The sequence below is a fragment of the Burkholderia sp. Bp9015 genome (genome assembly GCF_003853505.1).
Classification (GTDB): domain Bacteria; phylum Pseudomonadota; class Gammaproteobacteria; order Burkholderiales; family Burkholderiaceae; genus Burkholderia.
Genome location: NZ_QTPZ01000001.1, coordinates 171,007 through 228,157 on the forward strand (window position 1 = coordinate 171,007; position 57,151 = coordinate 228,157).

The 57,151-nt window shown below is 67.3% G+C and carries 51 protein-coding genes (2 of these 51 running past the window's edge); 26 read left to right on the top strand and 25 right to left on the bottom strand.

Annotated features, from left to right (window positions below):
- The 3 genes in view from DIE12_RS00730 to DIE12_RS00740 are tightly spaced (at most 16 nt apart) and all read right to left on the bottom strand, a layout consistent with a single transcriptional unit that may run on beyond the window.
- Window positions 1-820 carry the 5' portion of a bifunctional 3-(3-hydroxy-phenyl)propionate/3-hydroxycinnamic acid hydroxylase gene (locus DIE12_RS00730; protein ID WP_124519451.1) on the bottom strand. 947 nt of this gene lie to the left of the window's left edge, so only the first 820 of its 1,767 coding nucleotides appear in the window; it begins with the start codon at window positions 818-820; its stop codon lies off the left edge, out of view.
- Window positions 817-1,827 carry a VOC family protein gene (locus tag DIE12_RS00735; RefSeq protein WP_124519452.1) on the bottom strand — a complete coding sequence of 337 codons (1,011 nt, stop codon included), beginning with the start codon at window positions 1,825-1,827 and terminating at the stop codon, window positions 817-819. The genes DIE12_RS00730 and DIE12_RS00735 overlap by 4 nt, the downstream gene beginning before the upstream one ends.
- 16 nt (window positions 1,828-1,843) lie before the next feature.
- A complete protein-coding gene (locus DIE12_RS00740) occupies window positions 1,844-2,734 on the bottom strand; it encodes an alpha/beta fold hydrolase (RefSeq protein ID WP_260428993.1) in 891 nt (296 codons plus the stop codon).
- A gap of 128 nt (window positions 2,735-2,862) precedes the next feature.
- On the opposite strand from DIE12_RS00740, the gene DIE12_RS00745 reads away from it, so the two are divergent.
- Together DIE12_RS00745 and DIE12_RS38990 are read left to right on the top strand one after the other, a co-directional pair.
- On the top strand, window positions 2,863-3,564 hold the full coding sequence (locus DIE12_RS00745) for a TetR/AcrR family transcriptional regulator (RefSeq protein WP_124519453.1): 702 nt from the start codon (window positions 2,863-2,865) through the stop codon (window positions 3,562-3,564).
- A gap of 177 nt (window positions 3,565-3,741) precedes the next feature.
- Entirely contained in the window at window positions 3,742-3,930 is a 189-nt protein-coding gene (locus DIE12_RS38990; protein WP_124485069.1) for an ABC-type transport auxiliary lipoprotein family protein, read from the top strand.
- Between the two features lie 213 nt (window positions 3,931-4,143).
- Here the strand turns inward: DIE12_RS38990 and DIE12_RS00755 are convergent, their stop codons facing one another.
- On the bottom strand, window positions 4,144-4,893 hold the full coding sequence (locus DIE12_RS00755) for a TetR/AcrR family transcriptional regulator (RefSeq protein ID WP_124484818.1): 750 nt from the start codon (window positions 4,891-4,893) through the stop codon (window positions 4,144-4,146).
- 149 nt (window positions 4,894-5,042) lie between these two features.
- Here DIE12_RS00755 and DIE12_RS00760 point away from each other — a divergent pair, with 149 nt between their 5' ends.
- From DIE12_RS00760 to DIE12_RS00790, 7 genes are all read left to right on the top strand, one after another.
- Entirely contained in the window at window positions 5,043-5,351 is a 309-nt protein-coding gene (locus tag DIE12_RS00760; protein WP_124519454.1) for a hypothetical protein, read from the top strand.
- 12 nt (window positions 5,352-5,363) lie between these two features.
- Window positions 5,364-6,434 (top strand): 2,4,5-trihydroxytoluene oxygenase, encoded by a 1,071-nt coding sequence (locus DIE12_RS00765; RefSeq protein WP_124519455.1) that lies wholly within the window; start codon window positions 5,364-5,366, stop codon window positions 6,432-6,434.
- A 36-nt stretch (window positions 6,435-6,470) separates the two neighbouring features.
- Entirely contained in the window at window positions 6,471-7,427 is a 957-nt protein-coding gene (locus DIE12_RS00770) for a fumarylacetoacetate hydrolase family protein (RefSeq protein WP_124484821.1), read from the top strand.
- Window positions 7,424-9,418, top strand: a complete 1,995-nt coding sequence (locus DIE12_RS00775) for an acyl-CoA synthetase (RefSeq protein WP_124519456.1) — start codon at window positions 7,424-7,426, stop codon at window positions 9,416-9,418. Before DIE12_RS00770 ends, DIE12_RS00775 begins: the two co-directional genes overlap by 4 nt.
- A 115-nt stretch (window positions 9,419-9,533) precedes the next feature.
- The gene (locus DIE12_RS00780) at window positions 9,534-10,271 is read left to right on the top strand and encodes an OmpW family protein (protein WP_124519457.1); all 738 of its coding nucleotides are present in this window, start codon (window positions 9,534-9,536) and stop codon (window positions 10,269-10,271) included.
- A gap of 54 nt (window positions 10,272-10,325) precedes the next feature.
- Entirely contained in the window at window positions 10,326-13,304 is a 2,979-nt protein-coding gene (locus DIE12_RS00785; RefSeq protein ID WP_124519458.1) for a molybdopterin-dependent oxidoreductase, read from the top strand.
- A gap of 10 nt (window positions 13,305-13,314) precedes the next feature.
- Complete coding sequence (locus DIE12_RS00790) at window positions 13,315-14,184, top strand: 4Fe-4S dicluster domain-containing protein (RefSeq protein WP_124519459.1); 870 nt, start codon at window positions 13,315-13,317, stop codon at window positions 14,182-14,184.
- A gap of 139 nt (window positions 14,185-14,323) precedes the next feature.
- Here DIE12_RS00790 and DIE12_RS00795 read toward each other — a convergent pair whose 3' ends face one another.
- The 9 genes from DIE12_RS00795 to DIE12_RS00835 all read right to left on the bottom strand — a co-directional run bounded on the left by DIE12_RS00795 (window position 14,324) and on the right by DIE12_RS00835 (window position 25,176).
- Entirely contained in the window at window positions 14,324-15,769 is a 1,446-nt protein-coding gene (locus DIE12_RS00795; protein WP_124519460.1) for an NAD-dependent succinate-semialdehyde dehydrogenase, read from the bottom strand.
- Window positions 15,770-15,937: 168 nt separating this feature from the next.
- Complete coding sequence (locus DIE12_RS00800) at window positions 15,938-17,266, bottom strand: cytochrome c (protein WP_185500285.1); 1,329 nt, start codon at window positions 17,264-17,266, stop codon at window positions 15,938-15,940.
- Window positions 17,267-17,282: 16 nt separating this feature from the next.
- A complete protein-coding gene (locus tag DIE12_RS00805; RefSeq protein WP_124519461.1) occupies window positions 17,283-19,502 on the bottom strand; it encodes a xanthine dehydrogenase family protein molybdopterin-binding subunit in 2,220 nt (739 codons plus the stop codon).
- 84 nt (window positions 19,503-19,586) lie between these two features.
- Window positions 19,587-20,042: a (2Fe-2S)-binding protein gene (locus DIE12_RS00810; protein WP_124484828.1), complete on the bottom strand. Its 456-nt coding sequence runs from the start codon at window positions 20,040-20,042 to the stop codon at window positions 19,587-19,589.
- 142 nt (window positions 20,043-20,184) lie between these two features.
- On the bottom strand, window positions 20,185-20,484 hold the full coding sequence (locus DIE12_RS00815) for a putative quinol monooxygenase (RefSeq protein ID WP_044843118.1): 300 nt from the start codon (window positions 20,482-20,484) through the stop codon (window positions 20,185-20,187).
- A 94-nt stretch (window positions 20,485-20,578) separates the two neighbouring features.
- Complete coding sequence (locus DIE12_RS00820; protein WP_124519462.1) at window positions 20,579-21,622, bottom strand: NADP-dependent oxidoreductase; 1,044 nt, start codon at window positions 21,620-21,622, stop codon at window positions 20,579-20,581.
- 205 nt (window positions 21,623-21,827) lie between these two features.
- Window positions 21,828-22,448, bottom strand: coding sequence for a TetR/AcrR family transcriptional regulator (locus tag DIE12_RS00825; RefSeq protein ID WP_044843116.1), 621 nt, complete (start codon window positions 22,446-22,448; stop codon window positions 21,828-21,830).
- Between the two features lie 124 nt (window positions 22,449-22,572).
- The gene (locus DIE12_RS00830) at window positions 22,573-23,583 is read right to left on the bottom strand and encodes a DNA-binding protein (protein ID WP_124519697.1); all 1,011 of its coding nucleotides are present in this window, start codon (window positions 23,581-23,583) and stop codon (window positions 22,573-22,575) included.
- Window positions 23,584-23,829: 246 nt separating this feature from the next.
- Entirely contained in the window at window positions 23,830-25,176 is a 1,347-nt protein-coding gene (locus DIE12_RS00835; protein WP_124484830.1) for a PLP-dependent aminotransferase family protein, read from the bottom strand.
- Window positions 25,177-25,309: 133 nt separating this feature from the next.
- On the opposite strand from DIE12_RS00835, the gene DIE12_RS00840 reads away from it, so the two are divergent.
- Genes DIE12_RS00840 through DIE12_RS00850 form a run of 3 tightly spaced genes read left to right on the top strand, consistent with a single transcriptional unit; the run spans window position 25,310 to window position 27,279 of the window.
- Window positions 25,310-25,714, top strand: a complete 405-nt coding sequence (locus DIE12_RS00840) for a VOC family protein (protein ID WP_124519463.1) — start codon at window positions 25,310-25,312, stop codon at window positions 25,712-25,714.
- Window positions 25,715-25,749: 35 nt separating this feature from the next.
- Window positions 25,750-26,379 carry a LysE family translocator gene (locus DIE12_RS00845; RefSeq protein ID WP_124519464.1) on the top strand — a complete coding sequence of 210 codons (630 nt, stop codon included), beginning with the start codon at window positions 25,750-25,752 and terminating at the stop codon, window positions 26,377-26,379.
- Window positions 26,380-26,433: 54 nt separating this feature from the next.
- Window positions 26,434-27,279, top strand: a complete 846-nt coding sequence (locus DIE12_RS00850; protein ID WP_124519465.1) for a PhzF family phenazine biosynthesis protein — start codon at window positions 26,434-26,436, stop codon at window positions 27,277-27,279.
- A 150-nt stretch (window positions 27,280-27,429) separates the two neighbouring features.
- Here DIE12_RS00850 and DIE12_RS00855 read toward each other — a convergent pair whose 3' ends face one another.
- Window positions 27,430-28,620, bottom strand: a complete 1,191-nt coding sequence (locus DIE12_RS00855; RefSeq protein WP_044843154.1) for a helix-turn-helix transcriptional regulator — start codon at window positions 28,618-28,620, stop codon at window positions 27,430-27,432.
- Between the two features lie 281 nt (window positions 28,621-28,901).
- On the opposite strand from DIE12_RS00855, the gene DIE12_RS00860 reads away from it, so the two are divergent.
- From DIE12_RS00860 to DIE12_RS00880, 5 genes are all read left to right on the top strand, one after another.
- Entirely contained in the window at window positions 28,902-29,840 is a 939-nt protein-coding gene (locus tag DIE12_RS00860) for an alpha/beta hydrolase (protein ID WP_124519466.1), read from the top strand.
- Window positions 29,837-30,961 carry a bifunctional 3,4-dihydroxy-2-butanone-4-phosphate synthase/GTP cyclohydrolase II gene (ribBA, locus tag DIE12_RS00865; protein WP_124519467.1) on the top strand — a complete coding sequence of 375 codons (1,125 nt, stop codon included), beginning with the start codon at window positions 29,837-29,839 and terminating at the stop codon, window positions 30,959-30,961. Before DIE12_RS00860 ends, ribBA begins: the two co-directional genes overlap by 4 nt.
- A 198-nt stretch (window positions 30,962-31,159) precedes the next feature.
- Complete coding sequence (locus tag DIE12_RS00870; RefSeq protein ID WP_124519468.1) at window positions 31,160-31,582, top strand: helix-turn-helix transcriptional regulator; 423 nt, start codon at window positions 31,160-31,162, stop codon at window positions 31,580-31,582.
- A 2-nt stretch (window positions 31,583-31,584) separates the two neighbouring features.
- Window positions 31,585-32,919 carry a type II toxin-antitoxin system HipA family toxin gene (locus DIE12_RS00875; protein ID WP_124519469.1) on the top strand — a complete coding sequence of 445 codons (1,335 nt, stop codon included), beginning with the start codon at window positions 31,585-31,587 and terminating at the stop codon, window positions 32,917-32,919.
- Window positions 32,920-33,026: 107 nt separating this feature from the next.
- On the top strand, window positions 33,027-34,262 hold the full coding sequence (locus tag DIE12_RS00880; RefSeq protein WP_124519470.1) for an NADH:flavin oxidoreductase: 1,236 nt from the start codon (window positions 33,027-33,029) through the stop codon (window positions 34,260-34,262).
- A gap of 71 nt (window positions 34,263-34,333) precedes the next feature.
- Here DIE12_RS00880 and DIE12_RS00885 read toward each other — a convergent pair whose 3' ends face one another.
- Window positions 34,334-35,461 carry a 4-hydroxyphenylpyruvate dioxygenase family protein gene (locus DIE12_RS00885; protein ID WP_124519471.1) on the bottom strand — a complete coding sequence of 376 codons (1,128 nt, stop codon included), beginning with the start codon at window positions 35,459-35,461 and terminating at the stop codon, window positions 34,334-34,336.
- Between the two features lie 356 nt (window positions 35,462-35,817).
- On the opposite strand from DIE12_RS00885, the gene shiA reads away from it, so the two are divergent.
- The 4 genes from shiA to DIE12_RS00915 all read left to right on the top strand — a co-directional run bounded on the left by shiA (window position 35,818) and on the right by DIE12_RS00915 (window position 40,490).
- Entirely contained in the window at window positions 35,818-37,125 is a 1,308-nt protein-coding gene (gene shiA / locus DIE12_RS00895; protein ID WP_124484839.1) for a shikimate transporter, read from the top strand.
- 211 nt (window positions 37,126-37,336) lie between these two features.
- Window positions 37,337-38,638, top strand: coding sequence for a UDP-N-acetylglucosamine 1-carboxyvinyltransferase (locus DIE12_RS00900; protein WP_044843107.1), 1,302 nt, complete (start codon window positions 37,337-37,339; stop codon window positions 38,636-38,638).
- 396 nt (window positions 38,639-39,034) lie between these two features.
- On the top strand, window positions 39,035-39,406 hold the full coding sequence (locus DIE12_RS00905) for a DUF4440 domain-containing protein (protein ID WP_124519472.1): 372 nt from the start codon (window positions 39,035-39,037) through the stop codon (window positions 39,404-39,406).
- Window positions 39,407-39,719: 313 nt separating this feature from the next.
- Window positions 39,720-40,490 carry an IclR family transcriptional regulator C-terminal domain-containing protein gene (locus DIE12_RS00915; protein WP_124484841.1) on the top strand — a complete coding sequence of 257 codons (771 nt, stop codon included), beginning with the start codon at window positions 39,720-39,722 and terminating at the stop codon, window positions 40,488-40,490.
- 54 nt (window positions 40,491-40,544) lie between these two features.
- On the opposite strand, the gene DIE12_RS00920 is transcribed toward DIE12_RS00915, so the two are convergent.
- The 5 genes from DIE12_RS00920 to DIE12_RS00940 all read right to left on the bottom strand — a co-directional run bounded on the left by DIE12_RS00920 (window position 40,545) and on the right by DIE12_RS00940 (window position 46,639).
- On the bottom strand, window positions 40,545-42,845 hold the full coding sequence (locus tag DIE12_RS00920) for an ATP-dependent DNA helicase (RefSeq protein ID WP_124519473.1): 2,301 nt from the start codon (window positions 42,843-42,845) through the stop codon (window positions 40,545-40,547).
- Window positions 42,842-44,536, bottom strand: coding sequence for a VRR-NUC domain-containing protein (locus DIE12_RS00925; protein ID WP_124519474.1), 1,695 nt, complete (start codon window positions 44,534-44,536; stop codon window positions 42,842-42,844). The genes DIE12_RS00920 and DIE12_RS00925 overlap by 4 nt, the downstream gene beginning before the upstream one ends.
- A 107-nt stretch (window positions 44,537-44,643) precedes the next feature.
- Complete coding sequence (locus DIE12_RS00930) at window positions 44,644-45,522, bottom strand: MipA/OmpV family protein (RefSeq protein WP_044843101.1); 879 nt, start codon at window positions 45,520-45,522, stop codon at window positions 44,644-44,646.
- A 207-nt stretch (window positions 45,523-45,729) separates the two neighbouring features.
- Window positions 45,730-46,041, bottom strand: a complete 312-nt coding sequence (locus tag DIE12_RS00935; RefSeq protein WP_044843100.1) for a hypothetical protein — start codon at window positions 46,039-46,041, stop codon at window positions 45,730-45,732.
- Between the two features lie 298 nt (window positions 46,042-46,339).
- Entirely contained in the window at window positions 46,340-46,639 is a 300-nt protein-coding gene (locus DIE12_RS00940; protein WP_124551063.1) for a hypothetical protein, read from the bottom strand.
- A gap of 141 nt (window positions 46,640-46,780) precedes the next feature.
- Between DIE12_RS00940 and DIE12_RS00945 the strand changes: the two genes are divergently transcribed.
- The 3 genes from DIE12_RS00945 to DIE12_RS00955 all read left to right on the top strand — a co-directional run bounded on the left by DIE12_RS00945 (window position 46,781) and on the right by DIE12_RS00955 (window position 48,368).
- The gene (locus DIE12_RS00945) at window positions 46,781-47,029 is read left to right on the top strand and encodes a hypothetical protein (protein WP_124484846.1); all 249 of its coding nucleotides are present in this window, start codon (window positions 46,781-46,783) and stop codon (window positions 47,027-47,029) included.
- Between the two features lie 343 nt (window positions 47,030-47,372).
- Window positions 47,373-47,804: a CBS domain-containing protein gene (locus DIE12_RS00950; protein WP_044843097.1), complete on the top strand. Its 432-nt coding sequence runs from the start codon at window positions 47,373-47,375 to the stop codon at window positions 47,802-47,804.
- A gap of 63 nt (window positions 47,805-47,867) precedes the next feature.
- Window positions 47,868-48,368: a PRC-barrel domain-containing protein gene (locus DIE12_RS00955; RefSeq protein WP_124484847.1), complete on the top strand. Its 501-nt coding sequence runs from the start codon at window positions 47,868-47,870 to the stop codon at window positions 48,366-48,368.
- A 34-nt stretch (window positions 48,369-48,402) separates the two neighbouring features.
- Here the strand turns inward: DIE12_RS00955 and DIE12_RS00960 are convergent, their stop codons facing one another.
- Entirely contained in the window at window positions 48,403-49,047 is a 645-nt protein-coding gene (locus tag DIE12_RS00960) for a DUF4142 domain-containing protein (RefSeq protein ID WP_124519698.1), read from the bottom strand.
- Window positions 49,048-49,428: 381 nt separating this feature from the next.
- Complete coding sequence (locus tag DIE12_RS00965; RefSeq protein WP_124484849.1) at window positions 49,429-51,396, bottom strand: ATP-binding protein; 1,968 nt, start codon at window positions 51,394-51,396, stop codon at window positions 49,429-49,431.
- 378 nt (window positions 51,397-51,774) lie between these two features.
- Here DIE12_RS00965 and DIE12_RS00970 point away from each other — a divergent pair, with 378 nt between their 5' ends.
- Window positions 51,775-52,812 carry a sigma-54-dependent Fis family transcriptional regulator gene (locus DIE12_RS00970; protein ID WP_124485072.1) on the top strand — a complete coding sequence of 346 codons (1,038 nt, stop codon included), beginning with the start codon at window positions 51,775-51,777 and terminating at the stop codon, window positions 52,810-52,812.
- Window positions 52,813-52,856: 44 nt separating this feature from the next.
- On the opposite strand, the gene DIE12_RS00975 is transcribed toward DIE12_RS00970, so the two are convergent.
- The gene (locus tag DIE12_RS00975; RefSeq protein ID WP_124484850.1) at window positions 52,857-54,656 is read right to left on the bottom strand and encodes a methyl-accepting chemotaxis protein; all 1,800 of its coding nucleotides are present in this window, start codon (window positions 54,654-54,656) and stop codon (window positions 52,857-52,859) included.
- Between the two features lie 238 nt (window positions 54,657-54,894).
- On the bottom strand, window positions 54,895-55,149 hold the full coding sequence (locus tag DIE12_RS00980; protein ID WP_124484851.1) for a DUF3562 domain-containing protein: 255 nt from the start codon (window positions 55,147-55,149) through the stop codon (window positions 54,895-54,897).
- Window positions 55,150-55,763: 614 nt separating this feature from the next.
- On the opposite strand from DIE12_RS00980, the gene DIE12_RS37905 reads away from it, so the two are divergent.
- A complete protein-coding gene (locus DIE12_RS37905) occupies window positions 55,764-56,174 on the top strand; it encodes a hypothetical protein (protein ID WP_185500291.1) in 411 nt (136 codons plus the stop codon).
- Window positions 56,175-56,706: 532 nt separating this feature from the next.
- Here the strand turns inward: DIE12_RS37905 and DIE12_RS00985 are convergent.
- Window positions 56,707-57,151: the 3' portion of a universal stress protein gene (locus DIE12_RS00985; RefSeq protein ID WP_124519476.1), read on the bottom strand. 491 nt of this gene lie beyond the right edge of the window; the window shows 445 of its 936 coding nt (coding positions 492-936); its start codon lies off the right edge, out of view; the stop codon is at window positions 56,707-56,709.

Sequence of the window (57,151 nt, forward strand, 5' to 3'; positions counted from 1 at the left end):
ACAGGTACGCGCGCACCGTCTCCGGCCGTTCCATGTTCTCTTTCGTTTCACCGGGCATCAGCATGAATTCGAAGCGGTGGAACTTGTCGGGCTGAACGCAGCTCACGACCGGCAGCTTCGGGTCGACGACGAAATTGAAGTACGGCAGGTGACGCAGCGCGTCGGTACCCGGCTTGCGCTCGATGTCCACGACGAGCCACGGCTCGGGAAAGCTCTTGCCGGCCATGTCGATGCCGAGCCGCGTGCGAACGATGCTGCGCCCGCCGTCCGCGCCGACCATGTACCGCGCCCGCAACGACCGCACGTCGGGATCGTTGTTCATGCTCGTGCGTGCATCCGTCGCATCGCTGAAGCGCGCTTCACGCGTGGCCTGGTGCACGATGCCGACGCCGTCGGCGTCCTGCGAGAAATCGACGACTTCGCGCCCGCGCCGGATCGTGACGTTCGGATAGCGCGACAGCGTGTCCGACAGCGTCGTTTCGAGATACGGCTGGTAGAAGAAGTTGATGATCGGCCAGCCGAGCGGCCGCTTGCGCGGCATGTATTGCGTGATCGGCGTGCCGTCGGGGCGCACGAGCTGCACCGGCGTTTCCATCATCATCCGTGCCTGCAATTCGTCGGCTACCGCCAGATGCTGGAAGATCCGCATGCATTCGTCGTCGGTATAAACAGCGCGGGCATTGCCGTAAAACACCGGCTCGCGCTCGAGCACCACGACGCGATGGCCAGCCTGGCCGAGCAGGTGCGCAAGCACGAGGCCGGTCGGTCCGAGCCCCACGATCGCGACGTCGCACGCATCGTCCTGATGCACTGCGTTCATGTTTGGTCTCCCTGGATGATGAATTCCGGATGCAGCAGCGATGCGAACGCGCGCCGGGCACGGCCCAGCCGGCCGCGCAAGGTCAGGTTCTCCGGGCGATGGCCCCACAGGCTGATCCCCTGGTAGGTCGTCGTGCGCCACGCGCGCTCGTCCACCACGATCGGGTTCCAGCCCAGTTCGATCTCGAAGCCCGACGGTGTCCGAACGTAGAACGACAGCTCGCGGTCGTTCGGATGCTGGCCGATCGCATTGGCGATCGGGTATCCCATCGACCGGCATCGCAAGTAGGCCTGAGTCACGTCGTCCAGCGATACGCACTGAAGATTCAGGTGGTGGATCTGCGTGCGCAGCGGATTCATACGGATGCCGCGCGTCGACGCAGTTGCAAGCGAATGGTGGCGCTCGTTCAGTCGAAGAAACGCGAAGTCGAGATTCAGGCCGTCGATCTTGTCCTCGATCTCGTCCGACAAGCGTGCGTCGAACACCTTCTTCCAGAACGCCTGCATCGCTTCCGGCCGACGCGTGGTGATCGCGACGTGCCCCAGGCCGGATGCGCCGGTCACGAATCCGCTCGCCTTCATCTGCAATGGCGAATCGCTCAGCACCGCATCGGTGAACAGCTCGGTGCGCAGCCGCTTCGGTCCGGTGAAGTACCAGAATCGCTGCACGCCTCGCAGCGCGGCTTCATTCGCGCTGCCCTGCCGGACATCGATGCCGAGCGCGGACAGCCGCGCGAGCACGAGCTGCAACGCCGCGTCATCGGCCAGTTGCCAGCCGATCGCGGTGACGTCTTCCGCTTGCCCCTCGTGGATAATCAATCGGCGCTGGTGCGCATCGATCCGACACGCGAGCACCGTGCGTAGCGGACGATCCGCATGCAGCCCGAGCCCCTCGGTAACGAATGTGCTCCATGCGTCCAGGCGGACGGACTGGATCAGCAAATAGCCGAGATGCACGCGACCGAACAAGCTGTCGGGCGCGGCCGGCGAACTGGCGATGGTAGGCATGGCGACGCGCTCCGGATCAGACGCGGCGGACGACGCGCGCGTCAACGCGGTCCTCGGCCAGAAACGCCACGACCATCGCGTTGAATTCGTCGGCGCGCTCCCACTGCACCCAGTGGCCGGTCTTGCTGAACAGGTGCACGTCGCAGTTCGGCATGCGCCGCTGCAGCGAGCGTGCGCCGCTTGGTCGATTGACCTTGTCCTCCGTTCCCCACAGCACGAGCGTCGGATTCTGTACGGCGGCCAGGCGCGGATCGCGCGTGAAATCGAGATTCCTGAAATTCGGAATGCCTTTGGGCCCGAGCAACGGCGGGCTGGCGACGACCTCCGGATCGATGCTGGACTGAAAGCGCTCCTGGAGCGTCGCATCGGATACCAGGCTGCCGTCGTAGACGAGGTCGCCCCGGATGAACGCCGCGAGCTTTTGCAGTGTCGGGCCTTCGCCCTTGTAATAGTTCAGCAGACGTTTGAGGCCGGGCGTGGGCAATGCGCGCGTCGTGTCCACGCCGCCGGGCCCCATCAGCACGAGGCGTCCCACCGCGGCCGGACGCTCGATCGCCATGCGCAACGCACATGCCCCGCCGAGCGAGTTGCCGAGGACGTGCGCGCGCTCGATGCGCAACGCATCGAGCATGCCGAGCATGCTCGCCGCCAGGTCGCCGAACGGATCGCCGCGATCCAGCCCCTTCGTCGATTTGCCGTAGCCCGGCATGTCGGGCACGACGACCCGGTGGACGCATGCGAGCGCGCCGACATTGCGGGCGTAATTGGACATGCCGGAAGCGCCGGGGCCGCCGCCGTGGAGCATGAGCACCACCGGACCCTCGCCTGCTTCGGTAAAGGAAATGGTCCGCGCACCGACCCGAACGGTACGTTGAATCATTGCGTGAGTCATGGACGGGGCATTCACGGCGTGGTCGCTCCAGACGGTTGATCGAACTTGCTTGGTGTTAATAATGAGATAGTTGTCATCATGACAATATTCTCGTTTTCACCTAGCGTCTCGGAGCGCCTGCTGCGTCGCCTTATAATTCCGCCATGAATGAAACGACCGTTGACCATCGGACCCGTGTGGCGGCAGAGCGTCGCGAGCGCATGCGTGCCCGGCTGATCGAAAGTGCGATGCTGGTGTTCGCGGAAAAAGGCGTCGGCGCAAGCGTCATCCAGGACGTCATTGCGGCCGCGGACGTATCACAGGGCACGTTCTACAAGTACTTCCGCACCAACGAGGATCTGCTCGCGGCAGTGACGCAGGAGCTGAACGACGAGTTGCTGCGCCTGATCGAAACGGAAGTCCACGGCTATGGGGATCCGGCGCTGCGCATCGCGTGCGGTGTGCGCATGTTCCTGCACGCCGCGCGCGCGTATCCGCTGCTGGCGCGCTTCATTTGCGCGGCCGGCCTGCATTCGGCGGGGCCGAGCAGCCTGATTTACGTGTTCCTGCCACCCCACATCGAACAGGGGCTGGCGCTGGGACGTTTCAGCGATGTCGGCGTCGGAACCGCACTCGACGTGATCGCCGGAACCTCACTCGCGACGATCCTCAGAATCACCAACGAAGGCCCGCAAAACGTCGTTCCGGAGCCCGTGGTCGCAGCAATTCTGCGCGCACTGGGCGTCGGGCACCTCGAGGCGGAAAAGTTGGTCGAAACGGCATTGCCGCCGATTGAAACGCCCGTTGCATCACTGCTCGAACGCGGACAGGCACGGATGCAGGCCCAGGCGCAGCCCGCGATCTGACCGTTTCGGGAATGCCCGGTCCGGCACGAAGCGTCATGCTCGATGACGATCGCCGGGCCTCAGCCGTCGGCGACGAGTTTCGCGGTACGCCTTCAGTCCTGGTAACGCGCCGGTCGAGCGCGATCGACGTGCATTGTGTCCGGCACGACGAGGACCTTCCCTGTATAGCGTGTTGCCATCTCGATTCGGCGATGCCAATCGTCGCCAGGTTCGCAGGTCCTGCTTGATGCGAGATGGAGCGCGCGCCAGGCGCACGACCGGCAAACGCCGACTTGCCACGGCGAGATCCGGGAAAACGCTCAAAAGACAGCGATACGCTCGTCGGTAGTCACCGTCCGGCACTGCAAGAAACTGCGTGTGAGGTAGTCGTCGGTATTCGCGGGATAGTCGCGAAGCAGGTCTTTCATGCGACGCCCGCGTGGGTTGCGTCCGAAATGATGCCCACGACATCGCCGCGCGCTATTCCACTTCGACAAGCGCCGGCTGAACAGCGCAGGCGTCGCATCGCCCCCCGTCAGCTGACGGGTACCGCACGAGCGCTCGGGGTGGCTTGGCCGCCGCCTGCGTCACCCCATTACGTCACTGCGCCGTCTCGGCCGCATCCACAACGGGCAGCGGCCGGCTTGCGATCTTCTCGGCTTCCGCACGCTTGAGCCCCAGCGTATGTAGCAGCGTCGCCGCCGTGCGTTCCGGAAAATGCTCTCCGTTGAAGCCGAGTTCCTTCAGGACACCGGCAGCCGGTGCGCCCGGAGCGACGAAGTTGAGTTCGGCGGCAATCGCGGTCAGCACCGTACCGCCAACCGAAAGGAAGCCGACGAATGGGTCGGCGACCACGAAGCGTTTCTCGGCGATACCGCGCTCCATGTCCCGCAGCAGGCGTTGACCCAGGCCAAGCGTCAGGACGCGCGCCGAAAAGCCCTCGCGTATCAGGAAGTGTCCCCACACCGGCTCGCGCCGCGCGCGCATCAGCGTATGTCGCACCGAGACGGAAATGATCTCCGCCGGGTCGGACAAGCCGCTGGCCAGGCGATCGAGCGAATCCGCGAACTCCTCGAATACCGATTCCACGAGGGTCGCGTAGATCGCCTCCTTCGATTCGAAGTGGTTGTAGAACGAGCCGAAGCCGACGTCGGCGGCCTCGGTGATTTCGTTGATGGCAACGCCTTCCATGCCCTTCTCGGCCATCAGCCTGAGGGCGGCATCCAGCAGGCGGGCACGGGTCTCCCGCTTGCGGCGCGCGCCACGCGGCTCGCGCTCTTCGGCGACCGCGGGACTGGATGCTTCCGGAGCGGAGCGCTTTGGTGTCCGGCGGCTCGGTGTATTCGTCATGACGTTTTCGATCCTTGTTCGTGCCCAAGTATAGATTCAAATGTCTACATTGACAAAGTCATCATCTATGATTTTAATGTCATCAAGGACGGCAGAACACGGCCTCGAGAACCGATCGAACGACGAATGGAGATACGGTGGAGACACACATGCACACGGGCGCCAGCGCGTCCATTCACAACAGCTCGCACGCGTCGCCGAAGTGCGGGCTGCCTTCGATGCTCGGCGTATTGATCGCAGGATTCACGCCGGTCGGCGCCGCATCGGGCCATTTTTCGGCCAGTCACGGCGCCGGCGGCGAGGCGCGCCGCTCCCATGCGAAATCGACGAGCGACCTCGCGACATTCATGGTCCGGCCAGTGATGTCCTGCGACGGTGAGATTGCATGCCCGCCGTTGCGCGGCAAGCCCCTCGATGCGACGGCGCCCGCCTTCGCGATTGTCATTCGACCTGCCTGATTGTCATCCGCCATGAAACTGACCACCACACAACCGGCTCGCCACCCGCACCCCACAACGAAGGCATCGGCGCTCGCCTATCTGATCTTCGATCGCCCCGATCTCGACGAAGCAGAGCACTTTCTCAACGACTTCGGTCTCCGAACGGTGCTGCGGGATGACACGCAATTGCTGCTGCGCGGAACCGGCAGCGCACACTTCTGTTATGTCGTTCGCCACGCGCCGAAGGCCCGCTTCGTAGGCTTCGGATTGCAGGTCGACAGTCGTGCCGATCTCGAGGCGCTCGCCAAAATCCCTGGCGCGTCGGAGATCGAGGCATCGGATTGGCCAGGCGGCGGCCTCCGGGTGCGGCTCGCCGATCCTTCGGGTTTTCGGGTCGACGCGATTGCCGGCCAGACCCGGGCCGACACGTTGCCGCACCGTGCCGCGCTTTCATTCAACTCGGTCGACACGCCGTTGCGGATCAACGAAACGCAGCGGCCGCCGGCGAGCGCGCCCGAGGTCATTCGGCTCGGACACGTCGTGCTCGAGCTCGCCGACTACCAGGAAACCTGCGCGTGGTACACGCGGCATTTCGGGTTCATCCCCAGCGATGTCCAGGTGCTGCCGGACGGCTCACCCGCGGTTGCCTTCATGCGGCTCGATCTCGGCGACCGGCCGGCCGACCACCATACGCTCGCGCTCGCCCAGGGGTTCGTGCCGACTTATAGCCATAGCGCGTACGAACTGGTCGACGCCGATGCCGTCGGCATGGGCCAGCGCATGCTGCACGACAACGGATGGGCACACGCGTGGGGCATCGGCCGGCACATTCTCGGCAGCCAGATCTTCGACTATTGGCAGGACCCGTGGGGCGACAAGCACGAACACTATTGCGACGGCGACCTGTTCACGGCCGACGAGCCGACGGGCGTGCACGCGGTCAGTCGCGAAGCGATGGCGCAGTGGGGCCCGACGATGCCGCGCAGCTTCACGAAGCCCCGGCTCACGCCGTCGAGCCTTGCGGCGCTGTTCCGCAACCTGCGCCGCAGCCCCGATCTGACGGTCAGCAAGCTGCTGACCCTGGCGAAGCTGTTCGCCTGATCCCCAACCGCCCATTCGACTCACGAGAGATCATTCATGTCACTGCATGTCCTGCACTTCCGGCATCATGGCCGCGCCCAATGGGGTGTGGTCGCCAACGGCGCCGTCACGCCGATTCCCGGCGACTTCGAGACAACCGCGAGCTTTCTCGCGGCGAATCCGGTTGAACGACTCGTCTCGCTCGACGGACCGACGATTCCGGAGTCGGACGTGGAGTGGCTGCCACCGGTGACCGCCAACCAGCAGTTCGTTTGCCAGGGGGCGAATTACCGTCGGCACATGATCGAATCCGGCATGGATCCGGACGCGAAAAAATTCAACATGATCTTCACGAAGGCGACGAGTTGCATCGTCGCCGCCGACTCACGAGTCGTGAAACCCCGGCACGTCCGGTTTCTCGACTACGAAATCGAGCTCGGCCTCATCCTCAAACGCGACATCACGTCTCATCAGCAGATCACGGACGCGAACCTGCACGACTATGTCGCCGGCACCGTGATCGTCAACGACTATTCCGCGCGCGATGTCCAGATCCCGCAGATGCAGTTCTACAAGGGCAAGAGCTTCCGGACGTTCGGCCCGGTCGGCCCCTATCTGTGCCTGCTCGAGCGGCATGACTTCCCGAAGCTGAAGACGCTCGACCTGACGTTGACCGTCAACGGCGCGGTGCGCCAGCAGGACTCGACATCGAACCTCGTCTACGGTCCGGCGGAAACGTTGACCGAGTTGTCGGGCGTGCACGACCTTCACGCCGGCGACCTGCTCGCGACCGGCACGCCGGCCGGCTGCGCACTCAGCATCCCGTCGCCGCTCAAGCAGCGGGCCGTCGCGCTTTTCCCCGAATCCGTCAAATGGAAGATGTTCATGAAGGTGCAGGCGGGGCGAGCGCAGTATCTGAAGGCCGGAGACATCGTCGAAGCCCGGATCGCGAGCCGCGACGGAACGATCGACCTGGGCGTGCAACGTAACGAGATCGTGGACGAAGCAGCATGAACGGCATCGCGACCCAAGACGACGTGCTGGCGATCGAAGCGCCGGGCCTTCCGCCGGACCTTCCGGCCAGCACGTACGAGATGATCTGCGCCGGTGCGGCCATCGATCCGTCCGCCCCCGCCCTCTCCTTTTTCATGACCGCCGACGCGCACCGCGACGCCGAGTGCTGGACCTATCGCGAGCTGGTCCGTGACATCACGCGCACGGCCAACATGTTCGCGCGCCTCGGTGTGAATTCGCAGTCGGTGATCGCTTATGTGCTGCCCAATCTTCCCGAAACGCATTTCGTGATCTGGGGCGGACAGGCAACCGGCATCGTATGCGCGATCAATCCGCTGCTTGAAGGCGAAGCGATCGGTCAGCTGCTCAAAGCCGCCGGCGCCAGCGTGCTCGTGACGCTCGCGCCATTTCCCGGGACCGATCTCTGGCAAAAGGTCGCGGACATCCTTCATGAGGTCGAGCCGCTGCGGCATCTCGTGCTGGTCAACCTGGCTGATCGCGTGCGGGGCATGGCGCAGTCGGCGGCACGCACGCTCCAGCACGACGCGTGTGCGCAGTTGTACGGCGCTGGCGGTTTGCGCAGCGCCGTGCCTGCGCACATCCAGATCCACGACTTCGGTACGGCAATCGCGCAGGAATCCGGTACGGCGCTCGACAGTGCGCGCCGCATTCGACCCGGCGACATGTCCTCTTACTTCTGTACCGGTGGAACCACCGGGTTGCCGAAAATCGCGATGCGCAGTCACGGCAACGAAGTGGCGAATGCCTGGAGCGCCGGCCGGTTCTTCGGCGACAGTATCGGCCCCGGCAAAACGACTTTTTGCGGCTTGCCGCTCTTTCACGTCAACGCCGCGATGGTGACCGGCCTCCTGCCATTCTCGCGCGGTGCCCATGTCGTGCTCGGCACACCGCAGGGTTACCGGGGCGACGGCGTCGTCAAACGCTTCTGGGAAATCGTCGAACATCACCACATCAATTTCTTCAGTGGCGTCCCGACGCTTTATGCTTCGCTGCTCGACATTCCCTCCGAGGATCATGTCATCGACTCGCTCGAATACGGCCTGTGCGGTGCCGCGCCGATGCCGGTCGGCGTCTTCAGGTCCTTCCAGGAAAAAACGGGCATCCGGATTCTCGAAGGTTACGGCCTGACCGAAGGAACGTGCGTGAGCAGCGTCAACCCGCCGAACGGCGAGCGTCGGCTGGGATCAATCGGGCTTCGCATCCCCTTCCAGGCGATGAAGGCGGTCGTCGTGGACGATGCGGGACGGTATCTGCGCGACTGCGCAGCCAACGAAGAGGGGTTGCTCGTCATCTCCGGGCCGAACGTGTTCACCGGCTACACGCGTCCCGACCAGAACGAGGCCCTGTGGCTCGATCTCGGCGACGGCAAGCGCTGGCTCAACACGGGCGACCTCGGCCGCTGCGACATCGACGGTTACTTCTGGCTGACCGGCCGCAAGAAGGAGTTGATCATCCGCGGCGGACACAATATCGACCCGGCGACGATCGAGGAACCGCTGCATCGACACCCGGCAGTCCAGATCGCAGCGGCGATCGGGCGCCCCGATGCCTATGCCGGCGAGCTGCCGGTCGCGTATGTTCAGCTCAAGCCGGGCATGACGGCTAGCGAACACGATCTGGAAGTGTTCATGCAGCAGGAGATCGCGGAACGCGCCGCCCTGCCGAAGCACGTCCGAATCGTCGAGGCGATCCCGCTCACCGGCGTCGGCAAGATATTCAAACCCGAACTCAAGCGCCGCGAGACGAGTGACGCACTCCGCGCGGCATTGGACCAGGGCGGAGCGCCCGGCGCATCAGTCGACGTCTCGACCAGTGATTCCGGCGGAATGTCGGTCTCGGTCGAGCTGAGCAATCCCGGGCTCGAGACTGCCGCGCGCTTCGTGCTGGGGCGTTTTCCGTTTGCGTTTTCGATCTCGTTCGCAGCGGAACCCATTCGGTCGTCCGGTCCGGCAGCAACAGATCTGCGGTGACGGAGGCGCGTGACTAGCCGCGACAACACAAATTCCGAGAGCGGTTTGTCACTATCAATAAGGTATCCAAATCAACTGTAGTTATTTAATCGGACCGAGACAGAGGAGACGCAAAATGAAATTGAGGCGAACGACGAGTTTCGCAGGTGCAATGGTTTGCATCTGCACGGCTGCACTTGCCGACAACGCAGATGCGCAGACGGCCGGAAGCATCACTACGTCGGTTGGATGGCTGCACGTCGCGCCCCAGGGCGACGCGACGCCCCTGACCGTGCAAAGTATCGGCGGCGTAACGGTGAATCAGCAAATGGGTGGTACCGGGGCGCATGCCAGCTCGACGGATACGATGGGCATCACCACCGAGTACTACGTCACCGACAACATTGGTGTCGCCATGCTGTTCGGACTGCCACTGACAGTCAATCTTGTCGGTGACGGGACGTTGCAGAAGTACGGAACCCTCGGCACGACAAGGCCGATGCCGCCCGCCGTCGAACTTCGATATCACCTGTTTTCAGCTGAATCGAAATTCCGTCCGTACGTAGGACTTGGCGTCAACTACACGTGGTTCACCCAGGTTCGGGCGACCAATCGCCAGTTCGTCACCGACAGCTTCGGGCCGGGCGGCTCGGCGCGCGCGACACTCAGTTCATCGTGGAACCCGGTGTTCGAGCTCGGGGCGAGTTACGCGATGACCAAACATTGGTCGGTCGGTGCTTCCGTCGGCTACATGCCGGTGAAGACCCACCTCACGTTATACGGACAGACCGCAACCGGCACGCAGATCGTTTCCACATCGACGCTCCGACTCAATCCCGTCAACGTCTTCCTGAACGTCGCTTACACGTTCTAGCGGGTGCGTCCCGATGCCAGCCCCCCGCATGGAAGCAACACTTTGGATCGAACGATGAAACGACAGGCTCTCAAGACCATTCTTTTTGCATTGCCCAAGGTTCTGGACCTGACGGCGCGCCGCTTCCCCGCCTACCGCGATCGCCTCAAGGAGCGCAATCTCGTCGCGTGGATCGGGCTCATGGATCAAAGCATCGGTCGCGCCATCGAGTTCAGGAATGGCCGCATTCGGTCGCGCGCCGGCAAGCATGCGCGGCCCGATGTGCGCATGGCCTTCAAGGACGTCGCCACCGCCCTGAAGTTCCTTTCCCCGAACCCGGACCAGGGCGAGATCGTCCACGCCGCCAAGAACTTCAAGGTGGTCACCGAGGGCGAGGACGAACTGCTGGTCTGGCTCATGCAAACCCTGAGCATGACGCGCACGGTCGGCCTGACGATGGGCACGCCCATGCGCGACGGCACCCGACGCTACACCACCTGCACCAATGGCGGCCCCCTGTTCGTCTACGTCAAGGATGGCCGCATCGTCCGCGTGACGCCCATCGAGCTGGACGATACGGATGCGTCAAGCTGGGTGATCGAGGCACGTGGACGCCGCTTCAGCCCGCCACGGCGCGGACTGGTCGCGCCCCACGCGTTGACCCTCAAGTCGCTGGTCTACTCCGACAAGCGCATCCTTCACCCGATGAAACGGGTCGACTTCGACCCGGACGGCGAGCGCAATCCGCAGAACCGGGGCAAGTCCGGCTATGTGCGTATCAGCTGGGACGAGGCCCTGGACATCGTCGCCAAGGAGATCAACCGGCAGAAGCGTGTTCACGGCCCCGGTTCCATCACGTTCCCGATGTCGTCCCACCACCAGTGGGGCAACGTCGGCTACTACCTCAGCGCGCTGACGCGCTTCGCCAACCTGATCGGCTTCACCCGGGTTGCCGCGAATCCGGACAGCTGGGAAGGCTGGTACTGGGGCGCCATGCATCATTTCGGCAACTCGATGCGCGTCGGCGTGCCCTCCGGCTACGGGGGCCTCGAGGACGGTCTCAAGGAAGCCGAAATGATCGTGTTCTGGTCCTGCGACCCCGAAAGTACCAACGGAGCCTACGCAGGATTCGAGGGAACCCCGCGCCGCCTGTGGGCCAAGGAACTCGGCATCGAGTTCGTTCACATCGACCCGCACTGCAATCCCACCGCACAGCTACTGGGCGGGCGCTGGATCCCGATCCGGCCGCAAACCGATGCTGCCCTGGCAACCGCCATCATGTACGTCTGGACCGTGGAGGGCCTGTACGACAAGGATTACGTCGCGACGCGCACGACCGGTTTCGACGATTGGAAAGCCTACCTGCTGGGCGAAACCGACGGTACCCCCAAGACGCCCGAGTGGCAGGAGAGCGAGACCGGCGTGCCGGCCAAGGACGCCCGTGCGCTTGCGCGCCTGTGGGGGAAGAAGAAGGTGCATCTCGCCGTCGGGATGACCGGCGCGGGATTCGGCGGCGCGGGCCGCGGGGCGACCGGCGCGCAATGGGCGCGCTGCATGATCATGATGATGTCCATGCAGGGCTGGGGCAAGCCGGGGGTGAATTTCGGCTGCCTCGAAATCGGCGTCCCGCACGATCTCCAGTTCTACTTCCCCGGCTACGCGGATGGCGGCATTTCAGGCGACCTGGCGTGGACCGCCAATGCGGTGGACAACTACCAGCGCATGCCGCATATCCTGACCATGAATCCCGTCAAGCAAATGGTGCCGCGACAGCAGATGCCCGATGCGATCCTCAACGGTCACGCCACCGGTTATCTCTGGGACGGCATGTCCCAGGAAGCCCAGTTTGCGCCGTTCACCTACCCGATGCCCGGCTATTCGCCGATCCACATGATCTATCGCTACGGCGGATCCGCGTTCAGCACCGTGACGAATTCCGGACGCTGGACGCAGGCCTACCGGCACTCGAGCATCGAGTTCGTCGTCAATCAGTCGATCTGGATGGAGGGCGAAGCCCAGTTCGCCGACATCATCCTGCCCGCGTGCACTTCGCTGGAGCGTTGGGACATCGGAGAATGGGCGAATTCGGGCGGCTACGCCCACCACGGGTATGGCACGGTCAACCATCGCATGCTGACGCTGCAGCACAAGTGCATCGAACCCCTGGGCGAGTCCCGCTCCGACTACGACATTTTCACTGCCATCCTGACCCGGTTGGGCCTAGGTGGCATTTTCACCGAAGGCTGCGGGGATCTCGACTGGGTCAAGCGCGTCTTCGACTCGTCGGATCTGCCCGATCACATTTCGTGGCGCGAATTTTGCCGCAAGGGCTATTTCGTCGTGCCGCCCGAAAAGCCCGAACTGCGCCATCCCGTGGACATGCGTTGGTATGCGGAAGACAGGAAGAAGGACCTGCCGGAACCTCATCCGCTGCCGTCACAGTTCTCGGAGCGGTTCGGCAAGGGCCTGCAGACGCCGAGCGGCAAGCTGGAGTTCGTGCCCGAGTTGCTGAAGCGGCACACCGCGGACAATCCGGAGCGCCCCCCGCTCAACCGATATATCCCCTCCTGGGAGGGGTTGCGCTCGGACCTGGCCCGGCGCTACCCGCTGCAACTGGTCGCCACCCACAGCCGCTACAGCTTTCATACCCACGGTGACGGAAAGAATTCTGCCGTGAACGGCATCGACGATCATCGCGCGCTGATCGCGGGGCACCGGTTCTGGCTGCTGAGGCTCAACCCGGCAGACGCCGCTGTTCGATGCATCGCCCATCGCGATCTCGTCAAAGTACACAACGACCGCGGCGCCGTGATCTGTGCGGCCGATGTCTCGCCCCTGGTGAACGCTGGAGTCGTGAAATCCTACGAGGCAAGCGCTGAATTTCAGCTGATCGAAATCGATGGCGAGCAAGTCGAGATCGGCGGCTGCATGAACATGCTGACCCCCGACCGGCCTCAGACCGCCGGCACCAGCAGCATGAGCCCGAATTCCTGCCTGGTGCAGGTCGAGAAATGGCGCGGTGCCGAGGCATTCATGCTCGGTCGCGCAGCGTGAGGAATGTCAAATGAGCAAGTGGAACCTGATCATCAACGTCGGCCGTTGCGAGAACTGCCAGAACTGCGTGATCGCCGCGCGGGACGAGCACGTCGGCAATGACTTCCCCGGCTACGCGGCACCCGCTTCGGCCAGTGCCGAGAGCCCCATCCGCATCCTGCGTCGTGTACAGGGTGCTTCGCACATGATCGAGACCACTTATCTGCCGGTCATGTGCAACCACTGCGACGACGCGCCCTGCATGCGTGTGGGCGGCAGCGCCATTCGCAAGCGCGCCGACGGCATCGTCATCATCGATCCGGACAAGGCGCGAGGCCGAAAGGACATCGTCAAGGCGTGCCCTTATAAGGCGATCGTCTGGAACGAAGAACTGCAACTGCCCCAGATCTGGATCTTCGATGCGCATTTGCTCGACCAGGGCTGGTCCCGCCCGCGTTGTCAGCAGTCGTGCCCCACCGATGTCTTCGAGACGGTCAAGCTCGATGACACGGCGATGGCCGACAAGGCCAGGCGCGAGGGACTCAAGGTATTGCGACCCAACCTGAGCACGAAGCCCCGCGTGTGGTATAGCGGCCTCGAACGGTGGGAAACGTGCTTCGTCGGCGGAAGTGTCAGTGCTCAGGCAGGAGACGTGGTCGAGTGTGTCACGGATGCGGTCGTCGTCTTATATGCAGGTAATCGGCAGGTGGCCGAAACCGTCTCGGACGGCTTCGGCGATTTCCGGTTCGACGGCCTGGCCAGGGGCAGCGGCCTCTACAGAGTCCAAATCCGGCATGCCCGCGGCAATGCCTGGCGCGAGTGCAGATTGGGCGACAGCGCCTACCTGGGCGAGATCAGGCTCAGTCAATCGACAAACGCCGTGGCGATGGAGTGCTCGTGATCCGGGCGAGACTGGACGCCACGGTGACCGACGGTGAACGAATCAGAAAAAACAAGGCCGGGCAGAACACCCGGCTCTCGGCAACGCCATGCCGCGTGCGCACCGCGCAAACGGCGGCACGCACGCGACCACCCGGTCATCAGACCGCCATCACCGTCACCGACTTCGTGACGAGATACGGCTCCAGCGCTTCCGGCCCGCCTTCCGACCCGTAGCCCGAATCCTTCACGCCGCCGAACGGCATTTCCGGCCACGGCGTCGCCGGCTGGTTGATCCACAGCATCCCGACTTCGAGGCGCTGCGTCAGCAGGTGCACGTTCGCGAACGAACGCGTGAACGCATAGCCGGCCAGCCCGAACGGCAGGCGATTGGCTTCGGCGATCGCATCCTCGAGCTTGTCGAAACCGCGGATCGCCGCGACCGGGCCGAACGGCTCGTTGTTGAACACGTCCGCTTCGAGCGGCACGTTCGCGATCACGGTCGGCGCGAAGAAGTTGCCTTCCGAGCCGATCCGTTCGCCGCCCGTCTCGATGCTCGCGCCGACCTTGCGCGCGTTCTCGACGACCGACGCCATCGCGGTCAGCCGGCGCGGGTTCGCCAGCGCGCCGAGCGTCGTGCCTTCCTCGAGGCCGTTGCCGACCTTCAGCCCCTGCGCATGCGCGACCAGCGCACGCGTGAATTCGTCGCGGATGCTGTTGTGCACGAGGAAACGCGTCGGCGAGATGCACACCTGGCCCGCGTTGCGGAACTTCGCGCCACCGGCGGCCTTCACCGCCAGCGCGACGTCCGCGTCCTCGGCGACGATCACCGGCGCGTGGCCGCCCAGCTCCATCGTCGCGCGCTTCATGTGCTGGCCCGCGAGCGCCGCGAGTTGCTTGCCGACCGGCGTCGAGCCCGTGAACGTCACCTTGCGGATCACCGGATGCGGAATCAGGTACGACGAGATTTCCGCCGGATCGCCGTACACGAGACCGATCACACCGGCCGGCACGCCCGCGTCGACGAACGCGCGCAGCAGCGCGGCCGGCGATGCCGGGGTTTCTTCCGGCGCCTTCACGAGGAACGAACAGCCGGTCGCCAGCGCGGCGCTCAGCTTGCGCACGACCTGGTTGACCGGGAAATTCCACGGCGTGAACGCCGCGACCGGTCCGACCGGCTCCTTCACGACGGTCTGCTGCGCGCCGAGATTGCGCGGCGGCACGATCCGGCCATAGACGCGGCGGCCTTCGTCCGCGAACCATTCGATGATGTCGGCGGCCGACAGCACTTCCACACGCGCTTCCGTCAGCGGCTTGCCCTGCTCCTGCGTCATCAGCTGCGCGATCGTGTCGGCGCGCTCGCGCACCAGCGCGGCCGCCTTGCGCATCGTCGCCGCGCGCTCGTGCGCGGGCACCTTGCGCCATGCTTCGAAACCGCGCTGCGCCGCGGCCAGCGCGCGATCGAGATCGGCGATGCCCGCGTGGGCCACCTTGCCGATCGCCTTGCCCGTCGCCGGGTTCACGACGTCGATCGTCTTGCCGCTCGCGGCGTCGACCCACTCGCCGTCGATCAGCAGTTGCGTATCCGTATAAGTCACGTTAGCCATCCAGACACCCCAGTTTTACGTCGATAAAACGCGCGCGGCCGCGAACGGCCGCACGCCGGTTGACAGAAAGAGCTGCGCCACCGGGCGCCCTGCACCCGGCAATGTGCGACGACCGGCGTGCGGCACGCATGCCCGTCGTCGTCCGCCACGGTCGGCCGCGCTCGGCGCTCAGCGCGCGGCCGCCGTCGCCTTGCGGAGTTTCGCGACCTCCGCCGCCTGCACGGCCGGCGCGCCGTTGTTCCAGCCGGCGCGCATGAACGTCAGCACGTCGGCGATCTGCTGGTCGTTCAGCTGGTTCGCGAACGCCGGCATCGGGTACGCGGACGGCACGCCACCGATCACGAGCGACTCGCTGCCGTTCAACGTCACGTTGATCAGCGACGCGGCATCGGCCTCGAGCACGTTCGGGTTGCCGGCGAGCGGCGCGAGCAGCGGCGCGTAGCCGCGGCCGTCCGCGCCATGACAATGCAGGCAGTAAGCGTTATACACCTTTGCGCCCGGATCGTTCGCCGGCCGGCCCAGCACGACCTGCGTCGCCTTCGGCTCGTAACGGTAAGGCGGCGCGCCCGTGCCACCCGCTGCCGGCAGCGATTTCAGGTAGCGGGACATCGCCGCCAGATCGTCGTCGGTCAGTTCCTGCGTGCTGTGGTTGATCACGCTGACCATCGAGCCGAACGCGGTCGCATGCCGGTTCGCGCCGGTCTTCAGGAATTGCGCGATATCCGCATCGCTCCAGCGGCCCAGCCCGGTATTGTGCTCGCCGGTCAGGTTCGACGCGAACCAGTTGTCGATCGGCGCGCCCGACAGGAACGCCGAACCGCCCTCGTCCAGCGCCTTCTCCTGGAAGCCTACACCGCGCGGCGTATGGCACGATCCGCAGTGCCCGAGCCCCTGCACGAGATACGCGCCGCGGTTCCACATCGCGTCCTTGGCCGGCTTGTCGGCATAAGGCGTCGTATCGAGGAACACCATGTTCCACAACGCGAGCGGCCAGCGCATGTTGAGCGGCCACGGGATGTCGGACGCCCGGTTCGCCTGCTTCACCGGCTCGACGCCGTGCATGAGGTACGCGTACAGCGCCTTCACGTCGTCGTCCTTCAGCTTCGCGTACGACGGATACGGCATCGCCGGATACAGGTTGTGGCCGTCCTTCGCGACGCCCTTGCGCAACGCGTTCGCAAAATCGGCTTCCGTATAGCCGCCGATGCCCGTGTCCGGGTCGGGCGTGATGTTGGTCGTGTAGATCGCGCCCATCGGCGTGACCATCTTCAGGCCGCCGGCGAACGGCGTGCCGCGCGGCGCGGTGTGGCACGCGACGCAATCGCCGGCCTTCGCAAGATACGCGCCGCGTGCGACCAGCGCGCTGTCGGCGGCGGCCGCTTGCGCGGCATGCGCCGTCGTGCCGGCCATCAGTGCGGACAGCGCGATCAACGACGTGCCGAACGTGCGAGCGGCGCGATTCAGGCGGTTCGGACGATTCGAGGTGAGGTTTCGCATGGTTCGTGTCCTCCCCTCAAGCCGTCTTCAGCTGGTTGCCGACCGGCAGCTTGCGCAGCCGCGTGCCGGTCGCCGCGAAGATCGCGTTCGACACGGCAGCCGCGGTCGCCGCGGTGCCCGGCTCGCCGATTCCGCCCGGCGCCTCGGCGCTTTTGACGAGATGAACCTCGATCGGCGGCGTCTCGTTGATGCGCATCACCCGGTAGTCGGTGAAGTTGCTCTGCACGACGCGGCCGTCCTCGATCGTGATCTCGCCATACAGCGCGCCCGTGATCCCGAAGATGATGCCGCCCTGCACCTGCGCCTCGATCGTGCTCGGATTCACGGCCATCCCGCAGTCGACCGCGCACACGGCACGCTTGACCTGCACTTCGCCGCCTTCCACCGCGACGTCGATGACGATCGAGAAGAAGCTGCCGAACGCGTGCATCACCGATACGCCGCGCCCTTGCCCCTTCGGCAGCGGCGTGCCCCAGCCGGCCGCCTTCGTCGCGACATCGAGCACGTTGCGCGCACGCGGCGTCTTGTCGAGCAGCGCGCGGCGGTACTGGACGGGATCGGTCTTGGCCTGCGCCGCGAGTTCGTCGATGAAGCTCTCGACGACGAACGTGCTGCGGGTCGGCCCGACGCCGCGCCAGAACGCGGTCGGCACGTGGCGCGGTTCCTGGCGCACGTAGTCGATCAACTGGTTCGGCAGGTCGTACGGCAGGTCGTTGGCAACCTCGACCGCGTCGGGATCGACGCCGTCCTTGAAGGCCGGCGGTGCGAAGCGCGCGAGGATCGACGAACCGACGATCCGGTGCTGCCATGCGACCGGCTTGCCGTTCGCGTCGAGGCCGGCCGAGATCCGGTCGTAGTAGTACGGGCGATACATGTCGTGCTGGATGTCTTCCTCGCGCGTCCACACGACCTTCACCGGCGCGTTGACCTGCTTCGCGATCTTCACGGCCTGGCCGATCATGTCCGTTTCGAGCCGTCGGCCGAAACCGCCGCCGAGCAGGTGGTTGTGCACGACGATCCGGTCGGGCGCGAGACCCGTGAGCTTCTGCACGGTGTCGACCGCCCGCGTCGGCACCTGCGTGCCGACCCAGATCTCGCAGCCGTCGCCGCGCACGTGCACCGTGCAGTTCACCGGCTCCATCGTTGCGTGCGCAAGGAGCGGCTGTTCGTAGACGGCATCGATGCGCGTCTTCGCGTTCGCGAACGCGCGGCCGACGTCGCCGTCCTTGCGCGCGACCGCGCCCTTCCCGTTCGCGGCGGCCTGCGCGAGATCGGCGACGATGTCCTTCGTCGACACCTTCGCGCCCGCGCCTTCGTTCCACTTCACGACGAGCGCCGACGCGCCGCGCTTCGCGGCCCACGTGTGATCGCCGACCACCGCGACCGCGTTGTCCGCGCGCACCACCTGGCGCACGCCGGGGATCTTCTTCGCGGCCGTGTCGTCGACGCTCGCGACCGTGCCGCCGAACACCGGGCTGTTCACGATCACCGCATACAGCATGCCTGGCACGCGCACGTCGAGCCCGAACTGCGCGGTGCCGTCGACCTTCTCCGGCGAGTCGAGCCGCTTCACCGGCTTGCCGATCAGCTTGAAATCGGCCGGCTGCTTCAGCGCGACGTCCTTCGGCACCGGCAGCTTCGACGCGGCGTCCGCGAGCTGGCCGTACGATGCGCGCCGGCCGCTCGGCGTGTGCTGCACTTCGCCGTTCGCCGCCCGGCAGCTGGCCGGATCGACGTTCCATTGTTTCGCCGCCGCCGAAACCAGCAGCGTGCGTGCGGTCGCGCCCGCGCGGCGCAGCGGTTCCCACGCGTAGCGCACCGACGTCGAGCCGCCGGTCAGCTGGCCGCCGAGCAGCGGATCGAGGAACAGCTTCTCGTTCGGGGGCGCATGGTCGAGCGTGACGTTCGACAGCGGCACCTCGAGTTCCTCGGCGATCAGCATCGGCAGCGCCGTGTAGACGCCCTGGCCCATTTCGACCTTCGGCATCACCAGCGTGACCTTGCCGGCGCGGTCGATCTGCACGAACGCGTTCGGCGCGAATACGCCGGCGCGCGCGCTTTCGTCCGCATCGCCGCCGATCACCGAGCGGCGTGCATCATCGCCCGCCGCCGGCATGCTGAAGCCGAGCAGCAGGCCGCCGCCCGCCGCCGCGCCGAGCGACATGCCCGCCTTGAGAAACGAACGGCGCGACACGCCCGCGCCGGCCCGACCTGCTTCGATCAGTCCTCGCGACATGTCAGCCTCCGCAGAGCCGCCTCAACGAGGCTGACCGCCCCCTCGCGGGGCAGCGAACAAAGTGAGCGTGGTGGCTGTTTCATCTCATGCCCCCTTCGCGGCGTGTTTGACCGCCGCGCGAATCCGGTTGTAGGTACCGCAGCGGCAGATGTTGCCGGCCATCGCCGCGTCGATGTCGGCGTCGCTCGGGTTCGGGTTCGATGCGATCAGCGCGGTGGCCGCCATCACCTGCCCGGACTGGCAGTAGCCGCACTGGACGACGTCGAGCTCGCGCCATGCCTGCTGGACCTTCTGCCCGGCCGGCGTCGCGCCGACGGCTTCGATCGTCGTGATCCTGCGGCCCGCGACGGCCGCGACCGGCAGCACGCATGCGCGTGCGGCGACGCCGTCGAGATGCACGGTGCACGCGCCGCATTGCGCGATCCCGCAGCCGAATTTCGTGCCGGTCAGGCCGACGACGTCGCGCAGGACCCACAGCAGGGGCATGTCGTCGGGGGCGTCGACCGTGCGGTTCTCGCCGTTGATGTTGAGGGTGACCATTCAGCCTCCGGGGACGGTGTATTGGGGAAGCGGCGCGAACGATGCGCTGCGCCGCGTTGTCGTTGTCATCGCCGTTGCGTCATGCGTGACGGCTGCCGCACGGTCCCGGGCGAGAACGGGCCGTGACGGGGGTACCGCGTCGTTACTCGGCCACGTCGATGCCCGACAGCACCTTGATGACGGGCGGCGCCGCGAACCAGTCGGCCGACTTCACGCGAAATTCCGTGAAATGCGGGCTGGCGAGGTGCGCGTCGAACGCGGCCTGGTCGTCGTAGATCTCGTACAGGTGCAGGTTCGGCGAACCGTCCTGCTCGCGGAACAGGTCGTAGCGCCGGTTGCCCGGCTCGACGCGCGTCTTGGCGACCATGCTGCGCAATTCGGCCTCGGCGGCCTGCGCGTGTTCGGGTTTCAGGAACAGGGAAGCAATCACGTGAAGCGCCATCTTTGTCACTCCTTTCGAAACGGAATCGAGCATGCCACAAGCCGGCGTCTCGCGACGCCAGCGTGCAATCGTCGTGTGTCGTCTTGCGCCGGTGTCAGGCCAGTTCGTCCGGACCCACGCGCACGACGACCTTGCCGAAATTCTTGCCGGCGAGCAAGCCGATCAGCGCGTTCGGCGCATCGGCGAGATCGGGGATGACATCCTCGAGCGCCTTCACCTTGCCCTGCGCGAGCCACTCGCTCATCTCCGTCAGGAACTGCGCGTAGCCCGTCGCGTAATGATCGAAAATGATGAAGCCCTGCATCCGGATGCGCTTGCGCAGGATCGTCCCCATCAGCAGCGGCAGGCGATCGGGGCCGGCCGGCAACGCGGTGTCGTTGTAATGGGCGATCAGTCCGCACACCGGCACGCGCGCATGCTCGTTGAGCAGCGGCCACACCGCATCGAACACGGCGCCGCCGACGTTCTCGAAATAGACGTCGATGCCCTTCGGACAGGCTTCCTTCAGCCGGGCGGCGAATTGCGGATCGCGGTGGTCGACGCAATCGTCGAAGCCAAGCGTGCCCTTCACGTACGCGACCTTGTCGGCGCCGCCCGCGACGCCGATCACGCGGCAGCCCTTCAGCTTCGCGATCTGGCCGACCACCGCACCGACCGCCCCGCTCGCGGCGGCGACGACCACGGTTTCGCCGGCCTTCGGCTCGCCGATCTTCAGCAGCCCGGTGTACGCGGTGAACCCCGGCATGCCGAGCACGCCGAGCGCGTGCGACGGATGCGCGAAGTCGCGGCCGAGCGGAATGAGACCGCTGCCGTCCGACAGCGAATAGTCCTGCCAGCCACCGCGCGCGACGACCAGGTCGCCTTCGCGATACGCGGGCAGGTTCGACGCCACGACACGGCTGACCGTGCCGCCGACCATCACGTCGCCGAGTTCGACCGGCGGCGCATACGACGGCGCGTCGCTCATCCGGCCGCGCATGTACGGGTCGAGCGACAGCCAGATCGTGCGCAGCAGCACCTGGCCGGCACCGGGCACCGGTACGTCGCCGGTTTCGAGACGAAAGTCGTTCGGGGTGGGCGCGCCGACCGGGCGCGCATTCAGAATGATTCTGCGGTTTGCTGCCTTGCCTTGCGGCATGGGAACCTCCGTCAACAGGAAGGGACGTGCACGGGCACGATCGGATCAACGTTGGACAACCGTGATGCGCGAGGCTGCGGCGTTGCCGGCGAATCAGCCGGCGGCGGGGCCGCGGCCTCGCGGGTAAAACAATGTGACCTCAGCGTAAGTAGACCAGTCGTCTAGCGCTCACGCAAAAAACAAGGCGCGCCTGCGCGCGCCCACATTACGACTGCACTCCGTCAGGCTCGAAGGACGGCAGGTTCAGCATCCGCCGTGTTTCGAGCATCGCGCGTTCGAGCGGTTTGCGGTCGCGGTGAATCTTCTCCAGCAGCGTCGCGCCCAGCCACAGCTCGTAAAGGATCGCGGCCGTATGCGCCGGATCGTCGACGCCGCCCAGCGAACCGTCGGCCAACCCGGCCTCGATCCCGCCCGCGAGCCGCTCGATGATCTGGCCGGTGCCGCGCCGCAGGACCGCGCGCATCGCCTCCGACAAATCGGACACTTCCGCACCGAGCTTCACCGCGAGGCACTTGCCTTCCGGATCGTCCGCGCACTGCGTGCGCAGCCAGTTGCCCCAGTACGTCATCAGGCGCTGCGCGCCCGTGCCGGCCGGGTGCTTGAGCAGGTTGTCGAGGTGCTCGAGATAGCCTTCGAAATACGATTCGAGCAGCGCCTCGCCGAACGCCTCCTTCGAGCCGAAGTAATGGTAGAACGAGCCCTTCGGGATGCCCGCCGCGGCGAGAATCTCGTTCAGACCGACCGCCGAAAACCCCTTGTGGAGCATGATCGGCTTCGCGATATTCAGGATGTGCTGGCGGACTTCCGCGCCTGAAGATGCATTCATGATGGCGTATCTTAGCAACGATTAGACCGGTCGTCTAGTAAGGTCGAGCCGGCAAGTTGAGCGGCACTTTACCCGAATCGCACCGCGTCGCGGACACGTCGTCGCCACACCGTGGCGCCCCAAGTCACGCGGGTTTGGGGGCGAGCTTCCTCGCGACCGGTTTCGCCGCACGCAGGGTGCCGCCCGCCGGTCGACCCGGCGCCCGGCGCGCGGGGGCGCGTGACGCGCGTTCGGCACGCAATGCGTCGAGTTCGCCGACGTACGCGGCATTGGCCGCGCGGGCCCCGTCGAGCTGGCCTTCGAGCATGCCGCAGCGGTGTTGCGTGTCGGCCAGTTGCGCCTGCAGTGCCGCGAGATCCTTGCGGTGCTGCGTATCGCGCTGTTCGGCACGAGCCGTGGCCGCGTCGAATTCCTTCTGAACGCGTGCGGCCGCGAGCCGTTCGCGGTCGATCTCCTGAAGCGCTCGCTTCTCCGCTGCACGCAAGCGCTCCTCGGCCCGGCCCGCGTCGTCGCGCAGCCGGTCGAGTTGCGACGTGAAATCGGCGCGCGCCTGCGCCAGCGCGCGATCGGCGTCCGCGTTGTCGGACTTCAGCCGCTCGATTTCCGCTTGCAGCGCGCGGCGCGATGCTTCGTCGGCCGCCCTCGCCTGCTCGAGTTCCTGGATGCGCACCTGGGCCGCCAGCAACGCGCTCGTGCGGTGCTCCAGCGCGGTTTCGGTGCGGGACAGGTCGGCTTGCAATGCCGCGACCTCCGCTTTCGCCGCGGCCCGCTCGGCTTCGACTTCGGCGCGCAGTGCATCGAGCGCTGCGGCGGCATCGGCACTCGAGCGGCGCCACAACGCGGCGACGAGCTCGCCCGCTGCCGCCTGCAGATCGGCCGGCAAATCCGGATGCTCGATGCGCACCCGGCTCTTTTCCCGCAACTCGGCCCAGAACTCGCCGAGCACCGCCGTCGGCGTGCTCATGCTGCCCTTGCGCACGAGCTGGTAAAGGCGGTTCGCGGTGGGCGTGACGCCGAAACGGAAGAACATCAACGCGCAGACCTCGCGATAGAGCTCGCGGGTCTTCGGGAAATCGGCTCTCAGGCGGTCGATTTCGGCGATCAGGCGGGATTCGTCGGCAACGAGGTCGGACATGACGGTTTGAGTCGGTAGTTTCGTTAATAATATAACGTAAACCGTTAAATATCCAATTTTCACGCCCCTGTTGTTTGACATTATTTCTATAATGTTGAAATGAGCGAGGCGTGTGGCGTGTGGAATCGAAGCAGATCGTTTGCACGATTTGGTAATCGCCGGACCAAAGAGCCGCCAATTACCGTTAGTGGGGAGAGATACAAAACCCTGCGACCAAACGGCTAGTACGGTGCTCGCCCGGTGGCGTCACGCGCGCTGCTTCATCAGCCCTGCCAGAAGGGTCAGTGCTTCTGTCAGATCGTCGAACGACGGGCCGCCGAGGCAAAGTCGAATTCCGCTCGCCCGATCCTCCGGGTTCACCATCATGGATTCCGGAGGGGTCACCTTGATACGCATCGCTGCTGCGACGGATGCGACACGATTGGCAGCGTCACGCTCCATCGGCAGCCACGCGTTGTAGGCGCCGGGATGCGAGACCACTTCGCTCGCGCCGAGCAGAGAGATGGCCAGATTGGATCGACGCCGCGCCTCGTGGTGGAGGTCCCGCTGGATCGAGGAGATGACGTCGGTGGCCAGCCACTCCTCAACCACTGCGCAAGAGAGCGCCGACGGCGCCATTGGCAGGTCCCGCAGCGCGTCTTCCGCTGCGTCGTTGAGTCCGGCCGGCAGCGCGAGCACGCCGATCTGCAAACCGGGGCCGAGCGATTTGGACAGCCCGTTCACATGCAAGGTGATCTCGGGCGCCAACGCCGCAAGCGGTGGCGAAGCCGGCTCTGCCGACGCATAGACGCCGTCCTCGATGATCCACGCGCCCGCCCGGCGGCAAATATCCACGATGGCCTGCCTTCGTTCCGTGCCCATCGTTGCGGTGGTCGGGTTGTGCAGCGTCGGCGTGAGATAGACCGCCTTGCTGCCGGTCGACGCGATGCCGTCGAGTGCGTCCGCCAGTGCCCCCGGCGCCATCCCCTGCGCGTCGGTCTCGACGCCCTGCATCCGATATCCGCTACGCCGAGCCAGCGCGATCGCGCCAGGATAGGTGATCCGCTCGGTCAGAAGCAGCCCCTGCGAGCCACAGGCAAGATCGAAGGCCAACGATAGCGCCTGACGGGCGCCGCTCGTTAGCACCAGATGCGTCGGTTCCACCATCAGGCCCAGCGTTTCGAGCCAGCGAGCCAGCACACGTCGGTGCTCCATATGTCCGGCGGGCGGGGCATAGAGATTGAGATGGTCCGCATCGATCTTGCGTGCGATCCCCGTCAACGTTCGCGCCAGCAAGCGCGCGTCGAGCATGGCTGGCGGCACATTGGACGAAAGGTCGATCTGGCGATCGTGATGCGCCTGGCGGATCGCCACGAAAGTTCCTCGGCCCTTGATGCTGCGCGTCAGGCCTCGCCGTTCAAGCGAGGCATAGGCTTTCGTCACCGTGCCAAGGCCAATCCCCAGTTTCAACGCGAGATCGCGATGAGCGGGCAGACGGTCGCCTCCCGTCAGCCGCCCCTCGATGATGTCGTCGGCGAGGGCGAGGACCAACCGCTCGGCGGTATTCGCGTCGATGTCGGCAAGTCGTGGTGACCAAGGGGATTGCAGAAGCATGTTCGCCGCCCAAATATTAGTGTCACGTGACACTATTTATGAAAGCAACAAGCGTAACATGCGCGATGTGATTGGATGAGGTCATGCATTTCTGGAGGCGCCTGATCGCCATGACAGGCGTGTGGAGAGTCGAATGTTGAGCCATGTAACTGTTGGGGCGCGTGATCTTGGGCGGGCAGGCCGTTTCTATGACGCGCTGCTCGCTCCGCTCGGACTGAAGCGTCGCGTCGTCACGTCCGATGGCGGGCCTCCGGCGCTTTGCTGGGTAACCGGTCAATCGCCGCTGCCGCGCTTCTATGTCTACATCCCGTACGACGGTGAGCCGGCGACCATCGGCAACGGCAGCATGGTCGCCTTTCTGGCCCCCTCGCAAGAAGCCGTGAACACGGCCTACGCGAACGGTCTCGCGCACGGCGGGACGGACGACGGCGCACCCGGGTTACGCCCCCACTACGGTGACGGCTACTTCGGCGCGTATCTGCGCGACCCCGACGGGAACAAGGTCCATATCGTTCATCGCGGAGACCTCCAGCCGTAACGCTGGAGACGCCCCGCATCTTTGGAGAAACTCGAATGATCGCCAGTCAGATCGCACTCGCCTACGGCACCTACCTCATCGCCACCGCCAGCCCCGGACCGAGCAACATGGCGATCATGGGAACAGCGATGCGCGACGGCCGTCTGCCGGCCCTCGTTCTGGCTGCCGGCGTCATCACGGGCTCACTCTTCTGGGCGATCCTGGCGGCGACCGGCGTTTCCGCCGTGCTGGCCGCCTATGCCGAGGCGCTTTTCGTCATCAAGATGGTTGGGGGTGTCTATCTGCTCTACCTGGCGTTCCGCACGGGCAGATCGGCGCTGAAACTGGGCTCCGGCTTCGCGAAGATGGAACCAGGACGCTCGACACCTCGCTATCGGCGGCTCTACCGCCAGGGCATTCTCATGCATATCGGGAACCCGAAGGCGGTTCTGGCCTGGATGGCAATCATGTCCCTTGGGCTTCAGGAGCACGCCCCCGGCGGCACCTTGCCGGCGATCATCGGTGGTTGCGCGTTCCTCGGCGTCATCGTGTTCGGTGGTTATGCGGTCCTCTTCTCGACCGCTCGGATGATCGCCCTGTATACCCGTCTTCGGCGCTGGATCGAAGGCACGCTATCCGCGGTGTTCGCCGTTGCGGGAGTCAATCTGCTTGCCTGGCAACGTTGATATCCCGGCTTGTCGGCGCCATCACGAACTGACCTGAATTGAAAGAGCGATGTCATGACCTTTGCGATCCATATGATCGATGTCTTCGGCGCCGGGCCGCTTTCGGGCAATCCGCTGGCGGTCGTCATCGGTGCCGATGCCCCGGCAACGGATGACATGCAGCGGCTGACGCGGTGGTTCAACCTGTCCGAGACCGCTTTTCTCTTGCCACCCACGCATCCTGAGGCGGACTACCGGGTCAGGATCTTCACGCTGGACAGGGAGATGCCTTTTGCCGGGCACCCGACGCTCGGCAGCTGTCATGCGTGGCTCTCGACGGGCCGCGTGCCGAAGAGCGAAGCGGAAATCGTCCAGGAATGCGGAGCCGGGCTGGTTCCGATCCGACGCAATCACGAGCGGCTTTCCTTCGCCGCCCCGCCGCTGATCCGCTCCGGCGCGCCGACACAGGATGAATTGGACCAGGCCCGGCGACTGCTGGGGATCGAATCCGGCGATGTCCTTGATGCCGCCTGGATCGACAACGGTCCCGGATGGCTGGGCATCAGGCTGGTATCGGCGGAAACGGTGCTCGCCCTCAATCCGCTCCGCGGTTGGCCCGGCCGGATCGATGTCGGCGTTATCGGCCCTCATGCAACAGGCGGCAACGCGGCCTTCGAGGTTCGCGCCTTCTTCAGCGACCATCTGGGCACCGTCGTCGAAGACCCGGTCACTGGAAGCCTCAATGCTTCAATGGCGCAGTGGCTGTTCGCGACAGGTGTGGTTGACGACGACTATGTCGCCGCCCAGGGGACACGCCTCGGCCGCCATGGCCGCATTCATTTGACCCGCGACGAGGCTGGTCAAATCTGGGTCGGCGGCAAGACCCGCACGCATGTCGAAGGCCGGCTCCGCGGCCTTTGAAAGGGCAAACGAGAAAGCGGCAACCGGATGTACGGGCGAGCCTCTTTTGCATGATGCCTCCATCGCCGAGCGTCACGTGCCCCGTCGACCGTTGTCGCTGGCTCGCCAGAGGAATGCGGCCGACTCCGACGGATCGACATCGGCCTCTACTTATCCCAGCGGCACCACGCTCCCGAGCAGGATTCGCACGAGTGTCGCCTGGCGCGTCACGCCCGTCTTCGAGAAGATCGCGCGCAGGTGCGTACGCGCCGTGTTCTTGCTGATCCCCGACTCCTCCGCCGCCTCCTCGAGCGTCAGCCCGTTCGTCAGCAGCAGCGCGAGCGACGTCTCGGCGGGTGTCAGGTCGAACAGCTTGCGGATGATTTCCTGCGCGCCTTGCGGCTTGCGGTCGGGGTCGCGCAGGAACAGCGTGACGGCCGGCCGGCGCTTGTTGTCCTCCGACCAGTCGGACAGCAGCACGGTGCGCACCAGCAGCCCGAGGCGCGGCTTGTCGAAGCCGCGCGTGATCGGCATCGCCTCGACGATCGCCGCGGCCGTGCCGTGATGCCCCATCACCGCGTGGCGGATCAGCCGCTTGAGCGTGCGGTTCTCCTGCGCATCGGTCGCCTCGATCGTGCCGCGCGCAATCGTCAGACCGTTGTTCTGCTTCAGGATCTCGTCGGCGACGCCGTTCATGTCGATGATCGTGCCGTTCTCGTCGAGCGTGATCGTGCCGATCTGCATCCGGTTGATCGCGTTGGCATAGATCGACCGCTCGACCTCGGCCGTGTCGAGCCGCGAATGCAGTTCGACCGCCCGCTTCAGGTGCGGCAGCAGCAGCGCGCAGATCGCCTTGTCGCGCGCGGAGAACTGCTTCGACGCATGATTGCGGCACACGCGGAACCGGCACTCGACGCCCGACGGCGTGCGCAGGTCCGCGCCGAGAATGTAGCGCACGTCCTGCGGCTTCAGGAACTGCTTGTACAGTTCGCTCGACAGCCAGCCCGTATCGCCGAACACGTCGTCGACCGTGACCACGCGATCGGCCGGCAGGCCGACGAACGGGTCGAGCGAATAGTAGTAATTGTTGTACGACGCCTCGCCGTCCCCCGGCACGACCGGGCCGAACTCCGATGCATGCACGGACAGCGGCGCGCGACGGTCGCTCGCGGCCGCGCGCAGGATCAGCGTCACGTAGCTGGCCTGCAGCAGCCGGCGAACCATCTCGAGCGCGCCGGCCCACGGCGGCGTTTCCATCGGCCCCTGGTAGATGCGCGCCATCAGCTCGCTGAAATCAGCGACGCCGATGTCGGCCTCCTCGCTCGTTGACTGGCTCTCTTGCGGGGCCCATCTCGTCTCCATCAGCACGCTCCATCCTCCATGCAACTTGTGTTCGGTGCGATTCATCCGCGCCGCCATGATTAAGACGTGTCTTAATTCCGGCGTCATCGGGACATTCACTGAATGGTGAGCTTTGGCCATCCGGACGCGCGAACCATCGTCCAATCGGATGATGTGGCACCCTGCCCGCTGCGCTGGAATGCCCGTCAGGCCGTGCCGGCAAGCATCCGGCGCGGGCTCAGGGAAAACCGCGATGCGGGTTTACCTGATTCAGACCGCATCCGATTCAGACAGGAGTTCCAATGCCGCTCGACCCTCAGGCGCAGGCGCTGCTCGCCGCGCTCGCCCAAGTGCCCCCGATCGATTTCGATCCACTGACCGTGCCCGCGTACCGTGCGAGCCTCGCCGGAGGCAGCGCGTTCGCGCCCGGCGACGCGATTGCCGCCGAAGAGGACTGGCAGATCCCGGCGCCGGGTCGTCAGTTATCCGCACGACTGTATCGGCCCGATGCCGACGGGCCGTTGCCGCTGACCGTGTTTTTCCACGGCGGCGGCTTCGTCGCGTGCGGGATCGATTCGCACGCGAACCTGTGCCGCAGTCTTGCCAGGCGGGCGCGCACGCTCGTGCTGTCGGTCGATTACCGGCTCGCGCCCGAAGCGCGCTTCCCGGCAGCCGCGCAGGACGCTTGCGACGCGGTGCGCTGGGCCGCCGCCGGTGCGCGTGATCTCGGTGCGCGCGCCGGGGCGATCGCCGTGGCCGGCGACAGCGCGGGCGGCAACCTGGCCGCGGTCGCCGCGCTGCAGTTGCGCGGCTCGGGCATCGCGATCGCGCACCAGTTGCTGCTGTATCCGGTCGTCGATTGCGCGAACGAGCATCCGTCGTACGAATCGCTCGGCGAAGGCTATTTCCTGACGGCGGACGCGATGCGCTGGTTCAAGCGCCAGTATTTCGACGACGGCGCCGACCGCGCATCGCCGCTCGCGAGCCCGCTCGCCGTGGCGGACCTGTCGGGCGCGGCGCCGGCCACCATCGTCAGCGCGGAATTCGATCCGTTGCGCGACGAGGCCGAAGCGTACGCACTGCGCCTCGCGCAGGCCGGCACGCCGGTCTCGCTCGTGCGTTGGCCGGGGCAGCTGCACGGCTTCGCGAGCATGCTCGGCGCAATCGACGCGGCCGATCGCGTGCTGACCTTCGGCGCCGACGCGCTGCGCCGCGCCTTCGACGCGACGGAGGCGCAATGACGCTCGCCGGTACGCGGGAAATCGTCGACGAGCTGCGTGCGGGACGGATGGTCCTGCTCGTCGACGAGGAGGACCGCGAAAACGAAGGCGACCTCGTGATCGCGGCCGATCACGTGACGCCCGACGCGATCAACTTCATGGCGCGCTTCGGGCGCGGGCTGATCTGCCTGACGCTGACCGCGGAGCGCTGCGAGCAACTGCGTCTGCCGCCGATGGCCGATCGCAACGGCACGCCATTCGGTACCGCGTTCACCGTCAGCATCGAGGCGGCCGAAGGCGTGACGACCGGCATTTCGGCAGCCGATCGCGCGCGAACGATCCGCGCGGCGGTGCGCGCGGGCGCGCGTCCCGACGATCTCGTGCGGCCCGGCCACGTGTTTCCGATCGCCGCGCGCCCGGGCGGCGTGCTGGTGCGCGCGGGACACACGGAGGCCGGCTGCGATCTCGCGGCGCTCGCCGGGCTCACGCCCGCGTCGGTAATCTGCGAGGTGATGAACGACGACGGCACGATGGCGCGGCTGCCCGAGCTGCGGACGTTCGCCGCGCATCACGGGCTGAAGATCGGCACGATCGCGGACCTGATCCATTACCGCCGCGAGCACGAGTCGCTCGTCGAACGTGTCGGCGAACGGCCGCTGCATACGCCGTGGGGCCGGTTCCGCGCGATCGAGTATCGCGACACCGTGCACGGTGCGCCACATCTTGCGCTGGTGCGCGGCGAGCCCGATCCGTCGACACCCGTGCTGACGCGCGTGCACGAATGCCATTCGCTGCTCGACCTGCTCGACGCGGAACCGTCCGCGCATTCGTGGCCGCTGCACGCGGCGCTGCAGCGGATCGACGCGGCCGGTTGCGGCGTCGCGGTGCTGCTCGACTGCGACATGCGCGGCGACGCGATGCGAACGCCGGCCGGCCACGCACGCCGTGACGGCCGCGTGACGGGAATCGGCTCGCAGATCCTGCGTGAGCTCGGCGTGCGGCGGCTGAACGTGCTGTCGAGTCCGTTCCGGCTGCCGGCGCTGTCGGGGCACGACCTGGAAATCATGGCGTTCATCCCGCTCGGCGACGACGATCCGGAAAGCGCGGGCGCCGCCGATGCGAGCCCGCTGCGGGCGGCGTGATGATGCCGGGCTGACGGGCTGACGGGCGACAGGCTGACAGGCGCGTGCCGCGCGTCCTGGCGCCGCCCCACGGGTTTCCGCTTGACGGGCTATCGTTTGTTTTTATGAAATACAGTCTGAGGTTTGTATTTTGACGATACATACCATAGACTGTATTTTTCGATTACAAACGATCGCCTGTCATTGCGCGGAGAGCCCATGGCATTCCCTGTCCAGACCTTGAGCCAGTTGCGCCCGATCCTCGTCGGCTTCCGGAAGTCGGCGGGGTTCACGCAGGCGCAGCTCGCTGCCCGCCTCGGCGTGACGCAACAGTCGTACGCGCAGCTCGAAGCCAATCCGTCCACGGTCAGTATCGAACGTCTTTTCAAGGTGCTGAACGTGCTCGGCGTTCGCCTGGCGCTCGAGCCGGGCACGCCGGACGACGCAGCGGCGCCAGCTGGCACCGCGCCGGCGCCCAAGCGCACGCCGGCCGCGCGCGGTCGCTCGTCCGGTTCGCCCGGTTCGTCCGAGCTGCCGGCTCGCCCGCCGGCCGCTGCGAAGGCCCCATCCGCCGCCACGCGGAAACGGCCCGCCGCCGCCACGCCCGGCAAGCCTCGGGGCACCACGCGGGAGGACTGGTGACGATGGCCCGCCGCCCCCGCCACGACCGCCTCGACCTGTGGATGAACGGCATCCCGGTCGGCTACTGGGAAGTCCGGCGCGGCGTCGAGCGCCTCGTCTACCTGCCGGCGTGGGTCGACGATCCGCAAGGCCGTCCGCTGTCGCTGTCGCTGCCGTTCACGCCGGGCAATCAGCCGCACCAGGGCGCGATCGTCGCCGACTACTTCGACAACCTGCTGCCGGACAGCCAGCCGATCCGCCGCCGCATCGCGCAGCGCTACCGGCTCGGGTCGACGGCGCCGTTCGAACTGCTCGCGTCGATCGGCCGCGATTGCGTCGGGGCGCTGCAGTTGTTGCCCCCGGACGAAGCACCGGTCGACCTCGAATCGATCGACGGCACCGCGCTCGACGATACGGCCGTGGCCGACGTGCTGCGCCACGCGACCGCCGCGCCGCTGCCCGGCCACGCGGAGCCGGACGGCGAGCTGCGCCTGTCGATCGCCGGCGCGCAGGAAAAAACCGCGTTATTGCGCGACGGCGATCGCTGGCTGCTGCCGGCGGGCAGCACGCCGACCACGCATATCTTCAAGCTGCCGCTGGGGCGCGTCGGGAACATGCAGGCCGACATGCGCACGTCGGTCGAGAACGAATGGCTGTGTTCGAAGATCGTCGCCGCGTACGGCCTGCCGGTCGCCGCGTGCGACATCGGCCGGTTCGACGACCAGAAGGCGCTGATCGTCGAGCGTTTCGACCGCCGTCCGTCCCGCGACGGCACCTGGATCCTGCGGCTGCCGCAGGAGGACATGTGCCAGGCGACCGGCACGCCGTCGGGCGCCAAATACGAATCCGACGGCGGCCCCGGCATCGCGACGATCATGGGCATCCTCGCGAATTCCGCCGAGGCCGCGCGGGACCGGACGAACTTCTTCGTCACGCAGCTCGTGTTCTGGGTGCTCGCGGCCATCGACGGCCACGCGAAGAATTTCAGCATCGCGCACCTGCCCGGCAACACGTATCGCAGCACGCCGCTGTACGACGTGCTGTCCGCGCATCCGATCATCGGCACGCGCCGCAACCAACTGCCGCCGCGGCGCGCCCGGCTCGCGATGGCCGTGTGCGGGAAGAATCGCCATTACGTGATCGGCGACATCCAGCCGCGTCACTGGATCGCGCAAGGCGCGCGTGTCGGTCTGACCGAAGACGTCGTACGCGCGGCCATGGCCGATGTGGCGGCACGCACCGAACCGGTAATCGCCGGCGTCGCGTCGCACATTCCGGCGGATTTCCCGTCAGACGTGGCCGATGCGATCTTCGACGGGATGCGCCGCCAGGCGCGCAAGCTGGGCGCGGCCGACTAGGCGGTGCGGGCGCCCGGGCGGCGGGCGGCGGATCATCCACGTGGACGATGCGATCCGGCGTCGGCTCCGCACAATGGTCGCCATCCCCATTCCGACGCACGCCCGACATGGAACCTGCCGCCCTCGATACTGCGTTCAGCCCGCTGCAGATCGGCCCGCTGACGCTGCGCAACCGCTTGATCAAATCCGCGACCAACGAAGGGATGACGCCGAATGGCGTGCCGTCGCGTGCGCTCGTCGGGTTTCATGAACGCATCGCCGCGGGCGGCGCCGCGCTGACGACGGTCGCGTACTGCGCGGTCAGCGACGACGGCCGCACGTTCGTCGACCAGGCGCGGCTCGATGCGCCCACGGTCCGGCAATTCCGCGCGCTGACCGACGCGGTGCATCGCCACGGCGCGGCGGCGTCCGCGCAGATCACCCACGGCGGCTGCTTCACGTTCCTGCCGTCGCTGTCGACGAAACGTCCGTTGAGTGCGTCGGGCGGGTTCAACAAGGTCGGCGTGATGAGCGGCCGCTTCCTGAAGCAGGCGATGACGCGCGACCAGATGACCGTCATCGCCGACGAATTCGCACGCGCGGCGCGCCACGCGCGCGACGCGGGCTTCGACGCGGTCGAGATCCATATGGGTCACGGTTATCTGCTGAGCCAGTTCCTGTCGCCGCTGTACAACCGCCGCCGCGACGCATACGGCGGCGATGCGGCGCGTCGCGCGACGTTCCCCGTCGAGGTGCTGCGCCGCGTGCTCGATGCGGTCGGCCGCGATCTCGCCGTGGTCTGCAAGATCGGCGTGACCGAAGGCGTGCGTGGCGGCGGAACGCCCGACGACGCATCCGAGATCGCACGGCGGCTCGAGGCCGAGGGCGCGCACTTGCTGGTGCTGAGCGGCGGGATGAACGTCGAGTCGGTGTGGCAGCTGTTCGGCAGCCCGCTGCCCGGCGAGGCGCGCGCGAACGCCGACAACGCGATCGTGCGCACCGCGATGGCGCTGCAGAAGCTCACCGAGCCGAAGATGGGCGCGTTTCGGGAGATGTATTTCCTCGAGCATTCGCGGCAGGTGCGAGCGGCCGTCCGGATGCCGCTCGCCTATCTCGGCGGCGTGCGCTCGCGCGAGAACGTCGCGCTGGCGATGCGCGAAGGATTCGACGCGGTGGCGCTCGCCCGCGCGCTCGTGTTCGAGCCGGGTTTCGTGAACGAACTGCGCGACGGCCGCATCGCGCAATCGGGCTGCACGTCATGCAATCGCTGCGTCGTGTCGATGTACACGCCGGGCGGTACCGCATGCGCGCTCAAGGCGCCGAACGATCCGGCGCCGAACCGTGTGCCGGCCGCGGGCGGGTGACGTTACGCGGTCGCTGATTTCTCAGTCGCACTCGCAGCCGTGGCCACTACCGCGACCACGCCCTCTGCCGCTCACCCGGCGTCGCGGGCGCGGGCCAGCGCTGCGAGGTTCCCTTCCCCGAATCCGTGGTGCCCCTGCCGATGCACGATCTCGAAGAAGATCTCGCCGGGCCGGCGCTTGACGAAGGTCTGGAAGAACAGGCGCGGCACGCCGTCGCTGCCGATTTCGCCGTCGACCAGCACCGCGCGGCGGCGCAGCGCGTCGAGATCGACGCCGTGCCCCGGCAGCCGCGCATCGACTTCGTCGTAATAGCGCGCCGGCGGTTCGATGAATTCGACGCCGTTCGCGCGCAGCGCATCGACGCTCGCCAGGATGTCGTCGGTCGCCAGCGCAACGTGCTGGACGCCTTCGCCCGGATGGTCCGGCAAATACGCGTGCATCAGCTCGGTGCGGCGCGTGCCTTCCTCGTAGACCGGAATCCGCACCGCGCCGCACGGCGACACCATCACGCGCGACTCTTCCGACACATGCCAGTGCGCGTCGATTTCATGGATTTCGCGGAAGTGCAGCAGGTCGTGATAGAAGTCGAGCCACTCGCGCATGCGCCCCGCGCCGACCGTCTGCGTGAAATGGTCGACCTGCTGCAGGCCCGTGCCCGCGCAATCGAGATCGGTATGCGCGGTCGCGATGTCGATCGGCCGGAAATCGATGTCGAAGATCGAGATGTCGCCGACGCCGCCGCGCTGGCCGTCCCGCCCACGCCAGCGATCGACGAAATAAAGGTGCGAATCGCCGATCCCCTGGATCGCCGGAATCTTCAGCTCGCCGACCCCGATCCGCTCGCCCTCGAACGCCCACGCGCCGAGCTCGATCGCACGCTCGAACGCGCGCCGTGCGCTGGCCACCCGCAGCCCGATCGCGCACACGCCCATCCCGTATTCCTCTGCATAGCGCGCAGCGAACGAATCGGGCTCGGCGTTGATCAGGAACTGCATCTGCCCTTGCCGGTACAGCGTGACGTTCTTGCTGACATGGCGCGCGATCGCCTTGAATCCGAGCTGCTCGAAGCGTTGCGCGAGCGCGTCCGGCACCGGCGCCGCGAACTCGACGAATTCGAGTCCGGCCATCCCGAGCGGATTGGCGGCCGGATCGGCAACGGGCGGCGTATCGCTGGACAGGGGGTGGGAATTGCCGGGCATTACAGTCTCCGGGGGTATGCGGTCGATGGGGATGACGCCCGCGCGTGCGGCATCCCCGGCCGATGGGGTGGCCGGGTGTCCGCCCGATTCGGGCAAGGTTTTGATGGTCCCGATTTTAACCAGATCGTTCACGCCGGCACACCCTGGCCGAACGGGATACGAATGCCTCGCCTAGTGCAAACCCGGGATTCGTTCGATAATCGCACATAAAAGAGCGATAATCGCGCATTTTGTCCGATCGGCCAATTGCCGTCGCGCGGCGCGCGCCCTATTCTCCGTCCACCCATCGACTTCAATGCAGCATCGGACGCGGCGCCGCCACGATTCCACGATGCGCCATGCCAGGAGACTTCGCCATGACCCCAACCTTCGACACCCTCGACGCCGCCGCCGGCGCCCGCGCGCGCAGCCAGGCCCGCAAGGCCGCGATCGGCAGCTTCGTCGGTGCCGTCGTCGACTGGTACGACTTCCTGCTGTACGGGATCGTCGCCGCACTCGTCTTCAATTCCGAATTCTTTCCGAAGGTCAGCCCGACCATGGGCACGCTCGCGGCGTTCGCGACCTTCGGCGTCGGCTTCCTGTTCCGGCCGCTCGGCGGCGTCGTGTTCGGCCATTACGGCGACCGGCTCGGCCGCAAGCGGATGCTCGTGCTGACCGTGATGCTGATGGGGCTGTCGACCGTCGCGATCGGCCTGCTGCCGAGCTTCGCGACGATCGGCTGGTGGGCGCCCGTGCTGCTGGTGCTGATGCGTGCGATCCAGGGCTTCGCGGTCGGTGGCGAATGGGGCGGCGCGGCGCTGATGGCCGTCGAGAGCGCACCGAAGCAGAAAAAGGCGTTCTACAGCAGCGGCGTGCAGGTCGGCTACGGCGTCGGGCTCGTGCTGGCCACGGGGATCGTGTCGATCCTGAGCCATACGCTCGGCGAGGCCGCGTTCAAATCGTGGGGCTGGCGCCTGCCGTTCGTATTCAGCATCGTGCTGGTGCTGATCGGGCTGTGGGTCCGCAAGAGCATGGACGAGTCGCAGGAATTCGTCGAGAAGGTCGAGCACGGCAATCGCAAGCTGCGCCTGCCGGTGCTGGAGGCGCTGACGCGCCATCCGAAGGCGTTCCTGCTGATCGTCGCGCTGCGGCTCGCCGAACTGTTCACGATGTATATCGTCACCGCGTTCGCGCTCAGCTATTCGACGTCGAACCTCGGCATGTCGCGCGACCTGTTCCTGAACATCGGCCTGCTGGTCGGCGCGGTCAGCTGCGTGACGATCCCGTGCTTCGCATGGCTGGCGGACCGCTTCGGCCTGCGCCGCATCTACCTGATCGGCGCGCTGATCGGCCTCGCGTCGGCGGTGCCGTTCTTCGTCGCGCTGGAATCGCGCTCGATCGCGTGGATCGTGGTCTTCTCGATCCTGCTGGCCAATGCCGCGCACGACATGATCGTGAGCGTCCAGCAGCCGCTCTTCACCGAGTTGTTTGGTGCGGAATACCGCTACAGCGGCGCGGGCGTCGGATATCAGTTCGCGAGCGTCGTCGGCGGCGGGTTCACGCCGTTCATCGCGGTGGCGCTGGTCAGCCTGGCCGGCGGTTCATGGCACCTGGTCGCCGGCTATCTCGCGGTGGGTTGCCTGATCTCGCTGGTGGTCGCCGCGCGGATGCGGGCGGCGGAGTGAGGAAATGACCGGAGGGCCGGCCGCAATACGCGCCGGCCATTTTCACACCGGCTACTATCCCCGGCGAGCCGGACGGGCCCGGCCCTCGCCCAACGTCAAACACGGTCAATCCCGCGCGCAGAAGCCCTTTTTGCCCTCTGAACATTCCACGTCACCCGCCGACCAATGGCATCATATGGGCCTACGTCAGTCACAGATACGCCCCCATATCATGTCGAATCTCATCGTCCACGGCGGCACTCCGCTGCGCGGGGACATCAAGCCGTCCGCGAACAAGAACGCCGTCCTGCCGATCCTGTGCGCCACCCTGTTGACCGATCAGCCGCTGCGCCTCGTCGGCGTGCCGGACATCACCGACGTGCGCAAGATCCTCGACATCTTCCGCACGCTCGGCAGCGACGTGTCGGTCGACTTCACGACCGGCATTCTCGAACTCCACCATCGCAACACGACGTTCGACCCGGCCGTTCACCGCCTGCCCGAGGCGATGCGCTCGTCGATCATGCTGATTCCGCCGCTGCTCGCACGCTTCGGCGTCGCGCGCCTCGAGAACGACGTGAAGGGCTGCACGCTCGGCGTGCGCGAAATCGATCCGCACGTCGAAGTGTTCGAGCGCTTCGGCGCGCACATCCAGCGCACGCCCGATTCGCTGATCGTCCGTGCCGACGGCCCGCTGACGGCCAACGATCACTGGCTCGACTATGCATCGGTGACGACCACCGAAAACTTCGCGCTGTGCGCGACGGCCGCCGGCGGCACCTCCACGCTGATGAATGCGGCGTCCGAGCCGCACGTGCAGGAGTTCTGCCAGTTCCTCGCGATGATCGGCGTCGCGATCGAAGGCATCGGCACGTCGCGCCTGTGCGTGACGGGCGGCGGCAAGCTCGGCGGCGGCGAATTCCGCTTTGCCGAGGATTTCCACGAAATCGCGACGTTCCTCGCACTGGGCGCGATCACCGGCGGCGACATCACGGTGCGCAACTCGTCGCCGGAGCATTTCCCGCTGATCGACCGCACGTTCGCGAAGTTCGGCGTGACCGTCACGCACCGCGACGGCTGGTCCCGTGCGGAACGCGACGGCCCGCTGCGCGTGCGCCGGCCGTTCACGCAGAACATCCTGACCAAGGTCGAAGCCGCGCCGTGGCCGTACCTTCCGGTCGACCTGCTGCCGATCTTCATCGCGCTCGGCGTGCGTGCGGAAGGCAGCGCGATGTTCTGGAACAAAGTCTACGACGGCGCGCTCGGCTGGTCCGGCGAACTGTCGAAATTCGGCGCGCACGTGCTGCTGTCCGATCCGCACCGGCTGATCACGTTCGGCGGCCTGCAACTGACGCCGGCGCGCGTCGAGAGCCCGTACATCATCCGTGTCGCGATCGCGCTGCTGATGGTGGCCGCGAGCATCGAAGGCCGCTCGGAAATCATGAACGCGCTGCCGATCCGCCGCGCGCACCCGCATTTCGTCGAAAACCTGCGTTCGGTCGGTGCGAACGTCGAGTGGACGAGCAGCGAGTAATGGCAATCGGGATGCGGCTGGCGTAACAGGCGCGCCGCATCCGCCGCTTTTTGCATTCGACCGGCGGCGCCGACGCGCCGCTGCCCCCTCTTCAGCCATCGGCCGCCGTCGGGTGCGTATCGGCCACGCCCCCGCCTCACTTCCCGTCCCGGCATCGACGTCGTTCGCGTCGACGTGGCAGCATCGATCACACCATTACGGTCACGGCCCCTCGGCCGGGATTGCTCGAGCGCATGAGCTGGATGTCGCCGGCGCCAATGCATTGCATCGCTCGCCGAACGCCAGATTCAGACCTGTCCGATTGCCCAAACACCTGTCGAAGCCATAGGCTGCGTTCCTTCCCAAGCGAATAGCCGCACACACAGCAACTCGCACTTCAACCGGAATGCAAGCGACATGGAACCTCGATTCACACTGATGCAGATGCGCGAAGTCTGGATCGATGCGTATCGCCACGCCGACGTCGAGCAACTCGATTTCGTGGCAAGCCCGCACTTCTTTATCCAGCACGAAAATCGCTTTCGTCCGAAAGCGCAGTTTCTCGCTCGAATGCGCGCCCTGTCGGCCGAACGGGCGACGGTCACACGTCGTGTTGCATACCGGGATGACGCGATACAGATCGCCGAGCACGCGCAATGGGCGACGATATCCGGAACTGGATTCGTCTGGCACGACGGAACGATGGATTCTCGCTTCGATTTTCTGGAGCTGTGGTGCGTGAGCGACACCCGATGGCGGATTGCCGCGCTTTGTCACGAACACACGTGAGCCCGAGAACCTCGCGCTGCCTGACCGCCCGTCGCGACCAGAACGCCGGACGAGCGCGTGCCCGAAACCGCCGGCGCTCAGACAAACGGATTCCGCAATACTGGATCACCCTCCACCCGCAAGCCGTCATGCATATCTTCGGTGTACGGGTACTCGCAGCCCTCGATCGGGGCCGTTGCCACGATGCACGGGCTGCAAGGCCGCACAGCCGGCCGAACGGATAGCGCCGGCTGGCCGTATGTCGCATTGTCCGCCGCGCCGCGCGATAATCGCCCACTCCCGCACGAACACCGCGCACGACGCGCCCCCGACCATGAAAAAGCCCGACCTCGACCGACGCGACTGGATTGCCGGCCTCGAAAAGGGCCTGATGATCCTCGAGGCATTCGACAGCCAGCACGCGCGGATGACGCCGACCCAGGCCGCCGCCCGCACCGGCCTCACGCGCACGGCCGCGCGGCGCTACCTGCTGACGCTCGAATCGCTCGGCTACGTGTACACCGACGGCAAGCTGTACGGCCTCACGCCTCGCGTGCTGCGGGTCGGCTGGTCGTACTTCGATTCGGCGCGCCTGCCGCGCACGGTCCAGCCCTATCTGCAGCAACTGAGCGCGTCGCTGAACGAATCGGCGTACGTGAGCGTGCTCGACGGCTGGGAACTCGTGTTCATCGCCCGCAACGGCGTGTCGCGCGTGATGACGACCGGCTTCGTGCTCGGCGCGCGCGTGCCCGCCCCGCTGACGTCGCCGGGCGTCGTGCTGCTCGCGCATCAACCGGATCGCGAGGCCGTCCGCACGTGGCTCGACGACACCGAACTCGCGCCGTTCACGCCGCACACGATCACCAACAAGGCGCGCCTGCTCGAACAGGTCGACCACGCGCGCGACGCGGGCTTCGCGGTGATCGAGCAGCAATTGCAGGTCGGCGTGCGCGGCATCGCGGTGCCGCTGAAGAACCGTCACGGCGAAGTCGTCGCCGCGCTGAGCACGAACATGCCGATCGGCGCGGAGACGACCGACGCGGCCGTGCGGCGCGTGCTGCCGCATCTGCAGGAAACCGCGCTCGCGATGCTCAACGTGCTTTAGGGATTCACGCGAGCCGCGCGCACGTCATCCCGCTCACGACGTCCGTCACGCCCGTCACCCGATCCGCCACCACCGCGGCAACAGATCGCGCACCTCCCGCCGCCGGTAACGATCGTCGATCAGATGCACGACGCCCTCGTCGTGTTCGGTGCGGATCACTCGCCCGGCCGCCTGCACGACCTTCTGCAGGCCCGGGTACAGATACATGTAGTCGTACCCGTTGCCGAAGCGCGCCTCCATCGCGCGCCGCATCTGTTCGTTGACATCGTTGACCTGCGGCAGCCCGAGCGTCGCGATGAACGCGCCGATCAGCCGCTCGCCGACGAGATCCACGCCTTCCGAGAACGCACCGCCCAGCACCGCGAAGCCGACCCCGCGCCCGCCCGCGTCGAAGCGCGCGAGAAACGCGTCGCGCTCGCTTTCGGCCATGCCGGGCGCCTGGGCCCACACGGGCACGTCCGGATGACGCGTCTGCATCAGCGCGACGACGCGCCCGAGATAGTCGAAGCTGCTGAGGAAACCGAGGTAGTTGCCGGGCCGTGTCGCATACTGCGCGGCGATCAGGTCCACGATCGGTTCGAGCGAACGGTCGCGGTCGCGCCAGCGCGTCGATACGTGGCTCGCGACGCGCACGGTCAGTTGCTCGGCGCGGAACGGCCCGTCGACGTCGAGCCAGCCGGTGTCGGCCGGCAACCCGAGCGTGTCGCGATAGAAATGAAACGGGCTCAACGTGCCGGAAAACAGCACGGTCGCGCGCGCGGCGTCGTAACGCGGCGCGAGAAAGCCGGCCGGAATCACGTTGCGCACGCACAGCGTCGACTGGATGCGGCGCCGGCGCCCGGCCGGTGCGACACCGTCGAGCCCGGACTGGCGCGGCAGCGGCTCGCCGTGCAGCGTCGCGTCGAAGATCGACGCGCCGTCGAACGCATCGGCGAGCACGCCGAACTGGATCGCCTCGAAATGAAAGCGCAGCAGCGCGTCGCCGTTCGCGCGCGGCGCATCGGTCAGGTGTTCGCCGATCGCCGCGACGAGGTTCTGCACGGCCGACACGATCGGCCCCGGAATCTCGGGGTATGCCGCATAGCGCGCGGCCTGTGCGCGATTGAGCGTGCCCCACGCGCGCGCGAGCCGGTCGAACGCCTTGCGCAGTGCCGCGGGCGCCGCCTCGCGCGCGGCCGCGAATGCGAACGGGTCGAGCGATGCGCTATACATCTTGCGGGCTCGATCGAGCAGGTTGTGCGCCTCGTCGACGAGCACGCCGACGCGCCACTGGTTCTGCTGCGCGAGCGTATGCAGCATCGCGCTGCCGTCGTAGTAGTAGTTGTAGTCGCCGATCACCATGTCCGACCAGCGCGCCAGCTCCTGCGCGAGATAGTACGGACAGACGTCGTGCGCGAGCGCCGCCTCGCGCACGGTATCGCGATCGAGCAGCCCCGCGCCGATCGCCGCGTCGCGCGCCGCCGGCAGGCGGTCGTAGAAGCCTTGCGCAAGCGGGCACGATTCACCGTGACACGCGCGGTCGGGATGCTCGCACGCCTTGTCGCGCGCGACGAGCTCCAGCACGCGCAGCGGCAGCGCCGGCGTGCCGGCGCCGAGCGTGGTCGCCGCTTCCAGCGCGAGCGCGCGGCCAGGCGTCTTCGCGGTCAGGAAGAACACGTGATCGAGCTCGCCCTCGCCGCACGCCTTCAGCAGCGGAAACACCGTGCCGAGCGTCTTGCCGATGCCGGTCGGCGCCTGCGCCATCAGGCAGCGCTCGTCGCGCGCCGCGCGATAGACGGACACGGCCAGCTCGCGCTGGCCGCTGCGGAATCGGCCGTGCGGAAACGTCAGCGCACGCAGCGCCGCATCGCGGGCCGAGCGGTGCGCGGTCTCGCGCTCGGCCCAGCCGACGAAGCACGCGCACTGCTCGGCGAAGAACGCGGCGAGCGCGCTTGCGCCGAGCGTCTCGGTCAGCACGGTCTCGCGCTCCGACACGATGTCGAAATACACGAGCGCGACGTCGATTTCCGCGAGTCCGCGTGCGTCGCACATCAGGTGCGCATAGACCTTCGCCTGCGCCCAGTGCAGCGCGCGATGATTGGCCGGCATCGCGTCGAGGCTGCCGCGGTAGGTCTTGATCTCCTCGAGCCGGTTCGCGACCGGATCGTAGCCGTCCGCGCGCCCGCGCACGGTGAGCGTGCCCCACGTGCCGGTCAACGCGATCTCGGTTTCGTAGCGTGCGCGGCGCTTCGACGTGACGGCGCCATGACCGGCAATGCCTTCGAGCGCGGTCGGCGCGGGCGTGAAGCGCAGGTCGAGATCGCCGCGCCGCGCGGTGAATTCGCACATCGCCCGCACCGCGACGACGTAGCTCATGCGGACAATCCCGCCGCTTCGGCCTGCTCGACACCGGCTCCGGCCCATTCGACATCGACGACACGCACCGGCATGCCGTGCGCGAGGCAGTACGCGAGCCAGCGCGTCTGGTTGTCCTGCAGCCGGTCGCCGGGGCCCTTCACCTCGATCAATTCATAGCGCCGCTCGCCGGGCCAGAAACGGACGAGATCGGGCAGCCCCGAGCGGTTGCCGCGGATATCCGCGAGCAGGCGCGTGAACCACAGCCGCAGGTGCTCGGGCGGCAGGCAGGCCAGCGCCTCGTCGAGCAGTTCGCCGGTCAGCACGCCCCAGAACACGAACGGCGATTGCAGCCCCGTCTTCGTCGCGAAGTGCCGGCGGATCGTGTCGCGGTACGCGCTCGAGTCGAGTTGCGCGAAACAGGCGGCGAACGCGTCCGTGCGGCGCACGGCGAAATCGGGCGCGTGCAGGTCGGCCGGGCCGCGCTGGAACGGGTGAAAGAACGCGCCGGGCACGGCCGCGAACACGGGCTCCCAGCACAGCAGGCCGAACAGCGAATTGATCAGCGTGTTCTCGACGTAGTGAACCGGCGCATCGGGCTGCGCAAGATGGTCGCGCACCGCGTATTCGACGCTGACGAACGCTTCAGGGCGCATCAGCACGAGCGTCTCGCGCGGCACGTCGGGCGTGCTGCCCGCGCGTTCGACCCGCTGCCCGAGACGGCGCTGCAGGCGCGGCAGCATCCGCTCGACGCGCTGGCGCTCCTCGTCGCTTTCGAAGCCGCCGCGCGCATCGAGCGCCAGCGCGAGCGCATCGGTGTCGCGGCCGCAGCGTTCGAGCACGCGAATGCGCCGGTGCCGGCTGCCCGGCCACGCGCTGCGCGCATACGCGTCGAGCGCGGCAGCCCAGTCGGCGCGGCGCTCGCAGGTCTGCCCGAGCGTGAACAGCAGCTTCGCGCGGCGCGTCGCGAGCCACGGCTGCGCGCAGCCGACCGCGTCGATCGCCTGCAGCAGATCGTCGAACGGCTGGTCGTCGGGCCATGCGTCGAGTGCTTCTCGGCAGGTCTGCAGCGCGAGATACGCGTCGACGTCGTCGCGCTGCTGGAACGCGCGCGACGACGGCGCGAACGGCACGCTTTCGTACTGGAACACGCCGAGATCGGCGAGCACGAATTCGCTCCAGTCCTGATGAAGATTGCCGAAGAACATCAGCCGCAGGCGGTCGCACAGCGCGCCGACCGTCACGCGCAGCACGCAATCGTCGGCCTGCGCGCACCATGCGTCGAGCGGTTGCGCCACGTCGTGCGCGGGCCGCAGCCGCTCGAGCCACTCGGGCTTGCGCTCGCCCGCGTGCGCCGCGAGCGACGGGAACATCTTCAGCAGGTCGGCCTTGGTCGACAGCAGGAACAACTCGTCGAGCGTGAGCGCGGGTGCCGGATCGACCCAGCCGAGCTCGACGAGCGGCGCGGCCGCGTCGAGCGTGCTGCCGATTTCGTCGTACGCGAGCTTGCTCGCGCGGAAGTCGGTGCCGCTGCGCATCAGCATCCGCACGAGCAACGCACGCGACGCTTTCGGCAGTTGCGCGAAATGCGCGAGAAACGCATGTTCGCTCGCATCGAGCAGGTCGTCATAGCGCTCGCCGAGCCAGGCCAGCGCGCGTTCGAAATTGGTCAGGTAGTAAAACGCCGGGGGCGTCGGCGATGCAGGCGTCACGGGGATCGATCACTGTACGTTTGTACAGGTCGGAATCATATCAAATGTGACGAAAAATGCCGCATGCCGCGCACCGCCATGCGGCTGCCCCGCCGGCGCCGATCCGGTCAGAACTGGTAATTCACCGACATGTCGAACACGCCGTTCGTCGACTGCTGCGTGATCGGGCTGCGCCGTGCGCGGCCGACGAGTTGTTCGATCGCGCCGTCCATCGTCACGAACCAGTGCTTGTTGACGAACCACACCATCGTCACGCCCGCGCCGAACGACTTCATCCCCGCGCCCGACGAATAGGCCGGCAGCCCCGAGCGCGCGGACGCCCCCGCGGGCACGCCGAACCAGCTGTTCATGTAGCGCGAATCGGCGAACGACACGGTCGGCCCGGCGAACCAGAAGAAGTGTTCGTTGCTGCCCGGCATCGGCATGTACGCGGAGAAATCGCCGACCCAGCCGTTCGAGCCGCCGATGCTGCGCCGCACATCCGCGCGCAGCACGAGCGGAAAATCCTTCGAGATCACGTAGTCGGCCGCGAGCTTCATCACCGGCGCCGCGTTGATGTTGTCGAGCCCGTTCAGGTGGTCGAGGTCGTCGGCCGAGCGGCGCCCGAGGTCATAGCCGACCGACAGGCTCACGCGCCAGTTGGGCCCGCGCAACACGTTCGCGCCGAGCCCGTCGCCCGTCGACAGGAAGAACAGGTCGCGATAGCGCACGTCGAGATTCGGGCCGCCCATCACGCGATAGCGATCGGAACCCGCGTAGCGCGGCTGCAGCGTCATCGCCGCGCCGACGCTGACCTGCCACGTGGGGACGGTCGGGCTGAACAGTTTCTGCAGCGGGACGCCCGCCGAGTATTGCCATTCGCCGAGCGGCGACGGCGTCTGGGCCGACGCGTCGCGGGCACCGGCCGCCGCGAGCGCGGCGAAGGCCGACAGGCCGGACACGAACCGGCGGGTGCCGGGCGACAACAACGGGCGGGCAACTGTCATCAAGGCGGTCTCCGTCGGTTGCACGAAACGAACCTGAGGGAAAGCGCGTCGCAGCCTGGCCGGCTGCAACGGCGAGCAGCCGACGGCGCGAACGTAGCGTGCGCTGAATTGTGAACATCCTACGCTGGCGCGCGCGAAGCCGCAAAGCGCCCGTTGAACGCGGGCACTTTGCCGTATTCCGGCATGAACCGGCGCAGGGTTGCGGAATCAGAAACGCTCGACGTGATAGTCGCCGGCGAGCGCGGCCGGGCTGCGCTTCGCCATCATGCGCGAGAAGCCGTCCGCGAGACGCCCGAGCGCGAGCTGCTTCTGGCTCGCGTCCCAGTGCGTGTAGGTGTCGTAGGCGGTGTCGTCGAACGACACGGTGACGGCGACCGGGCGCCCGCTCGCGCGAAAGCCGATATGCAGCACGCCGCCCGGCAACTCCTCGATGTGGTAACGCAACGAACGCGACTCGAAATAGCGGCCCAGCACCTGGGCGATCGCGCGCTTGTCGGGCGATTGCACGTGAATGTCCATGATGGTCCTCCTTTCTGTGATCGCGCGGCCGGCCGCGGTTCGCTGCCCTCGCCCGGCATCCGCATCGGCGGCGGCTGCGACGGCGGATCGCCTTGCGGCAGGCCCGGGAGCACGGGCGGATCGAACGGATCGTCGTGCTCGGGCAGCGCCGGATCGGGATCGAAGTCGGGCGTCGGCTCTGGACGGTGCAGCATGGATCGTGTACTCATGTCGCTCCTGCGCGGCGGCTCGCGCGTGTCGATGGGTGCGGCGAGCGCGCGCAAGCGGCGTGCCTGCCCGGTGGGCAGCCGCGCACCGGTCATGCATCGTAGGCCGCCATCACCAGCCACAGCGTGCGCCCTTCGGCGGCGAGGCGCGCCGCGAGTGCGAATCGATCGGACGGCGCGCATCGCGCGGCGAGCGCCCGCCGTGCGCTTTCCGGCCCCGCGTAGACGGTAGGGTTCAGCTCGCGAACCTCGTCCTTCCCGTCGAACATGCGCCGCTCGGGCCGGTGGATCCGCGATTCGCGCTTCCATGTGTCGAAACGCTCGCGCACCTGACTGAAATCGCCGCCGCACACGTTCGCGTCGTAACGTATTCTTTCCCTGGGTTCATTCATCACGATGTCCTCTCGTCCACGCCGGCGGCGGGCCGGCCACGTCTCAGCCCGCCCGGCCGGCTCGACGGCTGCAAGCGTCATGCCGCCCGCGCTGCGCGGGTACGGTGCTTGCACCCCTCGTACCCATAAGGAGGTTCGATCATGACCGCATCCGCCCCCGGTAGCCTAGACGCCGTGTCACCGGCTGCCAGCCCGCTCTCCCTGGCCACGTCGCGCAAGCCGTCTGACGACAAGACGGAGGAGCGCATCGACGAAGGGCTCGAGGAGACGTTCCCGGCCAGCGATCCGCCCGCCGTCGGCGGTGCGACCCGCATCGACCCCGCCAGGCCGTCCGGCGAACGCGAACGTCGCGCGCCCGACGCCCCGCCACCGCCCCGCGATCACGGCTGACGGCGGCACCCCGGCCCGCGATGCGCGGCAGCGTAGCGTCGCCCGGCCGGCCCAACCGGAGTGAAGTGATGAAACGCATCGAACGTGCATGGCACGAAGTCAGCGGCGCCGCAGGCGTCGCGGCGCTCGCCGCGATCGAGAGTGCGCTGGTCCTCGCAATCGTCGTGATGACGGGCGTCGGCCACTGAGCGTCGCTCGCGGCCCGGCCGCGGCTGCCGCCGTGGAAGATGTACAAGCCGGCTGGCAAATTTCTCCGTGGCCCGGCCGCCCAGGCCCGGCCTGTGCCGATTGAACGCGGCACGCGTTCTGCTTCCATGTCGTCTCGTTCACGAAGGAGGCGTTCATGTATCGCGTCAATGAAATCATGTCGCGCGACGTGGTCTGCGTCGCGCCGACCGACACGATTCGCCATGCGGCCGAATTGATGCAGCGCTTCGACATCGGCGTGCTGCCGGTCTGCGACGACACCGGGCTCGTCGCGATCGTGACGGACCGCGACCTCGCAGTGCGAGCGCTGTCGCACGGGCATTCGTCCGATACCCCGGTGAAGGTGGTCGCATCCGCGCCGGTGCAGTGGTGCGTGGAAGATGACGGCGTCGGCGACGTCCAGCAGCGGATGGCCGACGTGCAGTTGCACCGGATGCCGGTGCTCGACGCCAATCACCAGATCGTCGGCATCGTGTCGCTGGGCGACATCGCGACACGCGCGGGCGGCCCGGCGCGCGACGAGCTGGCGAACACGCTCGAGGACGTGTCCCTGCCGCGCCGCCGCTGACCGCGGCACCTCACCAGGCCCGCGCGCCGTGTGCGCCGCGCCGCTTCGACCAGGAGAACAGCGATGACAACGGACAGACCGTCGCGCACGCAGGCGCGCATCGTCGGCGACCGCGGCCGTTCGGCCGGCGGGCCGGGGCCGGACGTGATGGCCGCCAGCACGCTGGAAGACGATCGCGTGCTGACGCTGGACGGCGACGACATCGGCAAGATCACGAACATCATGCTCGATATCCGCTCGGGCCGGATCGCGTATGCGGTCGTGTCGTCGGGCGGGTTGCTCGGGATCGGCGACAAGCTGCTCGCGGTGCCGTGGAACGTGCTGACGCTCGACGCCGGGCGCCGCTGCTTCGTGCTGCCCGTTTCGACCGAGCGCGTGCGCGACGCGCCCGGCTTCGAGAAAGACCGCTGGCCGACGATGGCCGATCCCGCCTGGGCCGAGGGGCTGCACGCGTACTACGGCGCATCGCCGTACTGGCTGATCGAGGAAGGCGAAACGGTACTCGATGCGCCGCCCTTCGAGGCGTCGCCGGAGGGCCCGGAAAGCGACACGCGGCCGCACTGACGGACGCGCCGGGGCGCGCGGATCGCCGTGCGGATCAGTGCGCGGCCGCGATCGCACGCTCGAGTGCGCGCGCGGCGCTCAGGTGCGCCTTCAGCGTCGGCAGCGCGTTGGCCGCGAACGCGCGAAGCTGCCGGTCGTGGCCGTGGCGCGCCTCGGCTGAGTAGAGCCGGATCGCCGCGTCGTGCGCGTTCGGTCCCGCCAGCTCGATGTACCCCTTGTCGAACGCATGGCCATTCTTGCTTCGCAGCGCATTCACCGCCGGATCGACCAGCATCCGCGTCTGCACGGGCAAGCCCTTTTGCGCGCCGAGCCGGCGCAATTCCGCGGTCATGCGAACGTGATCGTCGATCATCCGGCGCGCGAAGGCCTTCACGCGCGGATTCGACGACCGGTCGAGCGCGAGCTGGCTCGCCTGCAGCTCCGTCTTGCCGACGATGCCCGCCTTGTCGATGAATTCGGCGTCGATGCCGCTCGGCCGCCGCGTCATGTCCGCCTCGTCGGCGGTCGGGCCGGGACTGACGACGCCCGGCGCGACCTGAACGGACGATGCCGGCGGCGCCTGCGCATGCGCCGGCGCGAACGCCGGCACGCGCAACACCGCGAGCGCACCCGATCCCACCAGGCACACGATGGCGGCAACCGCGGCGGATCGGCGGAGATTCCTGTCGCTCGTTTTCATCCGGACCTCCGTATCGGTCGACGGATCGGCCCTGCCGAACGCGGCAACCGGCCCGTCATGCGGGACGATGCGCGGACGCGGGAAATCGGTCCACGCGCCTTTGCTCCATGCCCCCTCGACATACTCGATCGACAATGCGGCGGTTACCCGCAGCGTGCGCTCCGCGAACGTCGTGTCATACGTGACTTCCCGCGGATCCGCAGCCTGTCGCACACACCGCGCGAACCGTCGATGTTGGGCACGACCCGAATCGCCGTCGCGCGTCGCCGCTCGTCGGGTACGCCGCCCGTCGACTCGGCCTGCCGCCGGGAGCCGATGCGCCGGGCAAGGTTCGATCCCTTCATCGTGCCGCCTGGCGCGGGATGCGGAGGCCGCCGCGCGTCAGCGATGCCGCTCGGCGCTCGACACGTCGACGATGACGCTGGCCAGCGTCGGCATGTCGACCGGCTTGCACAGATACGCGTCGAAGCCGGCGGCCATCACGCGGTTCCGGTCCGCCGCACCCGCATGCGCGGTCACCGCGACGACGGGCAGGCGCCCGCTGCCGTTCGGCAAATGGCGGATGTGGTCGAGCAGCCAGAAGCCGTCGCCGTCCGGCATCGCGAGATCCGACAGCACGACGCTCGGGTGCTGCCGCGCGACCACGTCGAGCGCGTCGCGCCCCGATTGCGCGGTCGACACCTGCGCACCGAGCGTTTCGAGCGCCGCCGCGAGGCTCGCGCGCGACGTCGCATCGTCATCGACCACCAGCACGCGCCGGCCGTCGAGCGCGACCGCCGTCGACGCACCGCTCGGCCGTAACGGCTGGCCGTTCGGCATGTCGGCGCCCCAGTCCACCGGCAGCATCACGGTCACGGTCGTGCCGCACCCGGCGCCATCGCTCGCAGCCGTCACCTCGCCGCCGTGGAGCCGTGCGATGTTGCGCACGATCGACAGGCCGAGTCCGAGCCCACGCTTGGGCGAGGCCGACGCGCCTTCCGGCCGGTTGAACGTATCGAACAGATGCGGCAGGCGTTCCGCCGAAATGCCTTGGCCGGTATCGGCGACCGACAGCCGCACGCGCGCGCCGGCCCGGGTCAGAGACACCTTGATGCTGCCGCCCGGCGGCGTGAACTTGATCGCGTTCGACAGCAGGTTCGACAGCATCTGGCGCACCCGCTCGCCGTCCGCGGAGATCACGCAGTTGGACATCTCGCACGCGATCGACAGTTCGAGACCGTTCGCCTCCGCCGTCGCGCCGAGTTCGCGCACCGCCTCCCGCACGACGCGCACGAGATCGACGGGCGCGCGCTCGAGCCGCATCCGCCCCGTCGCGAGCGACGAGGCGTCGAGCAGGTCGCCGACCATCCGCGACAGCGAGCGTGCGCTGCGGTCGATCGCATCGATCGCCTGGTGAGCGAAGCTCTGGCCGTCGGCGCTGCGCATCACCTCGACCCAGCCGTAGATCACGTTCAGCGGCGTGCGCAGTTCATGCGATACGGTGGCGAGCAGTTCATCCTTCAGCCGGTTCGACTCGTCGGCCTGCACGCGCGCGTCGCGCGCACCGCGTAACGAACGCAGGTTGCGCCGTTCGCTTCGGCGGCGTTCGCGCGCTTCGCGCAGCGTCATCGACATGCCGGTGCAGTTGCCTTGCGCGTCGACGATCGGCGCCGCCACGAAGGTCGCGCGAAAGCGGCCGCCGTCGTGGCGCAGGCACAGAATGTCGAGCGGGCCTGCAGGCGGGCGCGCGTTCGCGAACGTCGTGGGAACCGGATGCAACCGCAGCCAGCGCGGCGCGATCAGCGTCGTGACGTCGTGGCCGATCACCGCCGCGGCATCGATGCCGAACAGGCGCCGCGCGGCCGGGTTCCAGCTCGTGATCCGCCGGACCGCATCGACGCCGACGATCGCGTCGGGCGACGCATCGACCACGCGGCGCAGCAGGATGTCGTCGAGCGAGCGCGCCGCGGGTGCCGGTTCGCGACGCGGCATGCGTGCGTCGTTTTCCTCCGCATCCTCGGCCCCGTGCAGCCGATCGTTTGCGAGCAGCGGCTTGACGACCATCACGAGCACGCATTCGACGAAACCGATCGCGACGAAGGCGCCGGCCTGCGCGAGCAGCGCGGGCAGCGTCACCTCGCGCCAGCCCAACGCGCCGATCACGACCGCGCTCGCGGCGATCGCGGCCAGGCCGCCGCCGAACGACGTCAGCCAGGCCGCAGCCGCAACACCGGCGTAGAAAGGCAGCTGTGCAAACGGTGCATGTACGCCGACGACGTGCATCGCCCACGCCTGCAGCGCGGACGCCACCCCGACGGCCAGCACGACCCATGCGCCCTGCCGGAACAGTTCACGGGTAAGGATCCTCATCGTGTCCCTGCATCGCCCCGGCGACCGTCGCTCGACGGCTCCCGCCTCGGCGGCCGGCATGTGCCGTCGAGCGCTCGGGGGCGAGCCCAAGGGCCGGCGCAACGCGCGTACCCGCGGCACGGCCGCGCGGCGGCTTCGCGGCGCGGCGCGCTGCGCGTGCCGCCGCGCCGCGTCGCTCGGCCGCCCTGCCGCATTTGCGCGGAACGCGGGCGCTGCCGACTTGCGATTTTTCATCGGTCGGCTGCAAAAAAGCATCGACACGCGGTGTCGGCTGCCGCCTGTCGGCATCGTGCCCCCGTGATCGCGTATTTCTTCGATCCCCGCACCGGACATTGTAAATTTCTAAATCGCGGCACCTTCCGTGCGGTTTCGCTGTCGATGATAGATATTGCAATGAAGGGAACGTGCGGTGCCGATTTTCAAAACGGGCCGCCGACGCTTATGGCTGAATCCGCAAACCGTCCGAAGCAAGGCGCCGACGCGCGCCGGCTGTCCGGCCGCTCCGCGGCGATGCGCACGCTGCTCGGCCGTATCGAGAAAATCGCTCCGACCCGCGCCAGCGTGATGATTGCCGGCGAAAGCGGGGTCGGCAAGGATATCGTCGCGCGCCGGCTGCACGACCTCAGCGGGCGACGCGACGGGCCGTTCGTGCCCGTCAACTGCGGCGCGATTCCGGCGGACATCGCCGAAGCGCAATTGTTCGGTCACGAAAAAGGCAGCTTCACCGGCGCGATCGCGCAACGGGAGGGGTTTTTCGAAGCCGCGTGCGGCGGCACGCTGCTGCTCGACGAGATCGCGGAGATGCCCGCGGCGCTGCAGGTGAAGCTGCTGCGGGCGCTCGAATCGAACACGATCATTCGGGTCGGCGGCACCGATTCGATTCCGCTCGACGTGCGCATCCTGTCGGCGACCCGCCACAATCCGGCCGATGCCGTGCGCGACGGCCGGCTGCGCGAGGACCTGTTCTACCGTCTCGCCGCGTTCGCGCTGTATGTGCCGCCGCTGCGCCAGCGCAGCGGCGACGTCGAGGCGATCGCGCATGAGTTCGTCGATGCGCTCAACGCGCGGCACCGCTCGCACAAGCGGCTGACCGACGCGGCGATCGCCGCGCTGCGCGCCTATTCGTGGCCGGGCAACGTGCGCGAGCTGCACAACACGATCGAGCGCGCGTACATCCTCGCGGACGACGGCATCGACGTCGCGTTGCCGAGGCCGGCAGCGCCGCCCGACCACACGTCGGACGACGCGATGGCGCTGCCACTCGGCGCGACGCTGCACCATGCGCAGCAACGTTTCATCGCGGCGACGCTGCAGCACTTCGACGGCAACAAGCCGCAAGCCGCGAAAGCGCTCGGCATCAGCCTGAAGACGCTCTACAACCGGCTCGCGCTGATGCGCGACGACGGCCGCCCCTGAGCGCCGCCGCGCGCCGCGGCGCGCCCTGCGTCAACCGGCGCAGGTCATGCGACCTTGAACTGCCCGACCGTCGTCGCGAGCGCGTTCGCCTGCGTCTGCAGCGCGGTCGCGGCCGCGGTCGACTGTTCGACGAGTGCCGCGTTCTGCTGCACCATTTCGTCGAGCTGGGTGACCGCGCGGTTCACTTCCTGGATGCCGCGCGTCTGCTCGTTCGCCGCGTGCGTGATCTCGGAGATGATCGTCGTCACGTTGGCGACGTTCGACACGATCTCGCGCATCGTCTCGCCGGCCTGGCGCACCTGCCCCGACCCGGCCGACACGCTCGCCACCGTCGATTCGACCAGCACCTTCACCTCGCGCGCGGCCTGCGCGCTGCGTTGCGCGAGACTGCGCACTTCCTGCGCGACGACCGCGAAACCGCGGCCCTGCTCGCCGGCACGCGCCGCTTCGACGGCCGCGTTCAGCGCGAGGATGTTGGTCTGGAACGCGATCCCGTCGATCACGCCGATGATGTCGCCGATCCGGCCCGACGCTTCCTCGATCTTCTCCATCGTCGACACGACGTCCGATACGACCACGCCGCCGTGCGACGCGATCCGCGACGCCGCGGCCGCGCGTTCATCGGCCTGGCCGGCAGCGGCCGCCGACTGGCCGACCGTCGCGGTGATTTCTTCCATCGACGCGGCCGTTTCCTCGAGGCTCGCCGCCGCCGATTCGGTGCGCGACGACAGGTCCTGGTTGCCCGCGGCGATTTCGTTCGCGGCCGTGCGCACCGATTCGCTCGCGTCGCGGATCTGTCGCATCACGTCGTTCAGCTTGTCGACGAAGCTGTTGAACGAGCGCGCGATATCGGCCACCTCGTCGCGGCCGTCGGCCGGCAGGCGCTGCGTCAGGTCGCCCGTGCCCGAGCCGATCGACGCCATCGCCTGACGCACCTGAGACAGGCGGCGGAACGCGGTCGTCGTGATCGCGCCGACGATCAGCGACGCGACGCCGACGATCACCACCAGCGTGATCAGCGACGCGGTCAGCAGCGAGCGCATCCCGGCCGTCGCTTCCGATTTGTCGAGCAGGACCAGCGCGTACCAGTCGGTGCCCGGCACGGCTTGCGCGCGCACCAGCTTCGCGTCGCCGCCGACGTGCACTTCGACCGGCGCGCTCGACGCCGCCAGCGTCGCGGCGCCGATGCCGCCGAGGTCGGGCGACACGTCGGCGACCGGCTTCAGCGTGAGCTTCGCGTCAGGATGCGCGACGACGTGGCCGCTGCTGTCGATCAACATCCCGAAACTCGCGGGCGTCGGGTGGATCGACTTCACGTTCGCGATCACGCTGTCCATCGCGACGTCGGCGGCGACGACGCCCTTCAGCGCACCGTCGCGCAGGATCGGCACCGCGAACGTGACGACCAGGTTGCCGGTGCCCGCATCGACGTACGGCGGCGTGACGACCGGCTTGCCGGCCTGGGCGGCCTGCTTGTACCACGGACGGCCGGTCGGGTCGTAGTCGGGCGGGATGCCGGTCGGGTCGGAGAAATGGAACACCTTGTCGGCATAGCCCGCGTAGACGTTCGTGAAGCCGCCCGCCGCGGCCATCTGCTTGAACACCGGCAGCGGATCGGGCGACAGCGCGGCGTCCTGCAACGACGCGATCATCCGGCTTTTCGTCGCGACCCAGTCGCCGATGCCGACCACGTGGCCGCTCGCGACGGAGGTCAGGTTGCGGTCTATCGCGTCGTTGTTGTACGCGCGTGCGATGAAGTAATTGATCAGCGTGGTGGCGACGAGCGCGAACACGACGATGGCGACGCACGCGGCAAGGATGCGGGTGCGGATGGACGAGAACATGGCAACGACTCGGTAAGGGAGCGCGAACGCCCGGTGGACGAATTCACCGGGTAAACGGCATCCGCGCCGCTTACTTGAGGCCGTTGTGTCGATTCGGTCAAATATATGAAGAAAGGCGCGACCGGCAGGCAGGCGCGTTGTCGGTATGCAGGCGTGCAGCGGTGCCGGAGGCGCGCGCGGCGCTCAGGGGCCTTCCGCTGTCATGAGGCACCGCGGCGCCGGTCGCGCCGATCGTCCCTTACAGACGGCGGCCGGTACGCGTATCCGGCTCGTCGCGCGGCGTACTGGCCGGCGTGTCGCGCTCGAGTTCGTCCTGCCTGCGCATCCGTTCGCGCAGGTGGCGGATCGCGAACACGTGGATGTAATCGTGCACGCGGGCATCGGACGACAACGCTCGCACTTCATCGTCGAGCATCGTGCGCAACTGATCGGCGCCGATCGCGCGCTCTGCGGCGACGGCCTTCAAGGCATCAAGCAAATTGTCCTGTGACATCGACGGGCTCCTGACGGTCGAGGAACGAAAGGAAAACATGACGCTATCGGAAGATTAAAGGCTGGACAGCCGCCCGGCGTACGATGCGCCGAAGCGTGGTTGCGCGCGATCAACGGCACCTTGCGTGCCGCCGCGCCGATCCGTCGCCGGACCGGCTCGCGCGCAGGATTCGCGGCGCCCAGGGCCCGCGAACGACTGGAAGGATTGCCACGCCACCCCGAGGCGCGGCACCGCGCGATCGCTCGGACGATGAACCGTCGCGCGATGCCGATGCAGTGTGGGACCTTAGACCCGCGAAAGTCCTGCGTCAAGCGACGCGCGACGGCCGCGATTCGTCTGTTCGAATGCACCGGATCGGGGCGCCGCACATCGGGGGCGCCGCACATCGCGCCTGCCCGCCTGCCCGCCTCGCGCCGCAGCGGCCGCTCGCCGGTCCGACGTGTCAGCGGATTCCGATACCTCGCACGCAACGTCTGACAGCGACTTCAGCACGCACCGATTGGCAGCGCGGTCTCCGCGGCGGATACTGATGTCATGAACGATGCGTTCATACCCGGTCATCGCTCAGCCGGCCCTCGAGCCGGCACGCGGGGTCGGGCGCAGGGAGACCCATCATGATTCATCGCAACTTCCCGGCGCGGGACGGACAGCGGCGCACGCGCATGCTGGCCGCGACCGCCGTGCCGGCAGCAATCCGGCCGCCCGAAGATCTCGACGCGTTGCTCGCACTCGCGCGCGAATCGGGCTTGCTCATCACGCTCGACGGGCAGATCGGCCGCGAAAAGTACCAGAGCGTCGCGGGATCGGTGCTCGCGCTGCAGCGGTTCGCCGCGGCGCTCCGCGCGCGGGCCGGTGCCGGCGCAACGGTCGTCGTGAGGCCGCGCCGCAAGACGCGCCCCGGCTGGCCGCGGCTGCGCGATCGCACGCCGGGCGGACGAGGCCGACTGCATGGCGTGCGTCGCGGTGCACGCGTATGCCGCGACGCGCACCGCCCGCGCGACCTGCGAGCGCCTCGCTCCGCGTAAAGGCCTGGACGCGGGGCCTGAACGCAGCGCCTTTACGCAGCCGACGCCGCACGCGGCCGCGTGAAGGCCGCGGCACCGCGCCGGGCACGCAGCGCATGCCGCGATCCAGACCGACTCCGCGATCGCGCGATCGCGTGGCATCGCGCGCCGTTCCACACGGCGACATCGACGAAAACAATACCTGCGAGGAAAAGAGTCAGCACGGGGCCAGGAAAGCGGACGGGGTGCAATGCACCCCGTCCGTTATCCAAGGCAGCCGCCGGCTGCCTACCCTCGTGCCAGAGAGTTCGTGATCGGCCGATGCGCGATGCGCTGCGCGGCACGGCTCCGGAAATCGGCTGAATCGCAACGGCGTCGGACAGGCGCCGGTTCGCGCGGTTCCGGACCGACGTGTCGAATCGCGGCGTCGGGCACGGACGACGGACCATCCGCCGCATGCACACGCACGTCGTGTGACTATCTCATGCAAAATGCGCGACGTTTCTGATGCAGGTCAATGAAAGCCCGCTTCGCATTCGTCGCAGCGCAATCCTCACGCGGCCTCGCGCACGAGCAGCACCGGCACCTGAGCGAGATGCGCGACCCGGCGCGCCACGCTGCCGATCAGCCAGGCCGCGATGCCGCGCCGGCCGTGCGTGCCGACCACCAGCAGTTCAGCATGCCAGTGCACCGCGTCGCGCATCAGCGCATGGGCGACGTCGTCGCTGGTCGGACGGGTCTCGACGATGCCGCGCTTGGTCGGGTTCCCCGTTGCATGGAACAGCGGACCGATCCGCGCCAGCGCATCCTCGCCCTCCGCGCGATACGCATCCTCGAGCGCGCGCACCGGCACGAGATCCGTCAGACGCACCGCGCGATCGACGACATAGACCGCGTACAGCAGCGTCGTCGGCACCGCGAAGCCGAGCCCGACGCGCACCGCGTGCAGCGACGGCTCGCTGCCGTCAACGGCGAACATCAGGCGCTGCAGCGGCCCG

Coding starts and splice junctions, on each gene's coding strand:
- DIE12_RS00735 (WP_124519452.1), bottom strand. CDS start 1,827: ATGCCTACCATCGCCAGTTCGCCGGCCGCGCCCGACAGCTTGTTCGGT.
- DIE12_RS00745 (WP_124519453.1), top strand. CDS start 2,863: ATGAATGAAACGACCGTTGACCATCGGACCCGTGTGGCGGCAGAGCGT.
- DIE12_RS00755 (WP_124484818.1), bottom strand. CDS start 4,893: ATGACGAATACACCGAGCCGCCGGACACCAAAGCGCTCCGCTCCGGAA.
- DIE12_RS00760 (WP_124519454.1), top strand. CDS start 5,043: ATGCACACGGGCGCCAGCGCGTCCATTCACAACAGCTCGCACGCGTCG.
- DIE12_RS00765 (WP_124519455.1), top strand. CDS start 5,364: ATGAAACTGACCACCACACAACCGGCTCGCCACCCGCACCCCACAACG.
- DIE12_RS00770 (WP_124484821.1), top strand. CDS start 6,471: ATGTCACTGCATGTCCTGCACTTCCGGCATCATGGCCGCGCCCAATGG.
- DIE12_RS00775 (WP_124519456.1), top strand. CDS start 7,424: ATGAACGGCATCGCGACCCAAGACGACGTGCTGGCGATCGAAGCGCCG.
- DIE12_RS00780 (WP_124519457.1), top strand. CDS start 9,534: ATGAAATTGAGGCGAACGACGAGTTTCGCAGGTGCAATGGTTTGCATC.
- DIE12_RS00785 (WP_124519458.1), top strand. CDS start 10,326: ATGAAACGACAGGCTCTCAAGACCATTCTTTTTGCATTGCCCAAGGTT.
- DIE12_RS00790 (WP_124519459.1), top strand. CDS start 13,315: ATGAGCAAGTGGAACCTGATCATCAACGTCGGCCGTTGCGAGAACTGC.
- DIE12_RS00795 (WP_124519460.1), bottom strand. CDS start 15,769: ATGGCTAACGTGACTTATACGGATACGCAACTGCTGATCGACGGCGAG.
- DIE12_RS00800 (WP_185500285.1), bottom strand. CDS start 17,266: ATGCGAAACCTCACCTCGAATCGTCCGAACCGCCTGAATCGCGCCGCT.
- DIE12_RS00805 (WP_124519461.1), bottom strand. CDS start 19,502: ATGTCGCGAGGACTGATCGAAGCAGGTCGGGCCGGCGCGGGCGTGTCG.
- DIE12_RS00810 (WP_124484828.1), bottom strand. CDS start 20,042: ATGGTCACCCTCAACATCAACGGCGAGAACCGCACGGTCGACGCCCCC.
- DIE12_RS00815 (WP_044843118.1), bottom strand. CDS start 20,484: ATGGCGCTTCACGTGATTGCTTCCCTGTTCCTGAAACCCGAACACGCG.
- DIE12_RS00820 (WP_124519462.1), bottom strand. CDS start 21,622: ATGCCGCAAGGCAAGGCAGCAAACCGCAGAATCATTCTGAATGCGCGC.
- DIE12_RS00825 (WP_044843116.1), bottom strand. CDS start 22,448: ATGAATGCATCTTCAGGCGCGGAAGTCCGCCAGCACATCCTGAATATC.
- DIE12_RS00830 (WP_124519697.1), bottom strand. CDS start 23,583: ATGTCCGACCTCGTTGCCGACGAATCCCGCCTGATCGCCGAAATCGAC.
- DIE12_RS00835 (WP_124484830.1), bottom strand. CDS start 25,176: ATGCTTCTGCAATCCCCTTGGTCACCACGACTTGCCGACATCGACGCG.
- DIE12_RS00840 (WP_124519463.1), top strand. CDS start 25,310: ATGTTGAGCCATGTAACTGTTGGGGCGCGTGATCTTGGGCGGGCAGGC.
- DIE12_RS00845 (WP_124519464.1), top strand. CDS start 25,750: ATGATCGCCAGTCAGATCGCACTCGCCTACGGCACCTACCTCATCGCC.
- DIE12_RS00850 (WP_124519465.1), top strand. CDS start 26,434: ATGACCTTTGCGATCCATATGATCGATGTCTTCGGCGCCGGGCCGCTT.
- DIE12_RS00855 (WP_044843154.1), bottom strand. CDS start 28,620: ATGGAGACGAGATGGGCCCCGCAAGAGAGCCAGTCAACGAGCGAGGAG.
- DIE12_RS00860 (WP_124519466.1), top strand. CDS start 28,902: ATGCCGCTCGACCCTCAGGCGCAGGCGCTGCTCGCCGCGCTCGCCCAA.
- ribBA (WP_124519467.1), top strand. CDS start 29,837: ATGACGCTCGCCGGTACGCGGGAAATCGTCGACGAGCTGCGTGCGGGA.
- DIE12_RS00870 (WP_124519468.1), top strand. CDS start 31,160: ATGGCATTCCCTGTCCAGACCTTGAGCCAGTTGCGCCCGATCCTCGTC.
- DIE12_RS00875 (WP_124519469.1), top strand. CDS start 31,585: ATGGCCCGCCGCCCCCGCCACGACCGCCTCGACCTGTGGATGAACGGC.
- DIE12_RS00880 (WP_124519470.1), top strand. CDS start 33,027: ATGGAACCTGCCGCCCTCGATACTGCGTTCAGCCCGCTGCAGATCGGC.
- DIE12_RS00885 (WP_124519471.1), bottom strand. CDS start 35,461: ATGCCCGGCAATTCCCACCCCCTGTCCAGCGATACGCCGCCCGTTGCC.
- shiA (WP_124484839.1), top strand. CDS start 35,818: ATGACCCCAACCTTCGACACCCTCGACGCCGCCGCCGGCGCCCGCGCG.
- DIE12_RS00900 (WP_044843107.1), top strand. CDS start 37,337: ATGTCGAATCTCATCGTCCACGGCGGCACTCCGCTGCGCGGGGACATC.
- DIE12_RS00905 (WP_124519472.1), top strand. CDS start 39,035: ATGGAACCTCGATTCACACTGATGCAGATGCGCGAAGTCTGGATCGAT.
- DIE12_RS00915 (WP_124484841.1), top strand. CDS start 39,720: ATGAAAAAGCCCGACCTCGACCGACGCGACTGGATTGCCGGCCTCGAA.
- DIE12_RS00920 (WP_124519473.1), bottom strand. CDS start 42,845: ATGAGCTACGTCGTCGCGGTGCGGGCGATGTGCGAATTCACCGCGCGG.
- DIE12_RS00930 (WP_044843101.1), bottom strand. CDS start 45,522: ATGACAGTTGCCCGCCCGTTGTTGTCGCCCGGCACCCGCCGGTTCGTG.
- DIE12_RS00935 (WP_044843100.1), bottom strand. CDS start 46,041: ATGGACATTCACGTGCAATCGCCCGACAAGCGCGCGATCGCCCAGGTG.
- DIE12_RS00940 (WP_124551063.1), bottom strand. CDS start 46,639: ATGAATGAACCCAGGGAAAGAATACGTTACGACGCGAACGTGTGCGGC.
- DIE12_RS00945 (WP_124484846.1), top strand. CDS start 46,781: ATGACCGCATCCGCCCCCGGTAGCCTAGACGCCGTGTCACCGGCTGCC.
- DIE12_RS00950 (WP_044843097.1), top strand. CDS start 47,373: ATGTATCGCGTCAATGAAATCATGTCGCGCGACGTGGTCTGCGTCGCG.
- DIE12_RS00955 (WP_124484847.1), top strand. CDS start 47,868: ATGACAACGGACAGACCGTCGCGCACGCAGGCGCGCATCGTCGGCGAC.
- DIE12_RS00960 (WP_124519698.1), bottom strand. CDS start 49,047: ATGAAAACGAGCGACAGGAATCTCCGCCGATCCGCCGCGGTTGCCGCC.
- DIE12_RS00965 (WP_124484849.1), bottom strand. CDS start 51,396: ATGAGGATCCTTACCCGTGAACTGTTCCGGCAGGGCGCATGGGTCGTG.
- DIE12_RS00970 (WP_124485072.1), top strand. CDS start 51,775: ATGATAGATATTGCAATGAAGGGAACGTGCGGTGCCGATTTTCAAAAC.
- DIE12_RS00975 (WP_124484850.1), bottom strand. CDS start 54,656: ATGTTCTCGTCCATCCGCACCCGCATCCTTGCCGCGTGCGTCGCCATC.
- DIE12_RS00980 (WP_124484851.1), bottom strand. CDS start 55,149: ATGTCACAGGACAATTTGCTTGATGCCTTGAAGGCCGTCGCCGCAGAG.
- DIE12_RS37905 (WP_185500291.1), top strand. CDS start 55,764: ATGATTCATCGCAACTTCCCGGCGCGGGACGGACAGCGGCGCACGCGC.